We start from the raw sequence: 57,671 nt of genomic DNA, 5'->3' as shown, positions 1-57,671 counted from the left end.
GTACGCGGGCAGTCAGATCGGCCATGTTGGCGTTGTCGATGCCGAGGCATTCCCGTCGTTGAAGCCTGACTATGCGTCTAAGGCGCCTTGGGCGAATGAAGGGCTTCTTCTGCCTGTCACGTTCTCTGAGCTTGCGCAGCCCATCGTTCCGAAGCAGCATCTGGACGTTATTCGTCCGTTGCTAGCTGAGAAGTACGCGCCTATTCAGGACAACGGCAACGGGAACTTAAGCTACCTCTCGTCGATATCCGACGAGTTAGGCGCACGTCTCTTGGAGATAGGTGGCGTTTCACCTCAGGCCATACAAACCACTGGATCGTCGGACAGCGTGGCAGAAGATATTCAGCGAATCGTGGCTGATGCATCGCTGCGACCGACCGACAAGATGCAGCTAAGCAAGGCACGAATTGGACAAGGACTGTTTCGGAAGAGCGTTCTTGCGCTGGAACCTGCTTGCCGTGTCACTGGGGTTACGATCGTATCGCTTCTTCGAGCGAGCCACATAAAGCCTTGGCGGGAATCCACGAACTCGGAACGGCTCGACGGCGCAAACGGACTGATGCTAGCACCGCATATTGATCTTCTTTTCGATAAGTTCCTTGTGTCGTTTACTGACGATGGCAACCTTCTATTGTCTCGACGACTTGATAAAACAGTAAGAGAAAAGTGGCATCTCGCAAATTCGGCAAATCCAAAGCCGTTTAATCAGGCGCAACGTGCTTACCTCGCGACACACCGGGCGCGACTTTCCTAGCGCCTAAAGTTCTAGCGCAAGACGTCGATATGCTTGAGAGCGAGCCCGTGCTTTCTGATTTGCGTGTGGCGGCACAGGGAATTCCAAATTAGGGTTAAGGACATAGGAGGCCAAGGTGGCCCAGCTGATACCAGCACGAAGCTCATGCCTGCATCGACTGACCGCGGGAAAGAAGCGCGCCTCCGAACGCCTCGAACGAAAGCTCCACGACGATTACTTGCTCTGGACCTTCGAGATTCTATCGACCGCCCGCGCGTTTGCAGAGACTGCCGCTCCCGCTATCGACTTTACCGAACGACTGCTAATGCCTGGTGACTTTGACTCCGAATTTACGGAACGACCGCCTATCCCGATTTCGCGTCAAAACTCTGGAAACGAGCAGCTTCCCTCAAGTGTGCAGGAAAAAGAGGCTAGTCGCAGGCGATGCGAGGCGACAGGCTTATGCTAGCCACCCCTCGACTAATACACACTCGGGCCAGATATCGTGCTGAACAAAGCCGCAAAAGCGTTACTCATTTCTACGTCTGCGAGTCCGATCTTCTTCGCCTCCGGCATAGCAGCTCTGCTACATGGAGCGATCCTTTCGGACACCGCCCTTTTGTTTGCATTCGCGTTACTTCTGGCAGCGTTAGCACTTCAAATGACCGGCGAGGCGACGCGGACGATGCAAGCGTCATCCATCGACATTAAAAAAGCAAAATCTTCTGACAAAGAAATATTTGGATTCTTCGTCGCGTACGCATCGCCAATATTTTTATCGAAGATGATCGAGATATCGACCATAGAATTGGTCACTTATGCAGCAATGATCATATTTGTCTTACTAGGAACGAACTCACTCAATGTGAATCCTATACTGGGACTCTTCGGCTATAACTATTACGAAGTCGACTCAGAAGATGGAATTTCTTATTTACTCATAAGTAAAAGGAAAATATACGACATTAAGCAGGTGAAGAGCGTTGTGCAGCTGACTGAATACGCCATCATTGACAGGGGATAGCAACTTATGAGCGGAGCCAATCTGGAAACATTTGTGCTGCTGGATAAGCACAATCGCGTACTGCGAAGACTTGAGGTTTCTGCCGCACTACAAACTGAGATATCCAAGGTATTTCTTGATCAAGAGAATAGTTTTTTGGGGGATCCAACGCGTCACAACGTTATCCCGTTCGATCCAGGCTACAACTCTGGTCGCGACGAGTTGCAAGAGATATCCAACTTCGATGACGAATTTGATCTTCACAAGGCGATAAAGGCACCTCTCAGCGTGCCCTACTTTGACGAGAAAATAGACAGTCTTGAGAGCATCAGGGCAGTTTTGACTGGCTATCGCACGGGGACTCAGTCACGCGTACTCGTTCAAAATTTCGACAGGCGCCGGGTTATCAGCCCCGAGGGTTTCTCCATACTTCGACGGGGAAAGACATTCGAACGCATGAAGGACACAGGCCTTACGCTCGACAAACGCCTCTCATGCTTAGTTGTCGATGACACCTTGGTATTCAGGAGATTTCACAATGCACGCCTGATCTTCGATCTGACGGAATACTTTGACGAAGCTACAGACTTGCAAACGGCTAACTTCTTCGGATTCAGTAGTCCTGCTATCCCAGCTGCTGCCTCCATGATGGAGATCTCCGACAGTTGGGTTCGAAAAAAGGTTGCACTGATATCGCGAAAGGGGCCAATCGACGTAAAGCAGATATCGAAGCTAGGAGCTGCAGCCGCGGCATTCAAAGTTCCGCTTACCGTGTCAGGCAAGGGCAAGAACCTAAAAATTGATTTCCCCGCAAATAAAGCGGATTTGAAGCAGGTCCTAAGATTCATCGACGAGGATTTCTACGAATCCCTTGTAACACCCGGGAATCGCTACTACTCGAATTCAAAGAAGAAGGTCTGATCCGAATGGAAAATCAGCTCTTCAACTGCCTAGCCCGCGACGGCTAGGCAGGAATCAAAGAAATGCTGCAGGCTGCGGCATCTACCTGGCAATTTGAGCTTGTCATGCTCAAGAGCTTACTCAAGGACGCCCGCACTGGCGGGCGAATGATCAGAAGAACATTAGCGCCTGTGCGCCGTCTCGTTCCTCGCCACAGCACCGAGCAGAACTTGAATTGAAAGTCCCCAAATACTTAGGGGCTCTTCCTCACCCGCACTTCGAATACCCACAATTCAAACAAGTCTGGCACCCATCCATCAGCACCAGCGCCTGCGTATTGCACTTGGCACAAAGCGTCGCGCCAGCCGGGAACCCGGAAGCATTGGTGTGTGAGGCGGCCTGGCTTTCGCCAGCAGGGCTGGCTCCTACCGAAGCAGCGGGAGCCGGGGTGGCCGATGCGGCGGCAGCGGCCGGCTTCGCATTGGCGTTCTCATAAGCCGCACGCTTCTCGGCAATGAGCTTTCGCGTCGCCTCGCTCATTTCAGGATCGTGGATCAGCCCGATCGACTTCATGTGCGTTTCGATCACGCCGCCGATTTCGGCCACGATGCTGGGCATGTATACGCCGCCGGCCTTGAAGTAGCCGCCGCGGGGGTCGAAGACGGCCTTGAGCTCTTCGACGATGAACGTCACGTCGCCCCCCTTGCGGAAGACGGCGGACAGGATTCGGGTGAGCGCCACGATCCACTGGAAGTGGTCCATGTTCTTCGAGTTGATGAAGAGCTCGAAGGGGCGGCGCTGTTCGTGCTGGGTACCGGCGTTCAGGACGATGTCGTTGACCGTCACGTACAGCGCGTGCTCGAAGAGCGGCGACTTGATCTTGTACGTGCTGCCGACCAGGGCTTCCGGACGCTCGAGGCTCTCGTGCATCTGGATGACTTCGGCGACCGGCGCAACCTCTTTGACGGGTGCGACGACGGGGGCCGGAGCGGCCTTGTCTTCGGGCTTGACGACGTTATAGCCCTTGATCTTCTTGTCGATCTTGATCGCCATGATCTTCTTCTCTTCTTGTGCTGGTTATCCGGCCCGGCGCGTACGCCGGGCCGGATGGGTACTACTTACTTACGACGGCCACGAACGGCGGACTTGCGTGCCGACGTACGACCGGTCTTGCTGGCAGTGGACCTCTTGACGGCCGTAGCCGCTTTCTTGCCAACCGCCTTGCGAGCGGTCGTCTTGCCGGCGGCCTTGGCGGCCGTCTTCTTCGTTGCGGGGCGGCCGGCGTTCCGGCGAACCACCTGGGCGGCGGCCTTCTTGATGGCCTTGCGGGCGCCCGATGCGACCTTTACGACGCGAAGGCCAGCCTTCTTTGCGGTCTTACGACCGGCAGCGACCTTCTTCGCGACGCGACCAGCGGCCTTCTTCGCGGTCTTGCGACCGGCAGCGACCGTCTTGGCGACCCGACCCTTCTTGGCGGCAGCAGCCTTCGCCGGACGACCTGGCTTCTTCGCCGTGCCCGACTTGGCCGGACGACCCGGCTTCTTCGCCGTAGCCGACTTGGCCGGACGACCCGGCTTCTTCGCCGCGACCGACCTGGCCGGACGACCGACCTTCTTGGCGACAGCCTTCTTGGCCGATGCCTTCTTGGCTGCGACCTTCTTCACGGCAGCCTTCCTGGCGGCGGTCTTCTTGGCCGGAGCCTTCTTGACCGCAGCCTTCTTGGCGGCAACCTTCTTGGCGGCAACCTTCTTCACAGCGGCCTTCTTGACGGCGGTCTTTTTGGCCGGAGCCTTTTTGACCGCGGCCTTCTTGGCAGCGACCTTCTTCACGGCAGCCTTTTTCGTGGCCTTCTTCGAAGCAGCCTTCTTGGTGGCCTTCTTCGCAGCCACCGGGGCAGCCTTTGCAGGAGCCTTACGGGTGGCCTTCTTCACCGCCTTCTTCGCCGGGGCCGGAGCCTCGACTTCGACCGGAGCAGCTTCGACGGCCGCAGCCTTTGGCTTGCGGACGGCCGGCTTGCGCGGCTTTTTCACAGCGGCGACCGGCGCCGGCTCAGCAGCCACCGGGGTGACTTCTTCGTCGTGCTGGACGGCCGTGTCGCTCGACGGCGTCGGCGCAGTGGCATCGATCACCTTCTTCGCGACGGGCTTGCGCTTCACGACCTTTTTGGCGACAACCGGTGCAGCAGGCGCAACGTCAGCGGCGACTTCCGTCTCCGCTGCCGGCGTGCTGTCGGTATCGATGGTATCGACCGAGGGCAGCTCACCCTCGACGATCTGGTTTTCACTCGACATACGTATTCCCTCTCCGCGGGGTCAGAACTTACCGTAATAGCCTTCCTTCAAAGCATCGAAAAGGTTCGCGGCGGTGTGCATTTCACCGTCGTATTCAACCTCGTCGTTACCCTTCAGTTCGACAACGCTACCGTCTTCCAATTCGAAGCGATAGAGGGTGTTCTCAAGGTCAGTCTCCTTGACCAGTACGCCCTGGAACGCGGCGGGGTTGAACCGGAAGGTCGTGCAACCCTTCAAACCCTGCTTATATGCGTAGAAATAGATGTCTTTGAAGTCTTCGTACGGGTAGTCCGTCGGGACATTCGCGGTTTTGGAAATGGACGAGTCGATCCACTTCTGCGAGGCCGCCTGGATGTCGACATGCTCTTTCGGGCTGATGTCGTCGGCGGCGACGAAGTAATCCGGGAGGCGGGCCTTCGGGTCGTCGGAGTACGGCATGGCGTCCCCGTTGATGAGGGCGCGATAGGCCAGCAGCTCGTAGCTGTAGACCTCGACCTTTTCCTTCGACTTCTTGCCTTCGCGGATCACGTTACGCGAGTAATGGTGCGCGAAGCTGGGCTCGATGCCGTTGGAGGCATTGTTGGCCAGGCTCAGCGAAATGGTGCCGGTGGGCGCGATCGACGAGTGGTGGGTGAAGCGCGCGCCGGTCTCGGCGAGGGCGTCGACCAGCTCGGGGGCGACCGAGGCCACGCGCTGCATGTAGCGCGAATACTTCGCGTGCAGGGCGCTGCCCTTGATGGTCTGACCGACTTTCCAGCCGTCCTTCGCCATCTCCGGGCGCTTGCGCAGCATCTCGGCGGTGACCTCGTAGTCCTGCGCGAGGATCGGGGCCGGGCCCTTTTCCTTCGCCAGTTCCAGAGCGACTTCCCAGCCGGCAATGGCCATCTCACGCGACACTTCGTCGGTGAATGCCACCGCGTCGGCGGCGCCGTAGCGCATCTTCAGCATGGTCAGGGTCGAGCCGAGGCCGAGGAAGCCCATGCCGTGGCGACGCTTGGAGAGGATCTCTTTCTGCTGCTGCGGCAGCGGCAGGCCGTTGATCTCGACCACGTTGTCGAGCATGCGGGTGAAGACGCGGACCACCTCGCGATACTCCTCCCAGTCGAACTTCGCCTTCGGGCCGAACGGATCGCGCACGAAGGTGGTGAGGTTGACCGAGCCGAGCAGGCACGAGCCGTACGGCGGCAGCGGCTGTTCGCCGCAGGGGTTGGTGGCACGGATGTGCTCGCACCACCAGTTGTTGTTCATCTCGTTGACGCGGTCGATCAGGATGAAACCCGGCTCGGCGTAGTCGTACGTCGAGACCATGATCATGTCCCACAGGTGCCGCGCGCGGATGTGGCCGTAGATCTTGCAGGCGACCAGGCCATCCTCGCGGGTGACGTAGTTGTCCTTGGTCGGCCACTCGCGCCAGACCACCTTGGAGGCGTCGGCGAGGTCGATCTCGTGCTGTTCCTTGATGTGTACCGGGAACACGGTCGGCCAGTCCTGGTCGTTTTCCACCGCATCCATGAAGCCGTCGGTGATCAGCAGCGACAGGTTGAACTGACGCAGGCGTCCGTCCTCGCGCTTGGCGCGAATGAACTCCTTGGCGTCAGGGTGGCTGATGTCGAACGTGCCCATCTGCGCGCCGCGGCGGCCGCCGGCCGACGAGACGGTGAAGCACATCTTGTCGTAGATATCCATGAAGGACAGCGGGCCCGACGTGTGGGCGCCAGCGCCGGACACGTAGGCGCCACGCGGGCGCAGCGTCGAGAATTCGTAGCCGATACCGCAGCCGGCCTTCAGCGTGAGGCCGGCTTCGTGCACCTTCTCGAGGATGTCATCCATCGAGTCGTGGATGGTGCCCGAGACGGTGCAGTTGATCGTGGAGGTGGCCGGCTTGTGCGCGAGGGCGCCGGCGTTGGACGTGATGCGACCGGCGGGAATGGCACCGCGGCGCAGGGCCCAGAGGAAGCGCTCGTACCAGTGGGCGCGCAGCTCGTCGGTGGCTTCCACGTCGGAGAGTGCGCGGGCGACGCGCTGGTAGGTGCCGTCGACGGAGTCGTCGACAGGAACGCCCGACTTGGCCTTCAGACGGTACTTCTTGTCCCAGATGTCGTACGAGGCGGGCTGAAGCGGAATGGCCGCGGTCTCAAGCCCCATGGCTTGTGCACGTGAAGTGCTCATGTATGTGTCGTCCTCGTGTCTCGGCTTCTGTAGGCCGTGTTATTGGGCTGTTGTCGGCCCCACCGTCGCTACCCCTCCCCCCGGAGTTGCAGCGACCATGCTTGCCACCCTCGCCCGGAGCCAAAAATGCCTTGGAGGACGAAGGTTTGTAGCTTGAACCTGATGATCCGCAACACCAGCACTTGGTAAATAGCGAACAGAGGAACACAAGATGTTGTGGTTGCGACCGGTGGGAACCTTAACCCCGGAGGGGGGCGATGTAAAGTGTCATCGGCGCGCGTCTCACCGTTTGAAACCCGGCGACACGAATGTGGTCGAAAGCGGCGATCCACGTGCGCGGAGCACACAGTCAAGGAGTTCGTTCATGCCCGTATTCACACCCCGGCGCTCGCCGATTCTGTCCCTCGGCGCCGCCTTGGCGATGGCCCTCGCCTCGCCCGCGTTCGCCTCCCTGCCACCGGCCGTCAACGGCGAGCCCCTGCCCTCGCTGGCACCGATGCTCGCGAAGGTGACGCCGGCCGTGGTCAACATCTCGACGAAAACCCGCGTGCGGGCACGCGACCCGTATTTTGACGACCCGCTGTTTCGCCAGCTGTTCGGCAACCAGGGCGTGCCGCGCGAACGCGTGGAGCAGAGCCTGGGTTCGGGCGTGGTGATCGACGCGACGAAGGGCTACGTACTGACGAACAACCATGTCGTCGGGGGCGCGGACGATATCACCGTGACGCTGCAGGACGGCCGTGACTTCAAGGGAAAACTGATCGGCAGCGACCCGGATACCGACGTCGCGCTGCTTCAGATCACCGCGGATAAGTTGCAGGCGCTGCCGATCGCTGACTCTTCTCAATTGAGAGTGGGCGATTTCGTCGTCGCCGTCGGCGATCCGTTCGGGCTCGGTCAGACGGCGACGTCGGGCATGGTCTCCGCGCTGGGACGTTCGGGCCTGGGCAAAGGCTTCCAGAACTTCATCCAGACGGATGCCTCGATCAATCCCGGCAATTCCGGCGGTGCGCTGGTGAATCTGCGCGGCGAACTGGTCGGCATCAACTCGATGATCTTCACGCCGTCGGGCGGCAACGTCGGCATCGGCTTCGCCATTCCCACGGACCTGGCGACAGGCGTGATGAAGCAGTTGCTGGCGTACGGGAAGGTCCGTCGTGGGAATCTCGGCGTGGAGGTGCAGGACCTCACCCCGCGTATCGCCGCCGCGCTCGGAGTGAAGGACACCACCGGCGCGGTGGTCACGCAGGTGAATGCGGGATCGCCTGCCGATGGCGCGGGGCTGCAGTCGGGTGACGTGCTGACGGCGATCGATGGGAAGCCGGTGCGGAGTTCTCAGGACGTGCGGAATGCGGAGGGTTTGTTGCCGCTGGGCGCGAAGGTGACGTTGTCGGTGAAGCGGGAGGGGGCGTCCAGGGACATCGAGGCGACCATCACCGCGCCACGACTGGCCACGCTGGATGGCGGCAAGGTGGACCGGCGACTGAGCGGGGTGACCTTGAGCGACCTCACGGCGGAGCAGAAGGCCGGCGGGCTGTTCGGTGTGGCCCTGACCGGAGTGAAGCCCGGCTCGGCGGCCGATCGCGCCGGACTGAAGGACGGCGACATCGTCGTCGGCATCGGTCAGCGGAAGATCGTCTCGGTGAAGGGGCTGCCGGTAGGGGTGCCGATTCCGGGACAACTTATGCTGACGCTTGTGAGGGACAACGCCATCTACTACGCCGTCCTGTAGGAGCGCGCCCCGCGCGCGACCCGGTTTCACGAGGAATTTCAACGCCCCGCCTTAAAAGACGTCGCGCGCGGGGCGCGCTCCTACAGGTGTGGCTGCCCCGACAGCCTACGTTCCGTTTCCCCTCGGCAGGATGCTGAATGACGCCAATGGTGCGCGCGGGCCCGCCTTAGCCCACAATGGCGCCCCATTGCCCAACCCCGCTTCCGTCCCGAGGTTCTTGCCGTCCATGTCTCTTCGTCTTGCGCGACTGTTCACCGCCACGCTGATCGGCCTCAGTGCCTCCGCCACCGTATTCGCCGCCGGCACCCAGTTGGTGTGGCGCGGTGACATCACCACCGCCCGCGGCGTGGTTACCGATGTCGCCAAGGCCTGGGAGAAATCCGGCAAAGGCAAGATCGAGCTCCAGCCGTTCAACACCGCCTCCGGTATCGACGCCGTCGCCAAGGGCACGGCGGACATCGCCGGCTCGGCACGCCCGGGTATCGGCGGCGCCGAGCAGTCGCTGACCTTTACGCCGGTCGCGTGGGACGCGCTGGTCATGGTCACCTACCCGTCCAACCCGGTGAGCAACATCACGCTCATGCAGTTGCATGAGATCTACATGGGCAAGATCACCAACTGGAAGGAGCTCGGCGGCGCTGACCAGCCGATCAACCTCTACGCGGTGGCCAGCCCGGGCGACGGCGTGGAATACAGCCTGCGCAAGCTGCTGTTCGGTCGCGGCAACCAGCCGGTCGCCGCCCCGCGCCTGTACGTCAACGTCGCCAAGCTCGAAGAGGGTGTGACCCTCGACAAGCAGGGCCTGGGCGCCACGACCCTCGCGGGCGCCTCCTCGAACAAGAAAGTGAAGATCCTCTCGATCGACGGCGTCACGCCCTCGATGTCGACGGTCGGCAGCGGCGCGTATCCGCTCTACACCGAACTGTATCTGGTGTCGAACGAGACCAGCCCGAAGGCGGCCGACGTCAAGGAGTTCATCAGCTTCGTCACCTCCAGCGCCGGTAGCTCGTTGCTCCGCTCGCACAGCCTCGTGCCGTACGCCGATGGCGCTTCGCTGGCTTCCAACGACGCCGCCCGTCGCGCGAAGATCGCTTCCACCGTCGGCACGCGTGCCAACGTGGGTCAGGCGATGACCACGCCGACCGTGGCTGCTGCCGCTACCCCGGCCGCCCAGGTCGCCAAGGAAACCGCGGTCGCCAAGGCCCAGGTCGCTGGCAAGGGCGCCAAGGTCACGAAAGAAGCCAAGGGCTCCGTCGCCTCCACCACGGCCGAGCCGTCGCAGTTCGCACGCGTCGTCGCCAGCGTCAGCACCTCGGCACACGTCGGCTTCGCGGGCGTCCGTTCGGAAGCCGTCACGGTCTCCGACAACGCCAAGGTCGGCGGTAAGTTCGCCAAGGTCACGGCCGACGCCGTCACGGTGAAGGGCAAGCAGGTCGCCAAGCCGGCGGCTCCGGTCGATGCGACGGAGAAGTCGACGAAGGTGGAAACGCCGAAGGTCGCCGACGCGGCGCCGGCGGCCAAGCCGGCCGCTTCCAAGTCGGCCGCGAAGGAAGTCGCCAAGGCTGAGAAGAAGCCTGCCGCCGCGTCGCGCACCTACAAGGTGTCGGCTGGCGACACGCTCTACTCGATCGCCAAGAAGAACGCCGTCGACGTGAACCAGCTTCGCGCGATGAACGGCCTGAAGGACAACAACGTCCATCCGGGTCAGGTGCTGAAGGTCGGCGCCCGCTAAGCCGTGCCGGTCCGCGCCGTATCCCTCGACCTCGACGACACCCTGTGGCCGGTCATGCCGGCCCTGATCGAAGCCGAGCACTGCGTGGACCGATGGCTGAAAGAGCATCATCCCGACGTCGCAAGCGCATGGCCCATCGAGGCCATGCGTGAGCTCCGCGAGCAGGTCGCCCGCGACCACACGCATCTCTCGCACGATTTCAGCGAACAGCGTCGGCTGACCATCCGCCACGCCTTCGCCGCCTGCGGCATCGACGACGCACCGGTCGACGAACTCTGGCGCATCTACTTCGCGGCGCGCAACAACGTCGAGCTGTATCCCGACAGCCTTCCCGCACTCAACCGCATCGTCGAGCGCGTGCCGATCGTGGCGATTTCCAACGGCAACGCGGATCTGGAGGTCATCGGCCTCCACCATCTCTTCCACACGCGCCTCAATGCCGCGGGCGTCGGTGTCGCCAAACCTGACAAGCGTATTTTCCTTGCCGCCGCTGACGCCCTGGGCGTTGCGCCTGAAGACGTTCTTCACGTTGGTGACGATCCGTTACTCGACGTGATCGGTGCGCGCGAGGCCGGCATGCGTACGGTCTGGCTCAATCGCCACGGCGAAACGTGGTCGCATGGGCCTGCGCCGGACCTGGAATTCGCTGACATGATGTCGCTTGCCGACTGGATAGAAGCGTCGACGGTCGCTGACAGCTAGAATAGCGGCAACATCTCCGTCGCTGGGCTCGGGAGGCCTGATGCCATCGCTGATCGAAACCAGGTCCGGTAAGCGCCGCGCCATTCCTGTCGAGATGGTCGATGCGTCCAGCATCCCGGCCCTCGAAGCCCGGCTGACCGCCGCCCATCGCCAGTGGATGGTCTCGACGAATTTCCGCCCCAACCCCGGCGCGGTGCTGTTGCTGCCCGACACCCATGGCGTGATCGAGCGGGTACTGGTGGGCGTGGATCCGTCGGAACCGATCATGGCGCTGGGCGCTCTGCCCTACCGTTTGCCGGAAGGCACCTACGAGATCGCCAAGGAAAGTATTTCCGCCGATCCCGACTTGGTCGCACTCGGGTGGGCGCTGGGCGCCTACCGTTTCGACCGGTATCGCTCGCGCGGTCGCGCCCCGGCGCAGCTGCTGGTGGACTCGGCGACGCTGCGCTCGCTGCAGCCGATCATCGACGCGACCTATCAGGTCCGCGATCTGGTCAACACGCCGACGGAAGACATGGGCCCCGAGCATCTCGCCGAGGCCATCCGCGCCCACGCGACGACGCACAAGGCCAAGGTGCGCGAGTGGGTCGGCGATGAACTGCTCACCGCCAACTTCCCCACGATCCACGCCGTGGGTCGCGCGAGCCATCGTGCGCCGCGTCTGATCGAGCTGACCTGGGGCAAGAATTCGAACCCCAAGCTGGTCATCATCGGCAAGGGCGTGTGCTTCGATACCGGCGGCCTCGACATCAAACCGTCCGACGGCATGCGCTGGATGAAGAAGGACATGGGCGGCGCGGCACACGCGATCGCGCTGGCCGGCCTCATCATGCAGGCGAAGCTGCCGGTGCGTCTGACGCTCCTGGTGCCCGCCGTCGAGAACGCGATCAGCGGCAACGCCATGCGTCCGGGCGAAGTCATTCGCACCCGCGCCGGCATGACGGTGGAAGTGGATAACACCGATGCCGAAGGCCGCCTGGTGCTGTGCGACGCCATTGCGTTCGCGGTCGAGCAGGCACCGGATCTGATCGTCGACTTCGCGACCCTCACCGGCGCCGCGCGCGTCGCACTCGGTCCCGAAGTGCCCGCACTGTTCACGAATCGCGACCAGCTCGCCGATCACGTCATCGGTGCCGCGGAAGTCTCCGCCGATCCGCTGTGGCGCCTGCCGTTGTGGCGCCCGTACCGGCGCATGCTGGACTCGTACATCGCCGACTTCGCCAACTCCGGCGCATCGCGTCATGCCGGTGCGATCACCGCGGCGCTGTATCTCGAGCGCTTCGTGCCCGAAAATCAGAACTGGATGCACCTGGACACTTACTCGTGGAACGACGGCGACACGCCGGCGCATCCGCGCGGCGGCGAAGCGCAGGGGCTTCGCGCGTTCTACCGGTTCCTGTCCGAGCGTTACGCCTGATCGCCGCTGTCGTCCGATGCCGCTGAGGCGGCGTCGGATGACGCAGCGTCACTCCTGACCTTCTTCCACGCGACGACCGCGCGCAGATTCCGCTCCAGCTCCGCGATCGTCAGCGGGAAATAATCCTCATCGCGGTCGCCGACCTGCCAGCTCTTCATGCGCTTCTCGGTCGCGGCGACACCCATCGCGTTGAGCGCCTTGCGCACGTCCGCCGGATCCAGATCCGTCGACTGAAGAATCAGTTGCCACAGCCAGTTCATGCGCTGCGGGTCCACACCGCGCGTCATCTGCGGCCGCGTGTATTCGCGCGCCGGCGGATCGAAATCGGACATGAGGATTACCCCGTCTAAAACTCAGACGGTGAGTATGCCATCGCTCCGAAAAGGGTTGTGCCCCCGGCAGCCTACCGCGCGCACCGAAGCTCTCCTACGCGAACTTGATCTCGCGCTGCACCGGCCGGATCACATAGCCCACCGGCATCCAGCCCGAGTTCCCGGGTGCCAGCGAAACCGTCTCGAACAACACCGCGCGGGCGAAATGCGCGACGAAAATGACGTTGAGATAGTCGCCCGCAGGAAGACCGACCGGGTCCCGCACGCGTGTCACCTCGAACCACTCCCGGCCCACAAGCAAGCCACGATCGAGGCGGATCTTGCGCATATAGCGCACCCACTCCGCGCGCGGCACGATCCGCTGCATCATCGCGCCCGCCTCGAGCCACATCGCATCCGGCCGGCGGTTGTCGGACAACTGCACCCAATGCGTCGCGCAGGACACCGCGTTATCCAGTGAATTGGGCTGCGGGCCGAGGCGCGGTTCATGCGCAACGACGAGCATCGCCCCGAGCGGGTTCATACCCGTCAGGCCGCTCGCGTGGGTCTTGCGCAAGCTCGCTGTCGCCAGAGGCATCTGCTCGTCTCCATCATGCCGTGACGTACAGCTTCGAACGGAGGCGAGGCCCTGCCTAGTCGGCCGGATGGGCTAAGCGCTTGGTGAGAGCCCGGCGACTATCTGCGACCGAACGCCAGCACCTCGGACGTGTAAGTCTCCACCACGAGACTGAACGGCTGATTCCCCTCGGTGAACAGTACCGCCTGGTGCCTCAGCACCTCGTGGGGGATCGCCAGAGCCCCCTTGTGCGCCACGGGCAATGGCGCATCCATCTCCCAGCCCTTGGGCAGCGGCGTCCACAGCAGGTCGGCGCTGATCGTCTGGCGACGGAAATGCAGCGCCTGGACGACTTTGCCGAACGGCTGGTCGGTGCTGTCGAGGATCTGGTTCATCTCCGGGGTGAGGCGCGACGGCACGTACCAGTTATCGGCCTCGGACAGCACGTGATCGCCGCAGGCCAGCTGCACCCGGCGATAGCGCACCGGTTCGTCCGGACCGATACCCAGGGTCTGCCGCGCCTCGTCAGGCAGGGCCTTGTCCTGCCCCTTCACCCGACGGGCGAGAATCTTCGCCTCACCGGCCAGCGCATGATCGCCGCACCAGCGCTCGAGCGTCAGCGTGGCGCTCGGATGGCTGAGCAGGTCGGCGTTGAGCGTCTCCAGCAGCGCCAGCGCCTGCGTCCGCGAGGCGACGTCGTCGGTGAAGGGCTCACGGGCCTGCGCCGGAACGGCGGCGGCCATGATGGCGATGCTTCCTGCCGCGATGAAAGTGCGTGTGCTGCTCATGCGTTCAATCGATCCGTGAAGTGAGTGCTGCCAGGTCGTTGCGTGGTTGCGTGGTTGCGGCGCGCATTTTTACGACGCCCTGGCGGTTATCGGCAACGGCCCCGCAAAAATTAGAGGCCCTTGGCTGCCTGCGCCACCGCGCGGAACAACGCGCGGCCCTTGTTCATCGTCTCTTCCCACTCGGCGGCCGGATCGGAGTCATAGACCACACCGCCGCCCGCCTGCACGTGCAGGCGGCCATCCTGGATCACGGCGGTGCGGATGGCGATCGCCGTGTCGGCGTCGCCCCACCAGCCGAGCCAGCCGATGGCGCCAGCGTAGATGTTGCGCTTGAACGGTTCCAGCTCCTGGATGATCTCCAGGGCACGGACCTTTGGTGCCCCGCTGACGGTACCGGCCGGGAAGGTCGCCTTGATGACATCCATGTAGGAAAGATCGCCACGGATGTCGCCTTCTACCTGGGAGACGATGTGCATCACGTGCGAGTAGCGCTCGACCACGAAGGACTCGGCCAGCTCCACCGTACCCGTCTGACTGACGCGGCCGACATCGTTGCGGCCGAGGTCGATCAGCATGAGGTGCTCGGCGCGCTCCTTCGGATCGGCCAGCAGCTCGGTCTCGAGGGCGATGTCCTCCGCCTCGTCCTTGCCGCGACGGCGCGTGCCGGCGATGGGACGCAACACCACGCGGCCGTTCTTCAGGCGGACGAGAATTTCCGGCGACGAGCCGACGATCTGCGTCGGACCGATGTCGATAAAGAACATGTACGGCGACGGATTGGTCGCGCGCAATGCGCGGTAGACGTCCACCGGACGCGCGTTGAAACCGACGCTCATGCGCTGCGAAGGCACGACCTGGAAGATATCGCCGGCAAGGATGTATTCCTGTGCCTTGCGCACCATCGCCTCGTATTCTTCGCGGGTGAAGCTCGACTTGAAATCCGACTCATCCAGCGCGGCGGGCTGCAGCAGCTGCGGGTACGAAACGCCACCCTGACGCAGGCGGAAGGCCAGCTGATCCAGGCGGCGCGAGGCTTCCGCGTAGGCTTGTGGACGCGAGGGGTCGGCATGCACGATGAGGTACAGACGACCCTTGAGGTTGTCGAATACCGCGATTTCGTCCGCGAGCATCAGCAGGACGTCGGGCGTACCGAGCTCGTCCTTCTTGTCCCACTGGGCGAGGCGCTCTTCGATGTAGCCGATCGTCTCGAAACCAAAGTACCCGACCAGCCCACCGGTGAAATCGGGCAGACCCGGCAGCTGCGGCACCTCGTATTGCTTGCGCAGCAGCTCGATCTCACCCAGCGGATCCTCGAGGTGGCGGCGCTCGATAACCTCGCCACTCTCTTCGACTTCCAGCTCATGGCCGCGCAGGCGGTACACCCGCCGCGCCGGCAAGCCGATCATCGAGTGGCGTCCCCAGGTCGCCCCACCCTCGACCGACTCGAAGAGGAAGGTGTACGGGCCATCTGCCAGCTTGAGATACACCGACAGCGGCGTGTCGAGGTCGGAAAAGACCTCGCGTACCAGCGGAATGCGGGTGTAGCCCTGCGCGGCGTAGGCGTCGAATTGTTCGCGGGAGATCATGGGTCTCGGGGGTGACCTTGGAGTGACCCCCGATTGTAGGCCCAGGCCCTGGGATTGGGACAGGCGGTTCCACGCGGAAGCCGCCCTTTTTGCTACTCGGACCCGAACTTCGTCCAAAAGCCAGGCTCTGGAGTGCGCCACGAGTGCCTGGCGTATGTCGCTGAGTACGCCGCATGTGACGCAGCATCCATTCAATCACCCACAACGGAAAGCAGACCCTCGAGCGTATTGGCTCGCTCCGCGTATCGATAAATTTCGTTGATCGACGCGTCGATGTTTGCCGTCTTCTCGCTGCTCCGCACATCCAATTCCGTGTCGACGGACCTGGCGTTGAATTCGATCCAGGCCCGCTCGGCGGCGCGCAGATGATCCTTGCCCTGGCTATCGAGCTTGCTCATCAGAGCCGAATAGGCCTTGTTGAGGCGCGCGTCCTGGACCTTCTTTTCGGCGGTTGAACAGTTGCCCAGCCCAACGATGTCGCCGCCAGCCCGGTCTGTGCAGGCGAAGAAGCTCTCGGAGACACCTTTCGGAGTTCCCCGTCTCACCCCCTGGTCCGCGTCCCCGGCCAGTGCGCCGACGGACTGCGTCAACCACGCCATACCGATGACAACCGCACAGATCGACTTCATCCTTTTCCTCCTTTCTTCCAAACGATCGACGCTGGCCGATGGCTCTGGAGGACTCACCTTCCGGGGGCCCGTAGCTCCGGCCGAAGTCCGTCAAGGCCGGGCCCGCCGGACTGTCGAATCAGCCCAATCGCTGCCTGGGCAACCCCTTCAAATGCAGTGTAAACGCCACCCCGCCCTCGAGGTTCCGCGCACTGGCACTCCCCTGATGGCGCTCGGCTACCAGCCGCACGACGTACAGGCCGAGGCCGAGATGTGGCGCGTCGCCGGGCGTCGCCTTGTCGCGCAGACTGACCAGCGAATCGAACAGACGCCCCTGCATCGCTGCGGGCAGCGGCGGCCCTTCGTTGGACAGCTCGATGTCCGCGCCGTCGACGGTCGGCGTCAGGGCGATGCGCAACCATCCGCCGGGTGGCGTGAACGACAACGCGTTGTCGAACAGCTTGTCCAGCGCCTGCGCGATCAGCTCGGGCGAGCAATGCATCGGGACCGGCGTGGGAGGCAGTTCGGCTTCGAGGCGGCGATCGCCTGCCAGTGCGCGGTAGCCCTCGGCGCAGCCGCGCACGATGTCGGCGAGGTCGACGTCCTCGGCTTCCGCCGATGCGATGGCGCGCTCCATGCGGCTTGCTTCGCTCATCGCTCGCACCAGCTGGCCGAGACGTGCCACGCCGTCACGCGCACGGGCCAGATAAGGCGCGGCTTCCGGCGGCAGTCCTGCGTGATCGAGATTATCCAGCGACGATTTGACGATGGCCAGCGGGGTGTTGAGTTCGTGCGAGAGCTTGGATGCCAGCGTCCGCAGGTAATCGGTGTAGCCGCCCACCACTTCGAAGAGCCGCTCGAAGCTGCGCGCGAGGTCACCGAGTTCGTCGGTGGCATCGGTCAGAGGGAATGGGCCATCCAGACGACCATCGTTGGCCTGCGCACGCTCGGCGGCGTTGCGCAGACGACGCAGGCGAATGGTCAGTCGCGTCGCGAACAACAGCAGCACGCCGCCAGCGACCAGCAGCACGGCGAAGCTCGTCAGCAGCAGACCGAACAGCGCGCGGTTCGCCAGCAGCGGCACCGCGCGACTGGGTTGTTCGAGCAGCACCACGCCGTGGGACTTGCCTTGCATCTGGATCGGCATGGCGGCGGCGAGTACGACACTCCCACGCGCCTCACCCGCGCGCCACGCGGTGGCGGTTTTGCCTTGCATGGCTTCGCGCACTTCCGGCAGGTCGATACGTGGAGCGTCTTCGGCCCACGCGCTGTCACTATCCAGACGGGTCGCCAGCAGCGAGCGATAGACCAGCGAAGCGAACCAACCCGGACGATCGCCCGCGGGCAGGTCCGGCAGCGCGAGCTTGCCGCTCTGTGCGACAAGCCACGCGTCGGGCGAGAGAATACGTACGCGAACACCGTCCGGCGCCAGACGCGCCACTTCCTGCGACAGCGGCGCGGAGAAATCGATCAGCGGCCGGTTGTCGGCGGTCAGTGGATCGGGATCACCGTCCGCGGCCACATGAACGCCGAGACCGAAGCGATCGAGGCGCAGGCCGCGAGGCAGCCGGAACTCCGCGCGGAAACCGCTGCCGTCTTCCTGCCACTGCGCATTGATGCGATCGGGCAACACGCCCGCATCGGCATCCAGTGCGATGGCCGTCGTCGCGCCGGGCGCGGCGCTGGCCATCAGGTAGCGCTGGCTATCGTCGCCGCTTGCGATGGAGACGATGAGGTGATCGGCGTTGAGCGCGAGGCGGTCGGCCGCATCGGCGCGACGGCGATGTGTCGCGCGCACATCGATGTAGAAATAGACCCAGTGGTCGTCCTCGGCCAGCATCACCCGGGAGTTTTTGCCGAAAGGCTGCGCCCAGGGGCTGAGCGAGGCCCAGTCGTCGGCATAACCGTCGATGGTGATCGGCACGTTGGCGCGCTGGAGGAACCAGGCCGGCCCCGCCGGCGGCAACGGTGCATCGACCACGACGAGACTGCGGGCCATGGCTCGCGCGCTGGCCACCAGTGCCTGGGCCTGGCCTTCGCGGAGCAGTGTCTCCATCTGACGCACGTAGAGCCACCCGGCGACCGGAAGGGCCAGGGTGCAGAGGGCGACGAGGAGGAGTTTCTGGCGGAGGCTCACGGCGTCCAGCGATATCCGACCCCGTGCACCGTTTCGATCGCATCGAACTCGGGCGCCAGCGCGATGAACTTCTTGCGGATGCGCTTGATGTGCGAGGTGATCGTCGCATCGTCCACGACGAGCTCCGCTTCACGCATGAGCTGATCGCGATTCTTCACGTGACCCGGGAACCGCACCAGCGTATGCACCATCCAGAACTCGGTCACCGTGAGCGGAATCTCGATGCCGTTCCACAGGACGCGCATGCGCTCGGACTCGAGCTTCAGCGGACCGTGTTCGATCACGGTTTCGCTCGCGGCGGGGGCCTTGAGCGATTCGATGCGGCGGAACAACGCCGCGATGCGGGCGGCCAGCTGGTGCAGGCTCGTGTCTTTGGAGAGATAGTCGTCGGCGCCCAGACGCAGGCCGGAGATGACGTCGAAGTCGGAGTCACGTGCGGTCAGGAAGATAATCGGCAGCGTGGCCGATTTGGCGCGGAGCTCGCGGCAAAGATCGAAACCGCCTTCCGGCTCGTCGCCCAGGCCGATGTCGATGATGACCAGTTCCGGCAGACGCATGGCGAAGGCCGTCGACGCATCGCGGCGTGAGCCGTAGCCGCGGGCCTCGTAACCGAAGCGGTTGAGGGCTTCGACGTAGTTGGCGCGGATGAGGGGTTCGTCTTCGACGATGGCGATGCTGCGGGCCATGGGCATTCCGTGTGGAGGATCGGCGTGCGCAGGGTGCTATGGGGGACCGGCGGGCGCAAGGCCTAGGCCGCGATTGCCCGCGTTTCGCCCTATACATCGCCGCGAACCGCCGTGCACGAAGTCTTTGCCTTCGCTTTGCCATAAACCATCCGCGGATTGCCCCTTATGGGACGCCTCGCCCGCCGCGTGCGGCATTCAACTAGGCATGACGGCGCGCCGACCGGCGCCGAGGAGAACCGACGATGACCAAACCCGACGCTGACAACACCGAACTCGAACGCGACTTCGAGCCCCTGCGCGTCACCCTGGCGCTGGGCGCTCTGCTGCTCGGCGTCTTGTTCGGCCTGCACTGACCCTTTCCCCCGACGCTCCTGCCGGAGCTTCCTTCACTCCCCCATCCGGCACCGGACGGGGGAGCTTTTTCATGGCCTCAGTCAGCCTTCGGCGACGCCTTCGTCACGACGTTGCCCAGCGGCACCATTTCGGCATCGCCGACAGTGACCGTCCCGTTGAGGCCCCGGAAGAAGTCATCGCCTGATTTTCCGATCAGACGTTGAATTGTGAAACCCGTGGATCCGCTACCCACGCTGGAAGCGCGCGCGCCACCCGGACCATTGAACGAACCTACCGAATCGCCATTCGGAGGGGCAATGCCATCGATGAAGACGGAACCGCCGAACATCAAGGCGGCTTGCAGATTACGCATCTCGGCCAGATAGATCCGGTGCGCGCGCGTCCCCGCGGTCCTGTCACCGTACTTTTCGCGCATGTCGACCCAGTAGGCGTCCGCCTGGGCTTTTTCCGCAGGCGACAGCTGCAGGTAGGCTTTGGCGAACGCCGGCTCGAAGCGTGGATCGTGGCGTTCCGATGCGAGTGCCAGCCAGGCCACACCCAACGGACGATTGATCGGGCCATCGTCGCCATTGAAGTACATCAGCCCGAGCACGTACTGCGCCGGCTTGCTCGCCCAGTAAGCGGCATCGCGAAGACGCTCGCGGGCCCGGGCATCGTGGTTCTTACCGAAGTCGCGAGCGGCGGCGCAGAAGTAGTACTCGCCGGGCAGGATGCGCTCGATGCCGCCAGGGCAGTACGCGTTGACCTTGCGCAACAGGGCCCGGGGATCCGCAGGCTGAGCGGTATTCGCCATCGCCGAAGCACCGACCGATGCGGTCGCCATGAGAACGAAAGAAAGAGTCCGAAAGATTTTCATGCACCTGCCTCCCCGGCAGCTATGAAAGTTAGTCCGTTAAACGCACCTTGACCCGTGACGTGCACGGGTGTCCCCAAGCGTCAGTCGTCCTTGCGAGACGCGACCTGACTGATCGGCACCAGCTCGGCGTCACCCACGAAGACGTGGCTATCGTAACCGTAGAAGTACATGGCCTTCTGCGATTGCAGCATGCGGCCCAGCGTAAACCCACTCTGCAACGGCAGGTCGTTCGCCATCGCGTCGTTATAGGGAACCGTCACACCGTCGACAAAAATGCTTCCGCCGAAGTTGACGGCCCACGCGATCTGGGCGTATTCGCGGTCGAAGCGTTTTTCGGCACGCGGGGCGGCCACCGGATCGCCGTAAGTCTTCTTCAGGTCCTGCCAATAGGCGTTGGCCTGCGCAAGCTCTTCCGGCGACACCTCTTTGTAAGCCGAGATGAAGGCCGGTTCGTAGGCGGGATCGTGCCGCTCGGCGGCGAGCGCCAGCCAGGCAAGACCCAGCGGACGATTCTTTTCCGCCCGGTCGCCATTGAAATACATGATGCCGAGCGCGTATTGAGCCGGCTTGCTTGCCCACTGTGCCGCGTTTTTCAGGCTTTCGCGTGCGAGGCCGGGATGGCCGGACCAGTAATTGCGGGCGGCGGAACAGAAATAGTAATCGCCGGGAAGAAAGCGCTCGAGACCGCCGGGGCACGGCAGCAGCGACTTGGCGACGATGTCTTTCTGATCGGGGAGCGGCTGGGGTCGCTCGGCGCCAAAAGCGGCGGGAGCGACGAGCATCGCGGTGAGGGCTAATACGGACAACGACTTCATGTGCGCATCCTCCAGTAGGCTCTCACCCCGAGAACTGGAGATTACAATACTACGCAGTTCGCTATTGTCTCGTGAAAACTTGTTTAGCCGCCGATCGCCGCATGCATCCGACGGATCACATCGGCGTAATCCGGCGCATTGAAGATCGCCGAGCCGGCGACGAACGTGTCGGCACCCGCCGCCGCGATCTGGCCGATGTTGTCGGCATTGACGCCGCCATCCACTTCCAGACGGATGTTGCGGCCGCTGGCGTCGATGCGCTCACGCACATGACGGATCTTGTCCAGGGCGCCAGGGATAAATTTCTGACCGCCGAAGCCGGGATTCACCGACATGATCAGGATCATGTCGATCTTGTCGATCACGTAGTCGAGCCAGTTCAGCGGTGTGGCCGGATTGAACACGAGGCCGGCCTCACAGCCCTCGCCCTGGATCAGCTGGATGGTGCGATCCACATGCTCGCTGGCCTCCGGATGGAAGCTGATGCTGCGTGCGCCGGCCTTGGCGAAGTCCGGGACGATGCGATCCACCGGCTTGACCATCAGGTGCACGTCGATGTGCTCGGTGATGCCGTAATCGCGCAGCGCCTTCAACACCATCGGCCCGATCGTGAGGTTGGGCACATAGTGGTTGTCCATCACGTCGAAGTGCACCCATTGCGCGCCGGCATCGAGCACCTTGCGGGTGTCCTCACCCAGGCGGGCGAAGTCGGCCGAGAGGATGGAGGGGGCGATGACGGGTGATTGCCTGGACATGATGGGTACCGTTAGCCGTTCGGGGATGACGCGTTTTGTCGCGGTATTACGGAAGGTCGCGCGCGGGGCGCGCTCCTACATGATGGCGCTTCGCGTCATCATTTAAACCCCTTCTCCGCCTTGATCCGCTCGTAGGCCGCATTGATCTCGCTGGCCCGCGCTTCCGCCCGGCGACGCATGTCGTCCGGCAGGTCGCCCAGGCGATCCGGGTGATGCTCGGAAATCAGCTTGCGATAGGCCCGCTTGATCGCGCGATCGTCGGCGCCGCGCTGGATGCCGAGGACCGCGTAGGGGTCCGGACCGGCGGTATTCCGCTGCGGCGGTACGTAACCACCGCCACCCTGCCCGCCACCGTACGAGCGGCCGCCGCCGGTGGCGTTCCACGCATAGCCCTTCATCGCCATCAGCGCCATGAGCTCCATGTCGCTTACCCGCAGCGCGAAAGCCAGCTGGCGCAGGATGCCCATCTTTTCGGTCGACGGATTGCCACCCTCGGCGAGCACCGTCTCGATGACCACGTCGATCACGGGGAACGCGTGGTCGCGACGATGACCGACCCACTGGCGCAGCTCGTCGATGACTTCGGTCGCGTTGAACTCGGGCTGCTTGCCCTCGTTGAACGCGTCGATGGCCTGGCGACGCTGCTCCTGATCGAGGTTCATGCGCACCATCAGCCGTTCGGCGATGGCGATTTCCGCTTCGGAAATCCGTCCGTCGGCCTTGGCCACCGCGCCGATCAGCGCGAACAGCGGTGCGATGTAGCCACCCTGTGCGGGCGTACGGCGACGTTGCTGCTGGCGACTGGCATCGAACATGAAGCCGAGCGCGCCGCCGATGAGGGCGCCGAGCAGGTTGTGGGTCGCCCACATGCCAAGGACTGCGCCGATAAGAGTGCCGGTGAAATTCATGGAGCGGCCCTGGTGGGGGTCTGTGCGGCGAACCACTGGGCCAGATGGTCGACTTCCGCGTCGGTGAGAGGGCCCGTCGCGGCGCGCATCACGGGGATGTCGCGGCGACCGTCACGGTACTGGCGCAAGGCTTCGCGCAGGTAGTCGAGCTTCTGCCCGGCCAGATTGGGCGCGCCGGGGATCCGCGCCATGCCGTCTTCCCCGTGGCACGCCGCACACAGGCCCAGGCGCGCCGGCTTCACAGGCGGTGCGGCGAGGACGGGGGCGGAGAGGGCCAGGGCAAGCGCCGCGGTCAATAGAAATCGCATGGCAGGGCAATGGGGGCAGTAACCCCGAATTCTAGCAGGCGGACCGCGTCCGCCTGCGCGCAGGCGCGCGCACCGCGCGCGAAATCCCTCACCCCCGGTGGGAGCCACACCCTACCCCCGGTACAATGACCGACTTCGAACCGCCCCTCATCGGAGTCACCCCGTGCCGACCACCCTCTCGCAATCCGACCTGCCGGGCCTGGAGCTCATCCATCGCGGCAAGGTGCGTGACGTCTACGCCCTGCCCGGCAACCGCCTGCTGATGGTGGCGACCGATCGGCTGTCGGCCTTCGACGTGGTGCTCCCCGATCCGATTCCGGGCAAGGGCGAAATGCTGACCCAGATCTCCAACTTCTGGTTCGAGAAGACGAAACATCTCATGCCGAACCACCTCACCGGTGAGGACGTGGCCTCGGTGCTGCCGGCCGGCGTGGATCCCGCGCTCTATGCGAAACGCGCGGTGATCACCAAGCGGCTGAAGCCGGTGCCGGTCGAGGCCATCGCCCGTGGTTACATTATCGGCTCCGGCTGGAAGTCGTATCAGCAGACCGGCGACATCTGCGGGATCAGGCTGCCGGAAGGCCTTGAGCAGGCGCAGAAGCTGCCCGAGCCGATCTTCACCCCGTCGACCAAGGCGGCGGTAGGCGATCACGACGAGAACGTCAGCTTCGACGTGGTCGTCGACGCGGTCGGCGAGGATCTGGCCAACGCCGTACGCAAGGCCACCCTGGAGATCTATACCTTCGCCGCGGCCTACGCCGCCGAGCGTGGCGTGATCATCGCCGACACCAAACTGGAATTCGGCACGGACGAGCACGGCGTGCTGCACGTGATGGACGAGATGCTGACCCCGGACTCCTCCCGTTTCTGGCCGGCTGACGAGTATCAGGTCGGCATCAGCCCGCCGAGCTACGACAAGCAGTTCGTCCGCGATTATCTGGAAGAGCTGGGCTGGAACAAGTCGCCGCCGGCGCCGAAAGTGCCCGCCGACGTGATCGAGCGGACGGCGTCGAAATATGCCGAGGCGCTGGATAAGCTGGCTGGGATTCGGTTGGACTGAGGCGGGTGGGGGTCGCCAGCAAGGCTGGCTCCTACATGTCCACGGTGTCGTACAGGCCACGGCAGATCTTGGGGGGGGCTTCCAGGCCACGGCAGACGTATAGGAGCCGGCCCTGCCGGCGATCGCTCTCGCCGCAACGTACGATCGCTCTCGCCGCAACGCACGATCACTCTTGCCGCAACGCACGATTGACGCGCGTTGCCCAACGGTCAACTCTCGCGCTTGACGCTTAACGCTTCACAGGGCCACTCATGCGCGATGCAGCCACCTGGTTCGGCAACTACAGCCGGGACCACCAGAACGAGACCAACCAGCTGATCCACTGGATCTGCGTGCCGGCGATCACCTGGACGGTGGTCGCGCTGTTCTGGCTCATTCCCGTCCCCGGGTGGCTCGGTCGCCCGGGCCTCTGGGCGGTGCTGGCGATGTTCCTGGCCTTCTGCTTCTACTTCTATCGCCTCTCGCGAAAGATCGGCATCGCCATGGCGGGTGCTTTCATCATCCTCGCCCTGGTCACCGACTCGCTCTACCGGAACATCGGCACGAGCGGCCTGCTCTGGTCGGCCATCACCGTCTTCGTCGTTGCCTGGATCGGCCAGTTCATCGGGCACCGGATCGAAGGGCGACGTCCCTCCTTCCTCACCGACCTGCAGTACCTCCTGATCGGCCCGGCGTGGCTGATGAGCAAGGCGCTCAGTCGCTTCGGCGCTCCCTACTGATGCGGGCTGTCCGGTGACCCAGACGATCCTGACCCTGCTTTCCGCCGCGATCTGGCTGGTGTTGTATGCCAGCGTGGGCGCGGTGGTCCCCGCCGTGATCGGCTGGTCCGTCCTGCGCTGGCTGGAGCGCACCCCCGTGGTGTTCAACCGCACGTATCTGGCCATGCTGATCTGGCTGCTGGTGGCGCTGGGCCTGGGCGGCACGGTACTGCTGATCACCCGGCACGGGCAGCCGATCGATGCCTCGCTGCTGGAACTGGCCTGGGTTCGCGGCTGGCTGGTGCTGGACATGCTGCTGGGCGCGTTTCTCATCTGGCGGCTGGTGCCCCGGGTCGATGCCCGACGGGTCAAACCGACCAGCGCCTGCATGACGGTCGCGATCCTGATGGTGGTGACGATCGTCGTGGCGATGGCGATTCATCGATAGGGAAAACCTATTGGAATCATCTTAACGATCACTTGGACTTGTGTTCCGCGATCCCCATAATGAGATTCATTCCCATTGAGGACGTGGCCATGGCCCGCACCATCAAATATGCAGCGACGCATTTCAGCATCGCGTTTTCCATGAGTTACGCGGTCAACCAGAACGTCGCACTGAGCACGCTGGTCGGTATCGCCGAGCCGATCGCGTTCGCCCTCGGCCGCGACGTGACCCGCGGGTCGCGCCGCGGCCCACCCCTAGCGCACGCCGCCTGATCCACCGCCTGCGCGCGCATTGGCGACGGTGACGGCATGCGTGAAGCCGTCGAACGGGATGTCGGTGATGCCGACCAGCCCGATATGCGAGTTTTCGCCATCGAGAATGCGACCGGTCACGGGCTGGTCGACGTACTGGAACCAGTGGGTGCCGACCACGACGCCTGACGCGACCGCCGCGTCGACGAAACGCGCGTAAGCCTTGCCGCGCTCCTCCTCGCTGCCGACGGCGGCGACTCCGTTCCCGAACGGCCCCCGGTCGGCCGATCCGAAGTGGAACTCCGTGATCATCACCGGCTTGTCCATCTTGCGGAAGGCGGCGACGTCGAAGCCGTGCTCGGGCACGTCGGTGTACGTATTGATGCTGGTGACGTCCGCATAGGCCGCACTGGCCTGCTCGGTCTCAGGCGTCCGGACGGCCAGACGTCCGCCGAGGAAAAGGTGATGCGGATCGGCTTTCTTCAACGTCTGCGCCACCGTGCGGAAGTACTGGTCGGCATACAGCTTCAGGAAAGCGGTGTAATCGGCGGCGACCGCAGGATGCGCTTCGCTGGGATCCGGTGCCTTGAAGCCCCTGGCCGCCACCTGGTCCCACGAATGCACGTCCACGCCCCAGGCCTTCGCGAACGTCGCGGCGTCGCCGTGCGTCTTTTTCAGGTAGGCGAGAAACGCCTGTTTGGCCGGGCTCTCCGGCCCCTGCACGAGTGAGCCCACAGCCAGCGCCCAGCGACCCTGCGGGCCCTGCCCCGCCCAGGCGAGTTCGTTATCCGCGAAGTAGCCGAGCAACCATGGGTCGTCTTTGACACCCTTGCTCGCATTGGCGACCGCCGTCGTTGCCGCCGCGGCAAAGCGCGGATCGAACGGATCGGGCATGCGACCCCAGTAGTCGTAACCGGTGCTCACCGTGTTGAAGTCGCCCTTGATGATCACTGGCACCGTATAAGCGATGCGGTGATCGTGAGCGAACGCCGGATCGCTCCAGTTGCCCAGCGTGTTGAAGCGCCAGCTCTTCAGCCGGTCGACGCTGCGCTTACGCCACGCCGCCGCGAAATCGTCACCGAGCGTCCGCGACACGTTCTGCGAATAGATGTCCCACCAACGCCCGTGATTCATGCCGTTGTCGCGCTGCGAGCCCTGATCGCTGCGACTGTCCGATACGCCACCGAACCTGCCGCTCGCCCCAGACGTGTCGGCAAACATGAACTCGCGTTCCTGCACATAGGTACGCGCATCGGTGAGATTCACCGCGTTCACGCCCAGCGAGAAAAACGCATGTCCCTCCGGCGTCACCAGCCACCAGCGCTCGCCCTGCTTCTGCGCATGGAAGAACCCGGTTGCCTGTAACGCCGGCAGATCCGTCCGTCCACCAAACTGGTCCAGACCCGGTGCCGCAGCTTTGCCACCTGCCGCCACCGGTGGGAGCCAGCTCTGTCGGCGATTGGCGGCGTTCTTCAGGCCCTCGTCGCTATCGATCTTCTCTGGCCACGTCCCCCGCGTGTACTGCCCATACCGATCCACCACCCCGGTATACGCCGCACGCAGATCGCCCTCGCCTGCCACGGTATCCAGCTTTCCGAACAACACGGTCTGCGCCGCGCCCGGCTGAGGCATCGACAACGTCACCGACGTCACCGCATTAGCATCGACGGCACCATCCACCGCCGTCGCGACGAGACGCTTCTCCTTACCGTCATCAAACGGCATCGGCGGCCCGACCTGCATCCCGAACGCTCGCGGGGACGTCGCCTTCAGCGACACCGACAGCGTCTGCGGCGGACCGGGAGGGACGCCGACCACCGTCTTCAGGTGCTTGTCGCCGGAAGCCACATCGACGATCAACGTCACCGGCCAGGGCATGCCGTTCTGCACACGCAGGCGCATCGTGCCATCCGGCTGCCAGGCCCATGTGCCCTGCTTCGGCGCGAGGATCAGCGCCGGCGACGCGGAGGGTCTGAAGGTGACCGCGACGAGTTCACCGCCGTCGGCGGCCTTGCGCACGGTGGGGTCGAGCGTGGCGTCACGCGTCGTGACGCGCGCGGCGTCGGCCGGATGGACGAGATCGACGGTCGCCGCGTGGGCGGAGACGCTGAGAGAGAGTAGTGCGAGGGGGAGGTAGGTACGCATGCCCGGAATCTGCCACGCCGGGCATGAACGGGGACTCACCCCACCTTGCCCAGCCGCTTCCGCCACAGATAATAAACCGGCACGCCGATGGCGATGATCACCAGACTCATGCCCGCATCGCCCGGCTCCGTGATCGCCGTCGCGGCAATCACGCACAGCACCGTGACGGTGAACACCAGCGGCAATACCGGATACCCCGGCACCAGGTACGGCGATGGCTCGTCGCGCAGCTTCTTGCGATACCAGAAGATGGTCGCGATACCGAACGCATGCGACAACCATTCGCCCACGGTCGTGTAGTTCAGCAGTGCCTTGAAGCTGCCCGAGAGAATCAGCACGATCGCCCAGCCACCCAGTGCCACGAGCGCGAACTGCGGCGCGCCGGTCTTCGCGTCGATACGCGCGATCGGCTTGAAGAACATGCCGTCGGCGCTCATCACCTGCAGCACGCGCGCACCACCGGCGATCGCGATGCTGCAGTAGCCGAACGTCGAACAGGCGATACCGACGGCGATGATCGTCGCGCCGGATTCGCCGAACACGCGACGCATGAGATCCGCCGCCGGCGCCGTGCTTGCGGCGAGGCCGGCGTGACCAAGACCCGCCATATAGGCGATGTTGACCAGCACGTAGCAGACCACGACGGCGAGCATGCCGAGACCCAGCGCGCGCGGAAGCGTGCGCTGCGGTTCGCGTACTTCACCGGCGAGGTCGTTCAGGTAATGGAAGCCGCCGTACGCGAACAGCGCCGGAAGAATCGCGCCGATCACCGTGCTCGCCGGCACGTCGTGTGTCGGATCGGTAGCGAACGCCGCGCCGAGATGGCCCTGCGCGAGGAAGATACCGACGACGATCAGCAACGACACCGCGCCGAGCTTCAGCACGGTGAAGATGTTCTGCACCCATGCGCCGGCGCGGATACCGAACAGATTCACCGCGACGATGAAGCTGATGGCGCCGACGGCGAGCGGCTTGACCCACTCGTGCGGCAGGCCGGTGGCGCGGCACGCGTAGTCGGCGAACGTCGTCGCCACGGCGGCCACGCTGCCCGGGTAATTGATCAGTGCCATCGTCCAGCCGAACAGGAAGGCTGGCAGCTGGCCGAAGGCTTCGCGCAGATAGACGTAGGTACCGCCCGCTTGCGGACGACGCGCGCCGAGCTCGGCGTAACAGAGGACACCTGCAAGGGTAAGCAGGCCGCCCAGCGTCCAGAGGAGAATCACCTCCGTGCCCGAGCTGGTCAGCTGCGCGACGGTGGCCGGCGTGCGGAAGATACCCGCCCCGATGACACCGCCGATAACGATCATCGCGGCATCCCAGATACCGAGACGGCGGAGATAGTGAGCTGGCTGAGGTGCTGGCATCGGGTGACGATGCCATAACCGGCACACCGAGACCACTGTAGGAGCGCGCCCTGCGCGCGACCTGGGTTCGGCGGATGCCATGGCGGGACGGCGAACGGGTGTCGCGCGCGGGGCGCGCTCCTACAAGGTGACGAGGGTCGAGTGGATACCGGAGTCGCCGCGCGGTGAACCAGGATTAACGGATGACGATTTCTTCCGGACACTCCGCTCTTCGCATCGGTCGTTTTTCAGAAGCCGGCCGGATCTATCTGGTTACAACGGTGGTGTGGAATCGCGCACCGCTGTTCCGCGATCACGTTACGGCTCGTGTGGCAGCCCGCGCCATCCATTCCCCGACGACCTGGTTAAATGCGGAATGCCTCGCATGGGTCCTGATGCCGGACCACTGGCACGGAATCATCCAGCTCGGGGAGGACGCCGATCTGTCGAAAACGATAGGGAAGATGAAGTCGCGGGTCACCAGAGCGCTTCGAAAGACAGGCCGGGAGTCGCCCGTCTGGCAGCGGGCATTTCATGATCGTGCGCTTCGCAAGGAAGACGATCTGAAAGCCATGGCGCGGTATGTCGTGGCCAATCCGATTCGCGCGGGGCTGGTGCGGCGCGTTGGGGACTATCCGTACTGGGATGCGATCTGGGTGGGGAGTTGAGGCGGGGTCGCGCGCGAAGCGTGCTCTTACATGTCGCGCGCGGGGCGCGCTCCTACATCAGGAACGCGCCTTTTGCGGGGCTTATTTCTTCTTCGGGATATACAGGTCGGTGATCGTGCCCTCGTACACCTCGGCCGCCATGCCGACGGACTCGCCGAGCGTGGGGTGCGGGTGAACGGTGCGGCCGATGTCACCGGCTTCGGCACCCATCTCGATCGCCAGGGCGAGTTCGGAGATGAGGTCGCCCGCGTGCGGGCCGACGATGCCGGCACCGACGATGCGATGCGTCTCTTCGTCGAAGATCAGCTTGGTGAAACCCTCGGTGCGGTCGATACCGATGGCACGGCCCGAAGCCGCCCACGGGAACTTGCCCACGCCGACCTTGAGGCCCTTTTCCTTCGCTTCGCGCTCGGTCACGCCGACCCACGCGATTTCCGGATCGGTGTAGGCCACCGACGGGATCACCCGCGCGTCGAAGAAGCTCTTCTGACCGGCGGCGGCTTCCGCCGCCACCTTGGCTTCGTGCGTGGCCTTGTGCGCCAGCATAGGCTGGCCGACGAGGTCGCCGATGGCGAAGATGTGCTTCACGTTGGTGCGCATCTGGCGGTCGACGGGGATGAAGCCGCGATCGCTGACTTCCACACCGGCCTTGTCCGCGCCGATCTTGTTGCCATTGGGCGAGCGTCCCACCGAGACGAGCACGCGGTCGTACACGGTGGTCTCGGGGATGCTGTCACCCTCGAAGGTGATCTCGATACCCTGCTTCGTAGCCTTGGCCGCGACGACCTTGGTCTTGAGATGGATGCCCTTGTAGCGCTTGGCGATACGGCCTTGCAGCGGCTTGACCAGGTCGAGATCGGCGCCCGGCATCAGCTGGTCGGCGAGCTCGACGACGGTGACTTCCGAGCCGAGACCCGCGTACACCGTGGCCATTTCCAGGCCGATGATGCCACCGCCGACGACCAGCATCTTCTTCGGCACGTCGCGCAGTTCGAGCGCACCGGTCGAGTCGATGACGCGCTCGTCGTCCCACGGGAACGAAGGCAGTTTCACCGACTGCGAGCCCGCGGCGATGATGGCGTTCTCGAAGCGGATCAGCTTCGTGCCTTCCGCCGTGACGACTTCCATCTCGTTGGGCGAGATGAACGTGCCGACGCCGGTGACGGTACGCACCTTGCGCGCCTTGGCCATCTGAGCGAGACCGCCGGTGAGCTTGCCGACGACCTTCTCCTTGAACGAGCGCAGCTTGTCCAGGTCGATGGTCGGCTTGCCGAAGGCGATACCGTGCGCTTCGATGGCGGCGGCTTCGTCGATGACGGCGGCCGCGTGCAGCAGCGCCTTCGACGGGATGCAGCCGACGTTGAGGCAGACGCCACCGAGCGACTCGTAACGCTCGACCAGCACCACGTCGAGGCCGACGTCGGCACCGCGGAACGCGGCCGTATAGCCGCCCGGACCGGAGCCGAGGACGACCAGCTGGCATTCGATGTCAGCCTTGCGACCGGAGTCGGCCGCGGCCTTGACGGACGAAGCGGACGACGACGCGGCGGCGGGCGCGGCGACCGGTGTGGCCGGCTTCGGCGGTGCCGGCGCGGGCGACGGGGTGGGAGCGGCGGGCGCGTCCTTCACCGTCGACTGGCCGACGGCCTTCTCCGCGACCGGCGCATCGGCGCCTTCCGCTTCGATGAGGGCGATCACGCTGCCGTCGTTGAGTTCGTCACCGATCTTGACCTTGATCTCGACGATCTTGCCCGCCTGAGAGGCGGGCACGTCCATCGTGGCCTTATCGGATTCGAGCGTAACCAGGCTCTGGTCCTTGGCGACCGTGTCGCCGACCTTCACCAGGATCTCGATCACCGGCACATCGTGCGAGCCGCCGAGATCGGGGACTTTCAGTTCGATCGTGTTAGCCATGCGTGTCGTCTCCGGTCAGAGCAACAGGCGACGGATGTCGCCGAGCTGCTGGGCGAGATACACGGCGAAGCGTGCGGCCAGGGCGCCGTCGATGACGCGGTGGTCGTACGACAGAGACAGCGGCAGGATCAGGCGCGGCGCGAATTCCTTGCCGTTCCACACCGGCTTCATCGCCGCCTTGGAAACGCCCAGAATTGCCACTTCCGGCGCGTTGACGATCGGCGTGAACGCCGTACCGCCGATGCCGCCGAGCGAGGAAATCGAGAAGCAGCCGCCCGACATGTCGGCGGCGGTAAGCTTCTTGTCGCGTGCCTTCTTCGAGATCTCACCCAGTTCCGCGGCGAGCTCGAGCAGACCCTTCTTGTCGGCGTCGCGGATGACCGGGACGACGAGGCCGTCCGGCGTGTCCACGGCGATACCGACGTTGTAGTACTTCTTGAGCGTCAGCACTTCACCGGCCGCATCGAGCGACGCGTTGAACGTGGGGAATTTCTTCAGCGCCGCGACCACCGCCTTGATCTGGAAGACCAGCGGGGTGACCTTGAGGTCCTTGTTCTCTTCGCCGAGCTTCTTGCGGAAGGCTTCGAGCTCCGTGATGTCCGCATCTTCGAACTGCGTGACGTGCGGAATCATCGCCCAGTTGCGGGCGAGGTTCGCGGCGGAGATCTTCGGAATGCGGCCGAGCGGCTTTTCTTCGATGTCGCCGAACTTCGAGAAGTCGACCTTCGGCCACGGCAGCAGGCTGAGGCCATTGCCACCGGCGACCGCGCCGCCCTTCGACGGGGACGCACCCGAGGCCATCACCTGCTTCACGTAGCCGGAGATGTCTTCGCGCTGGATGCGGCCACCGCGACCGCTGCCCTTGACCTGGGCGACGTCGACACCGAGCTCGCGTGCGAATGCGCGCACGGCGGGGCTGGCGTAGGGGGCATTGCCCGGCATGATCACGCTGGCGTCGAACGACACCGGCGGCGTACGCGGCGTGCCACCGGCGGGTTCGGACTTCGAGGCTTCCGAGGTCGAGGCGTCGGAGGCGACGGCACGCTTCGGTGCTTCGGCCGGGGCTTCCGAGATACCGGGCTTGTCGGTCGAAGCGGCGGGCTGTGCGTCGGCCGAGGCGGCTTCAGCGGACTCGCCGCCGGCGCCTTCGAGCACGGCGATCAGGTCGCCGTCGTTCACTTCGTCGCCCACCTTGACCTTCAGTTCCCTGATGACGCCCGCGGCCGGGGCCGGGATGTCCATCGTGGCCTTGTCGGACTCGAGCGTCATCAGGCTCTGATCTTTCTCGACGGTATCGCCGACCTTGACCATGAGCTCGATGATCGGCACCGGCTTGCCGCCGATGTCGGGGACGGTGACGTTGACCGGGCCCGACGACTTCGAGGCGGCCGGTGCCTTGGCGGCGGCCGGTGCCGGAGCCGGCGCGGCGGCCTTGGCCTCGTCGGCCTTCGGAGCGGCAGCCTTCGGTGCATCGGCCTTGGGAGCGTCAGCCCTGGGCGCTTCGGCCGGGGCATCGCCCTCGGCTTCGACCAGGGCGATCACGTGACCTTCGTCGACTTCGTCGCCGACCTTGACCTTCAGTTCCTTGATGACGCCAGCGAACGGCGCCGGCACTTCCATCGTGGCCTTGTCGGATTCGAGCGTCACGAGGCTCTGGTCCTTTTCGACGCGATCGCCGACCTTGACCATGATTTCGATGACGGGGACCGCGCTACCACCAATATCGGGGACGCGGGCTTCTTTGACGTCGGCCATGGAACCTCCTAGAAAACAGGCGTCGGAGGGCGGCGAACCCACCGGCGGGGGAAGACAGGCGCCTATGCTGCGGCGCAACCGGTCGATTGTAATCCCTCACGCAGCTTTTCCCACGATTCAAACGGTCGTTGGGATGAATTTCTGCTTTTACTGGGAGTTACGACGGATTGAGCGGATTCGCAGCCGGGCCGTCGACCTTGCCCTGCCCTTCCGCCGCCGGCGCCGGATTGCCGATCACCCGGATCTCGCTCTGCGGGTAAGGAATGGTGATCCCCTCCTCGTCGAAGCGCTCCTTGATCCGACGCAGCAGATTCGTCTGCGCCCCCTGCATGTCGGCCACCGCCGTCCAGGCGCGGATCACGAGGTTGACGCTGGAGTCGCCGAGCGCATCGGTCCAGACGCCCGGCGCCGGATCCTTGAGGATGCGCGGATCCGCATCGAACAGATCGGTGATCACCTTCATCGCCTTGCCGATGTCATCGCTGTAGCCGATGCCGACCTTGAACTCGAAGCGACGCGTGCCACGCACGTTGTAGTTGATGATCGCGTCGCCGCCGACCTTCGCGTTCGGCACCACGGCTTCCCGGTTGTCCGGCGTGATCAGATAGGTGTGCATCAGGTTGACGCTCTGCACCGTGCCATCGATGCCGCCGACGGTGACGTAATCACCCACGCGGAACGGCCGGAACAGAATCAGCAGCACGCCCCAGGCGAGATTGGACAGCGAACTGGTGAGCGCGAGGCCGACGGCGAGTCCGGCGGCGCCGATGGCCGCGATAAAGGAAGCGGTGGGAATACCGACCGTGCCGAGCACCTGGATGAAGAGCAGCGCCAGCAGGACGCCGTAGACGACGTTGCGCAGGAACAGCGCCAGCGTGACATCGACATGCGCGCGCTCGAGTGCACGACGGCCGATGTTGGCGAGGCGTGCCGCGAGCCAGAAGCCGATGACCAGCAGGAGGAGCGCAAGGCCGATGCGTACGGAGTACGAGAGGATGAGCGTGCGCATGGCGGCATCGACGCCGATACGGTCGAGGAAGTCGTTCATGGGGCTGCCTTTGGACGGTGGAAAAGTGCGCGACGAGGCTAGCAGCGACGAAGTGAAAAGGTGGTTTCCAGGCACAAAAAAGGCGCCTTTCGGCGCCTTTTTCGTTACGGCGTGCTGGTAGCCGCCGGCTTGGTCGGCACCTGCGCCGTCTGCGGGGTGTCGATCTTCCTGCCGCCGTACGGAAGCACCTCGGCGGCGACCTTCGGGTCCGCCTTGATCAGCGCCACTTCGTCGCTGACGATGTGCGCGGCTTCGTCCAGCGGCGTGTCCTTGGCCTTCTTCGCGTCGGCTTCCTGCTTGATCTCCGACTTCAGGCTGCGCTCGTTGGCGTTGAGGCCATCGTCACCGGTGGTGTCGTCGTCGTTCGGATCCGCCGCGCTGCCATCGCCACCGAAGATCGCCTTGCGACGATTGCGGAAGTCGGTCTGCAGCGCGTCGTACTGCTTACGCTCGGCCTGACGGGCGGCGAAGTTGAGCGAGATGTCGGTCTTGTCACGCAGCTTCTTGTACTGGGCGAGTTCGTCCAGCATCAGCTTCCACGCGGGCGAGGTGGCGACGCGTGCGTCGTGCTTCTGGTTGAGCGGACCGATGATCGGCTTGAGGTCGGCGACCGGCTTGTAGTCAGCCGGGTCGATATGACGCCACGGCAGCGCATTGTCATAGGTCGACTCACCGAATTCCTTCGCATCGCCGTTCTGCGGGAACTGGACGTCCGGTGTCACGCCATGCAGCTGCGTGCTGTCGCCATTGATGCGGATGAATTCCGCGATCGTCATCTTCAGCTCGCCGTACTTGGCGTCTTCACCGGTCTGCGCCTTGCCGAAACGGTCGAGGTCGACCAGGTTCTGCACGGTGCCCTTACCGAAGGTCGGCTCACCGATGATGATGCCGCGGCCGTAGTCCTGGATGGCCGCCGCGAAAATTTCCGAGGCCGACGCCGAACCGCGGTTGACCATGACCGCCATCGGGCCGTCCCACGACATGCCCGGGACGTCGTCGCCCTGCGCGTCGATCTGGCCGCGCGCGTCACGCACCTGCACGACCGGGCCGGTGTCGATGAACAGACCGGTGAGCTCGGTGGCTTCCGACAGCGAACCGCCGCCGTTATTGCGCAGGTCCATGATGATGCCGTCCACCTTCTGCGCCTTCAGCTCGGTGAGCAGCTTGGACACGTCGCGCGTGGCGCTCTTGAAGTTGGCGTCGCCGTTACGGCGGGCGCCGAAGTCCTGATAGAACGTGGGCAGGTCGATCACGCCGATCTTGCGCGTGACATCGCCGTCCTTGACGTCGATGACCTTGGACTTGGCGGCCTGCTCTTCCATCGTGACCTTCTTGCGGACGAGCGTCACGACGTTGTGCTTGCCGTCGACGCCGGCATCGGCGGGAAGAATCTCGATGCGGACGGTGGTGTCCTTCTTGCCGCGGATCAGCTTGACCACGTCGTCCTGGCGCCAGCCGACCACGTCGACCATGGGACCGGTTTCGCCCTGACCGATGGCGACGATGCGGTCGCCCGCCTTCATCTTGCCGGACTTGATGGCCGGGCCGCCGGGGACGAGCTCGCGGATGGTGGTGTAGTCGTCGCGTGCCTGCAGCACCGCGCCGATGCCTTCCAGCGACAGACGCATGGCGATGTCGAACTGGTCGGCGGCGCGGGGGCCGAGGTAATCGGTGTGCGGGTCGGTCGAGTTGGCGTACGCGGTCATGAAGGCCTGCGTCGCGTCCTCGTTATCCAGCTGGCGCACGCGCGAGATGTACGTGGCGTAGCGCTTATCGAGCGTCTTGCGGATCTCGTCGTCGGTCTTACCGGCGAGCTTCAGGCGCAGCCAGTCGTTCATGGTGCGCTTGCGCCACACGTCGTCGAGCTCGGCCTGGTTCTTCGGGGCGGCGGCCTTCTTGCGGTCGAAGTTGAAGCTTTCGTTGCCGCTGAAGTCGAAGCCCTTGGCCAGCAGGCTGCGCGCGTAGTTCATGCGGTCGACCGCGCGCGTGATGTACAGGTTGAACACCGAGAACGGCGCGGTCAGGTCCTGGTTCCAGATGGCGTCGTCGAGCTGGGTCTTCATCGGCTCGAACTTGGCCAGATCTTCCTGCGTGAAGAAGACTTTCTCGCTGTCGAGCGACTCGATGTAGGCCTTGTAGATCTTGGCCGACATAGCGTCGTCGAGCGGCTGGGCCTGATAGTGGAAGCGCGTGAGGAAGCGCGCCGACAGCTGCGAGGCCTGCGCTTCGGCCGGCGTGGCCTTCAGCGGCAGGGTGGATTCCTTACGCTGCGGCTCGGGCGAGGTCGCAGCTTCCGACGCGTCCTTCGGCTGCGGTGCGGCCGGCTTGGTCGCGGGCGCTGTGTCCGGCTGCGGCTTAGCGGTCTGGGCCTGGACGCCTGCTGCCGAGAGGGCAAGCAGGAGAGCGAACGCGGGACGAAGGGTCATGTAGTCGCAGCCTCGGAGTGCTTCAAATCGTTTATTCGACGACACCGGCGGCGTGAGCCATCAGGTCGGCATGGTAGGAGGATCGCACTAACGGGCCGGAAGCGACATGGCCGAAGCCCATCTCTTCGCCCGCGACGCGCAGCGCCTCGAACTCGTCCGGCGTCCAGTAACGGACCACCGGATGGTGATGCGCGGTCGGCTGCAGGTACTGGCCGATGGTGATCATGTCCACGTCATGGTTACGTAGATCGCGCATGGTCTCGAGCACCTGCTCCATCGTTTCGCCCAGGCCCAGCATGATGCCGGACTTGGTCGGCACTTCGGGATGCTGCGCCTTGAAGCGCTTGAGCAGGTCCAGCGACCACTGGTAATCCGCGCCCGGGCGCACTTCGCGGTAGAGGTGCGGGACGGTCTCGAGATTGTGGTTGAAGACGTCCGGCGGGAAGTCCTTCATGACCTCGAGCGCGCGCTCCATCCGGCCCTTGCCGCGGAAATCCGGGGTCAGGATCTCGATGCGGATGTTGGGGCTGGCATGGCGAACGGCACGGATGCACGAAGCGAAATGCTCGGCACCGCCGTCGCGCAGGTCGTCGCGGTCCACCGAGGTGATCACCACGTACTTCAGGCGCATGTCGCGGATGGTCTCGGCCAGGCGCGCCGGTTCCAGCGGGTCAGGCGGCTGCGGGCGGCCGTGGGCCACATCGCAGAATGAGCAGCGACGGGTGCAGACCTCACCGAGGATCATGAAGGTGGCGGTGCCCTTGGAGAAGCACTCGTGGATATTCGGGCAGGAGGCTTCCTCGCAGACCGTGACCAGCGAGTTTTCGCGCAGGCGCGCCTTCAGCTGCTGCACCGCGTTGCCCTGCGGCAGGCGGACGCGGATCCAGCCCGGCTTGCGCAGGACGGGCACGTTCGTATCGAAGCCCGCACGGTTGAGCGCGATCTTGTCGTTGCCCAGCATCTTCTCGCCCGGCTTGTCGACGACGGCGATGGGGATGCTGCGGGAGGGAGTGGCGGAGGTTTGGCTCATAACGGCTACGTCCTCAGACCGCGACGCGGGCGGGGAGTTCGGGGAGAGTGGAGTCGGCGGCGACGGCATGGAAGCCGAACTGCTTACAGAATTCCTGTACCAGGACGTCTTCCACGTCCACCAACCGCGACGGACCGCCCAAGTCTAGCACCTGGGTGACTTCCAAACCCTTGTACCCGCAGGGATTGATGCGGTGGTAGGGCTCGAGATCCATGTCCACGTTGAAGGCCAGCCCGTGGAAGCTGCAGCCGCGGCGGATGCGCAGGCCAAGGGCGGCCACTTTGGCACCAGCCACGTAGACGCCGGGCGCGCCTTCCTGACGTTCGGCGCCGATGTTCCATTCGCCCAGAGTATCGATGATGGCCTGCTCGATGCGGCAGACCAGCTCACGCACGCCCACCCCGACACGGCGCAGGTCGATCATCGGGTAGGCCACGATCTGGCCGGGCCCGTGATAGGTCACCTGACCGCCGCGATCCACGCGGACCACCGGGATATCCCCCGCCGCCAGCACGTGCTCCTCCTTGCCGGCCTGTCCCAGCGTAAAGACAGGATCGTGCTCCAGCAGCCACAGCTCGTCGACCGTGTCGTCGGTGCGGTTGTCGGTGAAGGCGCTCATGGCCTTCCAGGTGGATTCGTAGGGGACGCGCCCCAGCCGGCGGACGTTGAGGGGGTGGGTCATGAGGATGGGGTCGGAGGGGATGCCGAGGAATTGTGGGCGATGCCCGCGCTAAACAAGGATAGCCCCCTGTAGGAGCGCGCCCCGCGCGCTCCTACAGGGGCATGCCCGGATCACATCGTGAAGCGAATATTCTCGTCCGCACGCAAGGTGCTATGCGCCTCGAGGTACTTCTCGCGCGTCGGCGCGACGAAGCTCACCGTCACCGACTGGTAATTGCCGGCCGGGGTCAGCTTGGTCGACAGTGTCTCGTGCAGTACTTCGAGGCCGACACCGTGGAGCAAGGCCGGCACGTGCTTGTCCAGACCCGCATTGGCGTTGCCGATCGCGGTGATCTCGAACTCGCCCGGGAACTGGAAGCCCTTGCCGTCTTTCTGCGCGTCAGTGAAGTCGATTTCCTTCATCGCCCGAGCCCTCTTACTTCTTGTCGCCGTCGCTGTGGAACCACAGCATGATCGTGTCCCACAGGCGCGAGAAGAAGCCGCCTTCGGGCGCGTCGTTCAGGGCCACGAGCGGCGCGGTGAGCACCGGCTGGCCGTCGAGCGTCACGCGCAGCGTGCCGACCTGCTGGCCCTTCTTGAACGGGGCGATCAGGGTCGAGGGGATGTCGAGGTTGGCCTTGAGCTTGTCGTAGTCGCCGCGCTTGACCGACACCATCGCGTCTTCGGCAACACCGAGCGGGATGGTGTTCTCGGCGCCCTTCCACAGCTTGGGCGTGGCCAGCGGCTTGTTGGCTTCGTAGAGCTTATGGCTCTCGAAGAAGCGGAAACCGTAATTGAGCAGCGCCAGCGCGGCATCCGCACGGCCCTTCTCGCTGTTGGCGCCCATGATGATGGCGATCATGCGGGCGTCACCCTGCTTGGCCGACGCCGCCAGGCAGTAGCCTGCCGCCGCGGTGTGACCGGTCTTGATACCGTCGACGGTGTTGTCGCGCCACAGCAGCAGGTTGCGGTTGTGCTGCTTGATGCCGTTCCACTCGAACTCCTTGACGGCCGAGATCGCGTAGTCCTCGGGGAAGTCGTGGATGAGCGCGCGGGACAGGATCGCGATGTCGTGCGCGGTGGTGTAGTGGTTGGCGACCGGATAACCGGAGGCGTTCTGGAACTGCGAATGCGTCATGCCCAGCTGCTTGGCGTACGCGTTCATCAGATTGGCAAAGGCCGGCTCCGAGCCCGCGGTGTGTTCGGCCAGCGCGATGGCGGCGTCGTTACCGGACTGGATGATCATGCCGTAGAGCAGGTCTTTCAGCTTCACCTGGCTGTTGAGCTTGAGGAAGCTGGTGGAGCCGTCGGTGCTGGCGCCGCCGCCGCGCCAGGCGTTCTCGCTGATGGTGACCGGATCTTCGTTGTGGATCTTGCCGTTGCCCAGCTCGGCCGAGACGACGTAGTCGGTCATGATCTTGGTGATCGAGGCCGGCTCGAGCTGCACGTCCATGTCCTTCGACGCGATGATCTGCCCGGTGTTGTAGTCCATCAGCACCCAGCTCTTGCCCTCGACGTCCGGCGGCGGCGGCACCGGCGCCTCGGGCACCACCGGGCGCGGCACGACGGGCGGACGGGGGGGCTGCTGCGCCGCGACACCCGCGACGAGCGCGGCGGCGGCAAAAGCGAACAGGGAGCGAGGCAGAAGCTTCATCGTTTCAACGGTCCAGTCAAATGCAACAAAAAAAGAAGGTCAGTCTACCGCGACCGAGGGGCGGGGCAGACCCATGCCAGCGATCTGGTCCGTCACGCGGTCGGCCGTATCGACGTCAGCCATGGGCCCGACCCGGACCCGGCGCACGCTGCGGCCGCCGACGGCGGTCTCGATCACACTGACAGGGCCAAGGCCAGCCTTGTTCAGCTGGTCGGCGACGCGGTTGGCATTGGCGGCATCCGAGAAGGCGCCGACCTGAAGATAGATGGTGGGTTTGCCGACCACGGGCGCGGTGACCGGGGCACGGGAGGGGCTGGAAGCCGGGGCTTTGGCGCCTGTCCCGGTGCCCGCGCCCGCGAGGGGCGGCAGCGCCTCGGTCGGCGACACCCCGGTCATGCCGGGCACATGCCCCTCGGCGGGGCTGACGCCAGCGACCGCCGCTCCACCGACCGGGGCATCGATATCCTGCGACGGTGCGCGCGGCGCCAGCGCGCGCTCGGGCGTGGACGCGGGACGCGCGCCGACCGGCGCGGAAGCGGCCGCGCTGGCGACCACCCGCGGCGGCGGGGGCGCGGTGATCGGCGCGGGTTTCGGCGCCGTGTTGACGTACGGCGCGCCGCGATCGCTGTTGGCTTCCGTCGGATCGATCGCGCGGACTTCGACCAGACCCGTGCCCTTCGGCCAGACACCGATCTTCACGGCCGCGGCGAAGGACAGATCGATGATCCGGTTCTCGTGGAACGGACCGCGATCGTTGATGCGGACGATGACCGTCTTGCCGTTCTCGAGGTTGGTGACACGTGCGTAGCTCGGCAGCGGCAACGTCTTGTGCGCGCCGGAGAACTGATACATGTCGTATTCCTCGAGGCTCGAGGTCTTGTAGCCGTGGAACTTGTTGCCGTAGAACGAGGCGATGCCGCGCTCGACGTAACCGCGCGGCGAGGGCAGCACGTTGTAGGTCTGACCGAGCACGGAATACGGGCTCTTGTTGCCGTAGAGCGAGCGTGGCTCGACCTTAGGCACCGGCTCCGGGAGCTTGCTGACATCCGGAATCTCGGTCGGCACGCTGTCGGAACTGGACCGATAGCGGGAGCCCTGCGACTTGCGGATGTCGTCGTAGCCGCCGCGCGATGAGGATGAGGAACCGCCACTGCTACCGCCACGCGAGGCCGGGCGAGTATTTTTCGAGCCGCCGCAGGCGCTGAGCAACAACGCGACCAGCAGGACAGCGGCAACCCGCAGGATCGCGCCCCGCGCGCGATACCCCCTGGCAGCCATCGAGAGCACACGCCCAACACCGGAACACGACGCGAAAGGATGTCGCGCGCAGGGCGCGCTCCTACCCTGCATCGCCGCCGTTCCGGCGCGATGCCTCATCGCGGGGCGGGTCCGCCGGCGCGCTCGCGGATGGCCTGCGCCAGCTGGTTCACGGCCATGGCGTACATCGGGCTGCGGTTGTAGGTGGTGATCACGTAGAAATTCTGGAAGGTGAACCAGTACTCGTCACCCGACGGCCCGTCGAGACGCACCAGCTGTGCGTCGCGACCCGGGTTGAGATGCTGCACGGGCGCGAAGCCGTCGGCGACGAACGATTCCACCGGCGCCACGGGGCGCCAGTCCTTCGGGACGTCGGGCGCGCGCACGCGCGTATCGGGCTGCGCACGCGCCGCCACGGGACCCCCACGCTCCCAGCCATGCTCGACGAAGTAGTTGGCGATGCTGGCGAAGATGTCGCCCATCGAGCCCTTCATGTCGATACGGCCGTCGTGGTCGTAATCCACGCCCCATTCGCGGATGGACGAAGGCATGAACTGCCCCCACCCCTGTGCGCCGGCATAGGAGCCGGTCAGCGTGTCGACGGGCCCACCCAGGTGGTTCGACGGCAGTTCGAGCAACGTTTTCAGCTGCTCGCGGAAGAACGGCGCACGCTTGGGGTAGTAGAACGCGAGCGTGGTGAGCGCATCGATCACCTTCCACTTGCCGGTGTTCTTGCCGTAGAAGGTTTCGACACCGACGATGGCGACGATGTATTCCGGCGGCACGCCGTACTTGCGGCCGATGCCGTCGAGCAGCGTGCGGTGTTCCTCGTAAAACGCGGCACCGGCGGCGATCCGCTGCTCGGTGAGAAAAATCGGACGGTAATCGCGCCAGGGTTTGCCCTCGGCGGGTCGGCTGATCGCGTCGAGGATCGCCTGCTGCTTCTTCGCGTTGTCGAGCAACGCGTTCAGCGAGGCCTTGCTCTTGCCGGTGTCCTTCGCCACCTCGCGCACGAGCGCATCCTGGCCAGGATGCGTCTCAGCATGCGCGGACGCTGCGAAAAGCAGGGGGATACCGATCAACGCGCCAGCGAGGCGCGGGAGGTGGCGTGCGGGTCGGGCGCGGCGCGCAGTCAGAACTTCATCCATGCACCGAAGGGTAACACGCAGCTGTGGCGCATCCGGGGCGCGTTTCGGCCGCTGTTCAGCCATCAATCGTGCAGCTTGCGATTGGCGTGAATCGACATCAGCACACCGAAGCCCGTCAGCAGCGAGACGGCCGACGTACCGCCGTAACTGACCAGCGGCATGGGCACGCCGACCACCGGCAGAATGCCCGCGACCATGCCGCCGTTGACCGCCACGTAGACGAAGAAACTCATGCCGATGGCGCCGGCCAGCAGGCGTGAGTACGTGTCGCGCGCGTTCATCGCGATCCACAGGCAGCGGCCGATGATGAACGCGTACAGCAGCATGATGCCGATGACGCCGATCAGGCCGAATTCCTCGGAGAAGACCGCGAAGATGAAGTCGGTGGTGTGCTCGGGCAGGAACTCCAGGCGCGACTGCGTACTGTGCTGCCAGCCCTTGCCGAACACGCCGCCGGAGCCGACGGCGATCTTCGACTGGATGATGTGCCAGCCGTTGCCCAGCGGGTCGGATTCCGGATCCAGCAGGGTGCGCACGCGATTGCGCTGGTACTCGTGCAGGAACTGCCAGGCCACGGGAATGGCGCCGCCCACGGCGCCGACGATCAGGCCGATGCGCCACCAGGCCATGCCGGAAAGGAACAGCGCGAACGCACCCGCTCCCGCCACCAGCAGCGCCGTGCCCAGGTCGGGCTGCTTCGCGATCAGACCGGCCGGCACCGCGATCAGCAGACCGACCACCGCGATGTCCTTCCAGCTCGGCGGCAGCTGCCGGGGATGCAGGTACCAGGCGACCATCATCGGCATGGTCAGCTTGAGCAGTTCGGACGGCTGGAAACGCATGACACCCAGATCCAGCCAGCGATAGGCGCCGCGGCCCTCGCCCAGGATCGCGACGACGACCAGCAAGGCGGTGCTGCCCATGTACAGCCAGGGTGTCCACGAGCGCAGCACCGGCGGCGGAATCCGCGAGATGACGACCAGCAGCACGGCACCGAGACCGAAGCGCATGGCCTGCCCCGTCACCAGACTGGCATCGGCATTGCCCGCGCTGTACAGCGTGGTCAGGCCGACGCAGGCCAGGATGAACAGCGCCAGCAGCAGCGGAATGTCGAGGCGCGGACGGCTCAGAAGACGCAGGCCGAAACGCTTCATCCGCATGGAGAGGTTGGCGATCATGGTCACTGGTCCTCACCATTGTCGTCGGGCGGCTCCGCACTGCTGGCGGCACCGGCGGGCTGCACGCCCTGGGCGGGCGCGTCTTCCGGCGGTGCCGCCTCGGGCGGCGCATCGGCGGTCGCGATGGGGCCGGGCGGCGCTTCGGCCGGACGCGGACCACCCTCATCGACCACCCACTGATCGAGCACCTTGCGCGCGATCGGGCCGGAATCCTGCGCGCCCCACGCGCCGGCCTCCAGCACCACGGCCACCGAGATTTTGGGGTCGTCCGCCGGCGTGTAGGCGATGAACAGCGCGCGGTGGCGCGACGCCAGATAGGCCGAATTCTTGTTCTGGTCGTAGGCGTTGGTGGTGCGCGAGAAGCGCTCGGCCGTGCCGCTCTTGCCCGCGATGACGTACGGAAAGCCAATGCCGAGCTTCTTGCCCGTACCGCCGGTGATCACCGCTTTCATCCCGTCATTGACCGTTTCCCAGTCGGCCTCCTTGCGAATCACGGAGGGACCGGAGGGCGGGAATGACTGAGCCACGCGCGGGCTGTCCACACCGTCCTGTGTATCGAGGAGGAAGTGCGGCGTGTAGGGAACGCCGCGCCCGGCGAACGTCGCGACCGCGTGCGCCAGCTGCAGCGGCGTCACGGCCCAGTAACCCTGACCGATGCCTGCGATGATCGTTTCGCCCGGGAACCAGCCGGCCTTACTGCGCGACGCCTTCCACTCACGCGACGGCAGGATGCCCTCGACTTCGCCGACCAGATCGATGCCCGTCTTCTTGCCGAAGCCGAGACTCCCCATCCACTGGGAGAGGCGGTCGATGCCCATGTCGAGCGCGAGCCGGTAGAAATAGGTGTTGGTCGACAGTTCGATGGCGCGGACCATGTTGACCGTGCCGTTACCGCCGCGCACGTCGTCGCGATAGCAGCGCGACTGGCCGGGGATGCAGAACTCACCCGTCGACAGCACGGTGTCCGACGGCCGGCGAATCCCCATCGTGAGGCCACCGAGCGCGAGGAAGGGCTTCACCGTGGAACCCGGCGGATACACGCCGCGAAGCGCACGGTTGTACAGCGGCTTGTCGGGCGAGGTGGTCAGTGCCTTGTAGTCCGCCGAGCTGATGCCGTTGACGAACAGGTTGGGATCGAAGCTGGGCTCGCTGGCGAAGGCCAGCACCTGCCCATTGCGCGGATCGATCGCGATCGCCGCGCCCGCACGGCCGTTGAGTCCATCCTCGGCCGCCTTCTGCAGGCGCACGTCGATGCTCAGGTAGATGTTCTTGCCCGGCGTGGGCGGCGTGGTGTCGAGCACGGCCTGCGTGCGGCCGTCCGCATTCACCTCGACCAGCTCGTAGCCCGGCGCGCCGTGCAGCAGCTTCTCGTACGAGCGCTCGATGCCGATGCGACCGATGTGCGTGGTGCCCTTGTAGCTGGCCTCTTCCTCGTCGTCCATGCGATTGAGGTCGTCCACGTCGATCCGGCTGACGTACCCGATGACGTGGGCCAGCGCCGGACCCAGCGGGTAGCGACGGGTCAGGTAAGGCACGACATCCACGCCGGGAAACCGCCAGCGATTGACGTCGAAGCGGCCGATCTCGTCCTCGGTCAGCTTGAGCTTCAGCGGCACGCCTTCGAAGCGACGACTGCCCTTCACCTGCTTTTTGAACGTGGCGATATCGTCATCGCTGAGTGGCACGATGGCGCCGAGCCTGGCGAGCATGGCGTCCATGTTGCCGACCTGCTCGGGCGTCACCTCGAGCCGGAACGCAGGCACGTTATCGGCCAGCAGCACGCCGTTGCGATCGAAGATCAGGCCGCGCGCGGGCGGAATCGCACGCGGCTTCACGCGGTTCTGCTCCGAACGCGTGGCGAACTCGTCGTGGTGATTGACCTGCAGGTTGACGTACTGGCAGCACACGGCGATCAGACCGGCCAGAATCAGCGCAAAACCGGCCAGCGCGCGGCGGCGGAAGAGCGCCACCTCGCCACGGACCTCCTTGATCGAGGCGCGCCGGGTGCTCATGTCTCGTGGATGCGCAGCCGTGCGCGGAGGTCGTCCAGGATCAGGAACACGAACGGCCACAAGGCCGCGCCGACGAAGGGCGAGATCCAGTATTCCGCCGGCGGCACGGGATCGCCGCCGAGCACGCGGATCAGCAGGAGCAGCACACGGTCGTTGAGCAGCAGGGCCAGCACGGCCAGCGCCTGCTGCCACATCGGGAAGAAACGCAGCCGCGAGCGGAAGCGCAGCGCGATGAAGACCATGGCGGTAAGTCGCAGTGCCTGCTCGCCGAGTAACACACCGTCGAACAGATCCGCGCCCACGCCCAGACAGAACGCCATGCCAAGCGTGACCCGGTCGCCCGACTGCAGGCACCAATAAAGCAGGATCAGCGCCGGCCAGTACGGCTTGAACGGCGTCAGCGGACCCGGCAACGGAATCAGCATGAGGAACAGCGACAGCAGGAGCGTCGCCGCGAACCAGAGCTGCCGGACGCGGATACGGTTCATGGCGTGCTCCCGGCCGTGGATGCGCGCGCGGGCGCGACGCGACTCGTGGTCGGCGAGGTCACCGAAGGCAGCGTGGGCGCGGGCGTCGGAACCGCGGGCGGTGCGTTCGGATCGGGTGCCATGCTGGCCGGCGGACCCGCTTCCGGCGCGAGCGACGGCGGACCCGCCGGCTCGGCCAGGTCGTGCAGGAGCAGCACGTCTTCACTGCGGTCGAGATCGGCGGCCGGTTTGGCCTGCGCGGAGAGAAAGGTTCCCGATGCGGTCTGTGCGACGTCACGGATCTCCCCCACCGGGAAGCCCGGCGGGAAGCGGCCGCCGAGGCCCGACGTGACCAGCTTGTCGCCCGCCTGCACGTCAGCCGAAACCGGAATGGTCGGCAGGGTCAGCATGTCGCCCGCACGTGAGCCATAGGCGACGGTGCGCAGGCCGGTGCGCTCGATGGTCACCGGAATGGCGTGGTTGGGATCGGTAATCAGCATGGCCACCGAGGTGGTCGGCATCACGTCGACGATCTGGCCCATGACGCCACGCGCGTCGATCACCACCTGCCCCTGCTGCACCTTGTCGCGGGCGCCGAGGTTGAGCACGATCCGGTGCCGGAACGGACCGAGGTCCACGCCGACCAGACGCGCGAGCTGCACGTTGAGCGAGAGGCTGTGCTGGGTATCGAGGAGTTCCTTCAGGCGCTGGTTCTGCTCGGCGACCGAGGCCATGCGGTTGAGCTTGGCATTGGCCAGCAGCAGATCTTCCCGCAGGCGCTGGTTCTGCTCGGTCAGGCGCTGGCGATCGGCGAACGCCACCGTGGCCGCCTGGAAACCCTGCGATGGCAGGCCGGCGATCCGGTAAACGGGTTCGATGACGATCGACAGGCCGTAGCGCACGTTGGCCAGCCAGCCGCCCCGGTGGTCGAGGACCATCAGGACACAGGCGAGGGCCAGATACACGATCAGGCGTAGCGTTCCCGCTACGCCTGGTGCGAAAAGCGGCGACTTGTCGTCGCGATTCAGCGCCACGGCCTAACGTCCGGGCGCCGCGAGCGCGGCGGTCATTCGAAAGCGAAGAAGTCGCTGCCGTGCTGGTCGATCATCTCCAGGGCCTTGCCGCCGCCACGCGCCACGCAGGTGAGCGGGTCGTCGGCCACCTGCACGTGCAGGCCGGTTTCCTCGGAGATCAGGCGATCCAGATCGCGCAGCAGCGCGCCGCCACCGGTGAGCACGATGCCGCGCTCGGCCACGTCGGAGCAGAGCTCCGGCGGGGTCTGCTCCAGCGCCGCCTTGACCGCGGCCACGATGCCGGACAGCGGCTCGTGGAGGGCTTCGAGCACTTCGTTGGAGTTGATCGTGAACATGCGCGGCACGCCCTCGGCGAGGTTGCGGCCGGAGATTTCCATCTCGCGGACTTCGCTCTGCGGGAAGGCGCAGCCGACTTCGAGCTTGATCCGCTCGGCGGTTGATTCACCGATCAGCGTGCCGTGGTTGCGACGCACGTAGTTGATGATGGCTTCGTCGAAGCGGTCGCCGCCCACCCGCACGGACTGCGAGTAGACGATGCCGTTGAGCGAGATGACGGCGACTTCGGAGGTACCGCCGCCGATGTCGAGAACCATGGAGCCACGGGCCTCGTGCACCGGGATACCGGCGCCGATCGCGGCGGCCATCGGTTCTTCGATCAGGAACACGTCGCGCGCACCGGCGCCTTCGGCGGATTCCTTGATGGCGCGGCGTTCCACCTGGGTGGAACCGCAGGGGACGCAGACCAGCACGCGCGGGCTGGGACGCAGCATGCGCGAGCGGTGCACCTGCTTGATGAAATGCTGGAGCATCGCCTCGGTCATGGTGAAGTCGGCGATGACGCCGTCCTTCATCGGACGCACCGTGGCGATATTGCCCGGGGTGCGGCCGAGCATGCGCTTGGCGTCGCCACCCACGGCGGCGACGGCACGCGGGCCGCCCGGGCCACGATCCTGACGGATGGCCACGACCGACGGCTCGTTCAGGACAATGCCCTGCCCGCGCACGTAGATGAGCGTATTCGCCGTACCGAGATCGATGGAGATGTCGTTCGAAAAGAGTCCGCGGAACTTCTTAAACATGATGCGGCGGGCGCCCGTTGCGGCAAAAAGTAAGCGTGGAAGTCTAGATTGGCGCCCTCCCCCACGCAAGGGCGGAGCGGAGGCGAAGAAGTTAAGAAAGTCTTGTAAGTCCGATGGATGCGAGCGAAAGGTGACGCATATCCGTAATTCTGTACGTAAGTACCTGTCGCCTCGGCGGACGATTTTGGGTACGATCCGTCGGTTTGCCGAACCCCTCGCGTTCGGCGCTCGCGGCGGCCGGCTCACGGCCGCGCCATTCATCCTTTCAGGGTCGCCCAAGCATGACTGCCGTTATCTGCGGATCGCTCGCCTACGACACCATCATGGTGTTCCAGGACCAGTTCAAGAACCACATCATTCCGGACCAGGTGCATATCCTGAACGTGTCGTTCCTGGTGCCGGCCATGCGCCGCGAGTTCGGCGGTTGCGCCGGCAACATCGCATACAACCTGAAGCTGCTCGGCGGCGAACCGATGCCCGTGGCCACCGTCGGCCAGGATTTCGCGCCCTACCGCGCGCACCTCGAGAAATTCGGCATCCGCCTCGATGGCGTCCGCCAGTTCGACGACCAGTTCACCCCGCAGTGCTTCATCACCACGGATCTGGACAACAACCAGATCACGGCCTTCCATCCGGGCGCCATGTCCAGCGCGCACGAAAACCACGTGCGTGATATCCCGGACTATCAGTTCGGCATCGTGGCGCCGGACGGCCGCGAAGCCATGCTGCAGCACGTCGACGAGTTCGCCGCACGCGGCGTGCCCTTCATCTTCGATCCGGGCCAGGCGATGCCGCTGTTCAACGGCGACGAGTTCCGCTCGATGATCGGCAAGGCCACGTACGTCATCGTCAACGACTACGAGTCGCAGCTGCTGCAGCAGCGCACCGGCTGGAGCGCGGCGGACATCGCGTCGAAGGTCACCGCGTACATCATCACGCAGGGTCCGCGCGGCTCGCTGATCCACGTCGACGGCCAGACGATCGAGATCCCGCCGGCACGCGAGCACAAGGTGGTCGACCCCACCGGCTGCGGCGACGCGTATCGTGCCGGTCTGATCTTCGGCATCATGAAGGGCTACGACTGGCCGACCGTCGGCAAGATGGCGTCGCTGATGGGCGCGCTGAAGGTCGAGCATCCAGGCACGCAAAACCAGTACTTCACGTACGAGCAGTTCGCGACCGAGTTCGAAAGCCAGTTCGGTTACAAGCTGGGCTGATAGCCGCTTTGTAACGTGCATAAAAAAAGGGCGGCGCAGAAATGCGCCGCCCTTTTTCGTGCAGCAAACGGTAGGAGCGCGCCCCGCGCGCGACCCGCCCCGCGACAAAGCGCATCACGCGCAGGGCGCGCCCCCACACGGCCGCGTCAGTTCCTGGGCTTGAACCCCATCGTCGCCGTCACCGCCTGCTTCCAGCCTTCGTAGAGGTCGTCACGCGCTTCCTTGGTCATCGCCGGCTCGAACTTGCGATCGACCGCCCAGCGCTTGGCGATATCCGCACGGTCCTTCCAGAAACCGACCGCGAGGCCGGCGAGGTACGCCGCGCCCTGCGCCGTGGTTTCCTGCACCTTAGGACGCAACACCGTCACGTCGAGAATGTCCGCCTGGAATTGCGCCATGAAGTCGTTGGCGATCGCACCACCGTCGGCTCGCAGCTCCTTCAGCTCGATGCCCGAGTCGATCTGCATCGCTTCGAGCACGTCGCGCGTCTGGTACGCCATCGACTCGAGGGCGGCGCGGATGAACTGTTCCTTCGTCGTACCGCGCGAGAGACCGAACACGGCGCCACGCACATCGCTGCGCCAGTACGGCGCACCAAGACCGACGAACGCCGGCACGAAGTACACACCATCGTTGTCCTTCGCGCGTTCCGCATACGACTGCGAATCCGACGCCTTGCCCAGCATGCGCAGACCGTCGCGCAGCCACTGGATGACGGAACCGGCGACAAAGATGCTGCCTTCCAGCGCGTATTCGACCTTGCCGTCGACACCCCACGCGATGGTGGTGAGCAGGCCGTTCTTCGAACGCACGGCCTTCTCGCCCGTGTTCATCAGCATGAAGCAGCCGGTGCCGTACGTGTTCTTGGCCAGACCCGGCTCGAAGCATGCCTGACCAAACAACGCCGCCTGCTGGTCACCGGCGATACCGGCGATCGGCACTTCGCGGCCGAAGAAATGCTTGGCCAGCGTATTGCCGTAGACCTCGCTGGACGACTTCACCTCCGGCAGCATCGCGCGCGGCACGTTGAGCATCTTCAGCAGCTCATCGTCCCATTCGCGCTTGTAGATGTCGTACATCAGCGTGCGCGACGCATTGGTGTAATCGGTCACGTGCACCTTGCCACCGGTGAGGTTCCAGATCACCCAGGTGTCGATGGTGCCGAACAGAAGCTCGCCCGCCTCGGCCCTCTCCTGCGCGCCTTCGACATGGTCGAGAATCCAGCGCACCTTGGTACCGGCGAAATACGCGTCGATCAGCAGGCCGGTCTTCTCGCGCACCATCTCGTCATGGCCGTCGGCCTTGAGCTTCTCGCAGATGTCGGCGGTCTGGCGCGACTGCCAGACGATCGCGTTGTAGATGGGCTGACCGCTCTTCTTGTCCCACACCACCGCGGTCTCGCGCTGGTTGGTGATGCCGATGCCTTCGATACAGCTGGCGTCGATACCGGAGCTGCTGATGACCTCGGTCATCGTCGACAGCACGCTGGTCATGATTTCGCGCGGGTTGTGTTCGACCCAGCCCGGCTGCGGGAAGATCTGGGGGAACTCACGCTGCGCGGTGCCGGCGATGTTGCCATCGTGGTCGAAAAGAATCGTGCGAGAGCTGGTGGTGCCCTGGTCGATGGCGAGGATGTATTTCTGCTTGCTCATCTGCGGCCTCACGAAATGGTGTTGGTGGAAGATGTGCCGCGCGCCGCCTTCTGGCGCGCTTCTTCAAGCGCACGCTGACGTGCTGGCAGGAAAGGATGCACGAGCAGCTGGTAAGCGCCGCCACCGACGACACCGCCGATCAGCGGACCGACGATCGGCACCCACCAGTAGTTATCCGGCGACGGAAGCGCCGAGGGACCCCAGCCGGCGAAGTAGGCGAACAGTCGCGGACCGAAATCACGCGCGGGGTTGATCGCCCATGCTTCGAGATAGCCCATCGACGCGCCGATGGTGGCGACCAGCAGGCCGATGATCAGCGCGCCGTTGTTCGCGCCCGGTGCGGTTTCGTTGTACTGCTCGGTGATGGCGAAGATACCGAACAGCAGGAAAGCGGTGAGGATGATCTGATCGGACAGCGCGTGCATGGGCGAGACGGCCAGGCCCGGATGCGTAAAGAACACGCCCGCCGCACCGCCCGCTTCACGGGTCAGGTTGTGCGTGGCGTTGAAGTGATCGATGACCGGACCGAACAGCGCATAGACGATAGCCGCGCCAAGAAACGCGCCGATCACCTGGGCGATCCAGTAAGGCACGACTTTCTTCCAGGAGAAGTCGCGGAATACCGCCAGGGCCAGCGTTACGGCCGGGTTGGCGTGCGTACCGGACACCGATGCGGTCGCGTAGATCGCGATGGTGACCGCGAGACCCCACGCGATACAGACACCCCAGTAGGCATTCAGATAGGGACTAGGGTCGTAGAGCACGTACATGCATGCTACGGAATCGCCGAAAGCGATGATGATGAACATCGCCAGGGCTTCGGAAATCAACTCGCCTATATTTTGTCGCATGATCCGTCTCTCCATCGGTTTCATGGCAGGGGCAGCGCGTGAGCGCTACGGGTTAATGGCGGGGCCCTTCGGGACCCGCTGATTGAGGTATTCGGTAAGACGCTTCACGTCGTCCGGACCGACACGCAGGCCGATCTTGCTGCGCCGCCAGAGGATGTCTTCCGCTTCGGTCGCCCATTCGTGCCGGATCAGGTAGTCGACTTCAGCCTGGTACAGGTCGGAACCGAAGTGTGTCCCCAGCGCATCGAGGCCATCGGCTTCGCCCAGCAGATCGCGGGCACGCGTGCCGTACATGTGCGTGAGCCGCCATGCGAAGGTCTCAGGCAACCAAGGACGTGACGACCGGATGTCGTCGGTGAGCGCGTCGATGTCGCGCTCACCGCCACCGGGCAGCGGACGCGCGTCGGCCGTCCACGCCGGCTTGTCGTTACCCAGCAGCGGGGCGAGCTTGTCGACCGCCTCTTCGGACAGCTTGCGGTACGTGGTCAGCTTACCGCCGAAGACGTTCAGCAGCGGCGCCCCACCGGTCTGATCGATGTCGAGCAGGTAGTCGCGCGTCACTTCCGAGGCGCTGCCCGCTTCGTCCTGCAGCAGCGGACGCACGCCGCTATAGCTCCAGACCACGTCGTCCGGCGTCAGCTGCTTCTTGAAGTAACGGTTGGCGGCGTCGCAAAGGTAACGCGTCTCGTCGGCGTCGATTTCCGGATGCGACGGGTCGGCCTTGTACTCGACGTCGGTGGTGCCGATCAGCGTGAAGTCGCGCTCGTACGGGATAGCGAACACGATGCGACGATCGGGCTGCTGGAAGATATACGCGTAGCGATGATCGAAGATCTTCGGAACGATGATGTGGCTGCCCTTGATCAGGCGCAGCGAGTGCGTGTGCTTCACGTGCACTACGTCGTCGAGGAAACTCGCGGCCCACGGACCCGCGGCGTTGACGAGCGCCCGCGCCTTGACGAAGTGGCGGGTGCCGTCGCGGGACTCGAGTTCAGCCGTCCAGCCGTCCGCGTCACGACGTGCGCTGACGCACCTGGTGTGCGTCTCCACCTTGGCGCCGCGGTGCACGGCGTCCATGGCGTTGAGCACCACGAGACGTGCGTCCTGCACCCAGGCGTCGGAATAGACGAAGCCTACCGCGAAGTCATCGCGCATCGGCTCGCCGGTGACGTGTTTGGCGAAACGAACGCGGCGCGAGCCCGGCAGCGTGCGGCGACCGCGGCCCAGATGATCGTAGAGGAACAGTCCGATACGAATCATCCACGCCGGGCGCAGATGCGGCTGATGCGGAAGGACGAAACGCAACGGCCAGATAATGTGCGGGGCCGCGCGAAGAAGCACCTCGCGCTCGGCGAGTGCCTTGCCCACGAGGGCGAACTCGAACTGCTCGAGATAGCGCAAGCCACCATGAATCAGCTTGGTCGCCGCGCTCGAGGTATGCGAGGCCAGATCGTCACGTTCACACAGCCACACCGAGAGCCCGCGGCCCACGGCGTCACGCGCGATGCCGACACCGTTGACGCCGCCACCGACCACCAGAACATCGACCTGCTCGACCATTACCCACCCCACTTGGCTGGGGGCGGCGCGTTGCTGAGGAGAGAACCCTACGCTCGGGTACGTTCGTTTTCCCTGAGGGAGCGCCCGAAGGGCGCAAAAACGAACATGTCAAACCATCGGCAAGGCGTCGCCCGCGTTGAAAGGAGCATATTCGAACACAAACGAACATCGCACGCTGCAGTGCAGCGTACGCTTTGTCCGTAATGCGAGCTGGGTAAGTCTTTCAAGGAGCGAGGGCGGGCTCGCGAGCCGTCTGGGGAGGCGCTGGGAAGCCGCGCTGGGGGCGGTGGCGCCCCTCAGTCCGCCACAAACAACCGCGTACCCGCCGCCTCGATCACCGGGAGCAACGGCTCCGGCGGCGTCTTATCGGTGAACCAGGCATCCACCCGGCTGAAGTCACCCAGCCTGACCATCGCGTTGCGGCCGATCTTGGTGTGGTCCGCCGCCAGGTAGACTTGGCGCGAGTGCTCGATGATCGCCTGGGCAACACGCACTTCGTGGAAGTCGAAGTCCAGCAAGGTGCCATCCAGCTCGATACCCGAGATGCCGATGATCCCGTAGTCCACCTTGAACTGACGGATCAGCTCGATGGTGGCCTCGCCTGTCACACCATGATCGCGAGCCCGGACCACACCGCCGGCGACGATCACCTCGAACGTCGGGTTTTCACTGAGCAGCAAGGCGATGTTGAGATTGTTGGTAATGACACGCAGGTCCCGACGCTCGAGCAGCGCGCGTCCCACCCCCTCGTTGGTCGTGCCGAGGTTGATGAACAACGATGACCCGTCGGGAATCTGTGCGGCGATAGCCGCGGCGATGCGGCCCTTCTCCGCCGCTTGCAATGTCTGGCGCGCCGCGTAAGCCACGTTTTCGACACTGCTGGTCGGGGTGCTGACGCCGCCGTGGTAGCGGCGGATCAACCCGCCGTCGGCGAGCAGGTTCAGGTCCCGCCGGATGGTCTGCGGCGCCACGTCGAAGTGGCTGGCGAGTTCATCGACACCGACGAAGCCCTGGCGCTGGACGATCGCGACCAGTTCTTCCTGTCTTCGATTGAGGCGTAAATCCATGACGTTCCCTTCTTGCACGACGCGCCGACATGATGGCGTCTAATCGGACGAGTGTCATGTTGCACCGGCGTCGATGCGTCGACGATCACACCTTTGCCTATTCAGCGTACTGGTACGGCCTCAATCCGACATTCGTGGGAAGCGCGAGACGCGATCCTTGTTGCGCAGTCCGTGGGCCTCGTTCCCAAGCTGCGTAACGCGGCACCGACGCGTTACTCATCACGTCGCTGCGCGGCATGGCATGGCATACCTGGCGGTACGACCGGGCATCGTCGCACGCGACTCAAGCCGTTCTATGCAAAGGATCTCCGTTGAATTCCGTTCGTTTTCTTTTCTGCACCATGACACTGTCCTGCACACCCGTCCTGGGCGTCCATGCACAAGAAGCTTTTGCCGTCCCCCGGCATGCCATGACCGCGATGCCGTCGTTGACTGCGGCAGACAATGAGATGCACGTGCCGATCGACGCGCAGTCCGTGGTGCCTGTCCCACGTGCGCCCGCTCCTGGACTCTCGAGCGTCCGTGTTCTTGCCGTGGGCTCGACTGCGTGCGGTTGGGAATATCCCGATGGCAAGGGAACAACGACATGCAATCACGGCGGCGGCGAGCTCCGCGTCGCCGTCATGGAGATCGGGTACGGATCCAACCCGATCGCGTCCATGAATGGCGGACAGTTGCCGCGTTCGGCCCAATACGCGAGCACCGGCATCTGTGTCACCGGCACGCAGTACACGTGGCCATGCACGCCAGGCCAGACGGTGGTCGGTTGGCTCAACGAGTACAACGTGGACGGCTACGAGTCCGGACTGTTCAAGTATCAGAACACGTCGACCAATGCACCGCACAACACGGTGTACACCCAGATCAACATTCTTTGAGCGTTGGATAAGGCGAGGCCTCTCCGGTAAGGGAGAGGCCTCAAGAACATAAAGCCCGTGGCGGTGACCTGTTGCGGGTCGCGCTGCGCGCAAAAGAAAAACCCGCCCTCTGGTGAGGACGGGTGTTTCAGGATAAAGCCCCTGGCGGTGACCTGTTGCGGGTTGCGCTGCGCGCAAAAGAAAAACCCGCCCTCTGGTGAGGACGGGTGTTTCAGGATAAAGCCCCTGGCGGTGACCTACTCTTGCATGGCTTGAGCCACACTACCATCGGCGCATGCGCGTTTCACTTCTGAGTTCGGGATGGGATCAGGTGGTACCACGCCGCTATAGCCGCCAGGGAAGGGGTGGGAGCAGCGCATTGAGCGCCGGCTCCACAGAGGGTGTAAACGAGTGACAAGCGTCCGGGTTTAGTCGAACAGCGAGTTAAGAGATAAGACGGTGAAGCGTCTTGGGGTTATATGGTCAAGCCTCACGGCTCATTAGTACACGTAAGCTCAATGCATTGCTGCACTTCCACACCGTGCCTATCAACCACCTAGTCTTGATGGTGCCTTAAGGAGAGTCAAGCTCTCGGGAGATCTCATCTTGGGGCGTGCTTCCCGCTTAGATGCTTTCAGCGGTTATCACTTCCGTTCGTAGCTACCGGGCAATGCCATGGGCATGACAACCCGAACACCAGCGGAACGTCCACTCCGGTCCTCTCGTACTAGGAGCAGCCCCCCTCAAATCTCCAACGCCCACGACAGATAGGGACCGAACTGTCTCACGACGTTCTGAACCCAGCTCGCGTACCACTTTAAATGGCGAACAGCCATACCCTTGGGACCGGCTACAGCCCCAGGATGTGATGAGCCGACATCGAGGTGCCAAACACCGCCGTCGATATGAACTCTTGGGCGGTATCAGCCTGTTATCCCCGGAGTACCTTTTATCCGTTGAGCGATGGCCCTTCCATACAGAACCACCGGATCACTAAGACCTACTTTCGTACCTGCTTGATCCGTCGATCTCGCAGTCAAGCACGCTTATGCCTTTGCACACAGTGCGCGATGTCCGACCGCGCTGAGCGTACCTTCGTGCTCCTCCGTTACTCTTTGGGAGGAGACCGCCCCAGTCAAACTACCCACCATACATGGTCCCCGATCCGGATTACGGACCTAGGTTAGAACGTCAAGCACTTCAGGGTGGTATTTCAAGGATGGCTCCACCAGAACTAGCGTCCTGGTTTCATAGCCTCCCACCTATCCTACACAGAAGAACTCAACGTTCAATGTAAAGCTATAGTAAAGGTTCACGGGGTCTTTCCGTCTTGCCGCGGGAACGCTGCATCTTCACAGCGATTTCAATTTCACTGAGTCTCGGGTGGAGACAGCGCCGCTGTCGTTACGCCATTCGTGCAGGTCGGAACTTACCCGACAAGGAATTTCGCTACCTTAGGACCGTTATAGTTACGGCCGCCGTTTACTGGGGCTTCGATCAAGAGCTTCGCCTTGCGGCTGACCCCATCAATTAACCTTCCAGCACCGGGCAGGCGTCACACCCTATACGTCCACTTTCGTGTTTGCAGAGTGCTGTGTTTTTGATAAACAGTCGCAGCGGCCAGGTTACTGCGACCCCTCGATGCTCAGTCACGCACGTGACCACACCAAGAGGCGCACCTTCTCCCGAAGTTACGGTGCCATTTTGCCTAGTTCCTTCACCCGAGTTCTCTCAAGCGCCTTGGGATTCTCACCCTGCCTACCTGTGTCGGTTTACGGTACGGTTTTTCTACAGCTGAAGCTTAGTGGCTTTTCCTGGAAGCGT

Annotated in this window: 50 protein-coding genes and 2 rRNA genes (2 of these 52 only partly in view); 14 read left to right on the top strand and 38 right to left on the bottom strand. The window is 64.3% G+C overall.

The window, feature by feature from the left end:
- The 3 genes from FA85_RS21520 to FA85_RS13250 all read left to right on the top strand — a co-directional run.
- A protein-coding gene (locus FA85_RS21520) for an HNH endonuclease (protein WP_156108805.1) crosses the window boundary here: on the top strand, nucleotides 1-754 show its 3' portion. 149 nt of this gene lie to the left of the window's left edge; the window shows 754 of its 903 coding nt (coding positions 150-903); its start codon lies off the left edge, out of view; it ends in the stop codon at nucleotides 752-754.
- Nucleotides 755-1,238: 484 nt separating this feature from the next.
- The gene (locus tag FA85_RS13255) at nucleotides 1,239-1,757 is read left to right on the top strand and encodes a hypothetical protein (RefSeq protein ID WP_036129167.1); all 519 of its coding nucleotides are present in this window, start codon (nucleotides 1,239-1,241) and stop codon (nucleotides 1,755-1,757) included.
- Nucleotides 1,758-1,763: 6 nt separating this feature from the next.
- Entirely contained in the window at nucleotides 1,764-2,657 is an 894-nt protein-coding gene (locus tag FA85_RS13250; protein ID WP_036116090.1) for a hypothetical protein, read from the top strand.
- Nucleotides 2,658-2,903: 246 nt separating this feature from the next.
- Here the strand turns inward: FA85_RS13250 and FA85_RS13245 are convergent, their stop codons facing one another.
- The 3 genes from FA85_RS13245 to FA85_RS13235 form a co-directional block, all read right to left on the bottom strand.
- Complete coding sequence (locus FA85_RS13245; protein WP_036116091.1) at nucleotides 2,904-3,689, bottom strand: TSCPD domain-containing protein; 786 nt, start codon at nucleotides 3,687-3,689, stop codon at nucleotides 2,904-2,906.
- A 65-nt stretch (nucleotides 3,690-3,754) separates the two neighbouring features.
- On the bottom strand, nucleotides 3,755-4,927 hold the full coding sequence (locus FA85_RS22170) for a hypothetical protein (RefSeq protein ID WP_197056543.1): 1,173 nt from the start codon (nucleotides 4,925-4,927) through the stop codon (nucleotides 3,755-3,757).
- 21 nt (nucleotides 4,928-4,948) lie between these two features.
- Complete coding sequence (locus tag FA85_RS13235; protein ID WP_036116092.1) at nucleotides 4,949-7,096, bottom strand: adenosylcobalamin-dependent ribonucleoside-diphosphate reductase; 2,148 nt, start codon at nucleotides 7,094-7,096, stop codon at nucleotides 4,949-4,951.
- A gap of 364 nt (nucleotides 7,097-7,460) precedes the next feature.
- On the opposite strand from FA85_RS13235, the gene FA85_RS13230 reads away from it, so the two are divergent.
- From FA85_RS13230 to FA85_RS13215, 4 genes are all read left to right on the top strand, one after another.
- The gene (locus tag FA85_RS13230) at nucleotides 7,461-8,828 is read left to right on the top strand and encodes a Do family serine endopeptidase (protein WP_036116094.1); all 1,368 of its coding nucleotides are present in this window, start codon (nucleotides 7,461-7,463) and stop codon (nucleotides 8,826-8,828) included.
- A 226-nt stretch (nucleotides 8,829-9,054) separates the two neighbouring features.
- Entirely contained in the window at nucleotides 9,055-10,560 is a 1,506-nt protein-coding gene (locus tag FA85_RS13225; protein ID WP_036116096.1) for a LysM peptidoglycan-binding domain-containing protein, read from the top strand.
- A 3-nt stretch (nucleotides 10,561-10,563) separates the two neighbouring features.
- Nucleotides 10,564-11,262 (top strand): HAD family hydrolase, encoded by a 699-nt coding sequence (locus FA85_RS13220; RefSeq protein ID WP_036116097.1) that lies wholly within the window; start codon nucleotides 10,564-10,566, stop codon nucleotides 11,260-11,262.
- 40 nt (nucleotides 11,263-11,302) lie between these two features.
- The gene (locus FA85_RS13215) at nucleotides 11,303-12,679 is read left to right on the top strand and encodes a leucyl aminopeptidase family protein (protein WP_051944008.1); all 1,377 of its coding nucleotides are present in this window, start codon (nucleotides 11,303-11,305) and stop codon (nucleotides 12,677-12,679) included.
- On the opposite strand, the gene FA85_RS13210 is transcribed toward FA85_RS13215, so the two are convergent.
- The 12 genes from FA85_RS13210 to FA85_RS13155 all read right to left on the bottom strand — a co-directional run bounded on the left by FA85_RS13210 (nucleotide 12,670) and on the right by FA85_RS13155 (nucleotide 23,368).
- Nucleotides 12,670-13,011 carry a hypothetical protein gene (locus tag FA85_RS13210; RefSeq protein WP_036116103.1) on the bottom strand — a complete coding sequence of 114 codons (342 nt, stop codon included), beginning with the start codon at nucleotides 13,009-13,011 and terminating at the stop codon, nucleotides 12,670-12,672. The genes FA85_RS13215 and FA85_RS13210 overlap by 10 nt on opposite strands.
- 94 nt (nucleotides 13,012-13,105) lie before the next feature.
- The gene (locus tag FA85_RS13205) at nucleotides 13,106-13,567 is read right to left on the bottom strand and encodes a DUF4019 domain-containing protein (protein WP_197056542.1); all 462 of its coding nucleotides are present in this window, start codon (nucleotides 13,565-13,567) and stop codon (nucleotides 13,106-13,108) included.
- Nucleotides 13,568-13,686: 119 nt separating this feature from the next.
- The gene (locus FA85_RS13200) at nucleotides 13,687-14,355 is read right to left on the bottom strand and encodes a hypothetical protein (RefSeq protein WP_036116105.1); all 669 of its coding nucleotides are present in this window, start codon (nucleotides 14,353-14,355) and stop codon (nucleotides 13,687-13,689) included.
- 110 nt (nucleotides 14,356-14,465) lie between these two features.
- Nucleotides 14,466-15,941, bottom strand: a complete 1,476-nt coding sequence (gene trpE, locus FA85_RS13195) for an anthranilate synthase component I (protein ID WP_036116106.1) — start codon at nucleotides 15,939-15,941, stop codon at nucleotides 14,466-14,468.
- 191 nt (nucleotides 15,942-16,132) lie between these two features.
- Nucleotides 16,133-16,570, bottom strand: coding sequence for a lysozyme inhibitor LprI family protein (locus FA85_RS20970; protein WP_051944010.1), 438 nt, complete (start codon nucleotides 16,568-16,570; stop codon nucleotides 16,133-16,135).
- A 118-nt stretch (nucleotides 16,571-16,688) separates the two neighbouring features.
- Nucleotides 16,689-18,686, bottom strand: a complete 1,998-nt coding sequence (locus tag FA85_RS13185) for an ATP-binding protein (protein WP_036116107.1) — start codon at nucleotides 18,684-18,686, stop codon at nucleotides 16,689-16,691.
- A complete protein-coding gene (pdsR, locus tag FA85_RS13180) occupies nucleotides 18,683-19,372 on the bottom strand; it encodes a proteobacterial dedicated sortase system response regulator (RefSeq protein WP_036116108.1) in 690 nt (229 codons plus the stop codon). Before pdsR ends, FA85_RS13185 begins: the two co-directional genes overlap by 4 nt.
- 430 nt (nucleotides 19,373-19,802) lie before the next feature.
- Nucleotides 19,803-20,582, bottom strand: coding sequence for an SEL1-like repeat protein (locus FA85_RS20965; protein WP_143025898.1), 780 nt, complete (start codon nucleotides 20,580-20,582; stop codon nucleotides 19,803-19,805).
- A gap of 80 nt (nucleotides 20,583-20,662) precedes the next feature.
- Nucleotides 20,663-21,397 (bottom strand): hypothetical protein, encoded by a 735-nt coding sequence (locus tag FA85_RS20960; protein ID WP_051944014.1) that lies wholly within the window; start codon nucleotides 21,395-21,397, stop codon nucleotides 20,663-20,665.
- An 83-nt stretch (nucleotides 21,398-21,480) separates the two neighbouring features.
- Nucleotides 21,481-22,152, bottom strand: a complete 672-nt coding sequence (gene rpe / locus FA85_RS13165; RefSeq protein ID WP_036116110.1) for a ribulose-phosphate 3-epimerase — start codon at nucleotides 22,150-22,152, stop codon at nucleotides 21,481-21,483.
- 98 nt (nucleotides 22,153-22,250) lie between these two features.
- On the bottom strand, nucleotides 22,251-23,060 hold the full coding sequence (gene djlA / locus FA85_RS13160) for a co-chaperone DjlA (RefSeq protein ID WP_036116111.1): 810 nt from the start codon (nucleotides 23,058-23,060) through the stop codon (nucleotides 22,251-22,253).
- On the bottom strand, nucleotides 23,057-23,368 hold the full coding sequence (locus FA85_RS13155; RefSeq protein ID WP_036116112.1) for a c-type cytochrome: 312 nt from the start codon (nucleotides 23,366-23,368) through the stop codon (nucleotides 23,057-23,059). The genes djlA and FA85_RS13155 overlap by 4 nt, the downstream gene beginning before the upstream one ends.
- Nucleotides 23,369-23,531: 163 nt before the next feature.
- On the opposite strand from FA85_RS13155, the gene FA85_RS13150 reads away from it, so the two are divergent.
- The 4 genes from FA85_RS13150 (at nucleotide 23,532) to FA85_RS13135 (ending at nucleotide 25,846) form a co-directional block, all read left to right on the top strand.
- The gene (locus FA85_RS13150; protein WP_036116113.1) at nucleotides 23,532-24,428 is read left to right on the top strand and encodes a phosphoribosylaminoimidazolesuccinocarboxamide synthase; all 897 of its coding nucleotides are present in this window, start codon (nucleotides 23,532-23,534) and stop codon (nucleotides 24,426-24,428) included.
- A gap of 251 nt (nucleotides 24,429-24,679) precedes the next feature.
- Complete coding sequence (locus tag FA85_RS13145) at nucleotides 24,680-25,147, top strand: Mpo1 family 2-hydroxy fatty acid dioxygenase (protein ID WP_036116115.1); 468 nt, start codon at nucleotides 24,680-24,682, stop codon at nucleotides 25,145-25,147.
- 13 nt (nucleotides 25,148-25,160) lie between these two features.
- Nucleotides 25,161-25,574: a hypothetical protein gene (locus FA85_RS13140; RefSeq protein ID WP_036116117.1), complete on the top strand. Its 414-nt coding sequence runs from the start codon at nucleotides 25,161-25,163 to the stop codon at nucleotides 25,572-25,574.
- 89 nt (nucleotides 25,575-25,663) lie between these two features.
- Nucleotides 25,664-25,846, top strand: coding sequence for a DUF2061 domain-containing protein (locus tag FA85_RS13135; RefSeq protein ID WP_036116119.1), 183 nt, complete (start codon nucleotides 25,664-25,666; stop codon nucleotides 25,844-25,846).
- On the opposite strand, the gene FA85_RS13130 is transcribed toward FA85_RS13135, so the two are convergent.
- Both FA85_RS13130 and FA85_RS13125 read right to left on the bottom strand, forming a co-directional pair.
- Nucleotides 25,829-27,970 carry a hypothetical protein gene (locus FA85_RS13130; RefSeq protein WP_051944016.1) on the bottom strand — a complete coding sequence of 714 codons (2,142 nt, stop codon included), beginning with the start codon at nucleotides 27,968-27,970 and terminating at the stop codon, nucleotides 25,829-25,831. The genes FA85_RS13135 and FA85_RS13130 overlap by 18 nt on opposite strands.
- 35 nt (nucleotides 27,971-28,005) lie before the next feature.
- Nucleotides 28,006-29,334, bottom strand: a complete 1,329-nt coding sequence (locus FA85_RS13125; protein ID WP_036116120.1) for an APC family permease — start codon at nucleotides 29,332-29,334, stop codon at nucleotides 28,006-28,008.
- A 182-nt stretch (nucleotides 29,335-29,516) separates the two neighbouring features.
- Here FA85_RS13125 and FA85_RS13120 point away from each other — a divergent pair, with 182 nt between their 5' ends.
- Nucleotides 29,517-29,981: an REP-associated tyrosine transposase gene (locus FA85_RS13120; protein WP_036116121.1), complete on the top strand. Its 465-nt coding sequence runs from the start codon at nucleotides 29,517-29,519 to the stop codon at nucleotides 29,979-29,981.
- 81 nt (nucleotides 29,982-30,062) lie between these two features.
- Here the strand turns inward: FA85_RS13120 and lpdA are convergent, their stop codons facing one another.
- The 15 genes from lpdA to FA85_RS13045 all read right to left on the bottom strand — a co-directional run bounded on the left by lpdA (nucleotide 30,063) and on the right by FA85_RS13045 (nucleotide 48,643).
- Nucleotides 30,063-31,895 carry a dihydrolipoyl dehydrogenase gene (lpdA, locus tag FA85_RS13115; protein ID WP_036116122.1) on the bottom strand — a complete coding sequence of 611 codons (1,833 nt, stop codon included), beginning with the start codon at nucleotides 31,893-31,895 and terminating at the stop codon, nucleotides 30,063-30,065.
- A 15-nt stretch (nucleotides 31,896-31,910) separates the two neighbouring features.
- Nucleotides 31,911-33,650, bottom strand: coding sequence for a dihydrolipoyllysine-residue acetyltransferase (aceF, locus tag FA85_RS13110; protein WP_036116123.1), 1,740 nt, complete (start codon nucleotides 33,648-33,650; stop codon nucleotides 31,911-31,913).
- A gap of 157 nt (nucleotides 33,651-33,807) precedes the next feature.
- Nucleotides 33,808-34,698 (bottom strand): mechanosensitive ion channel family protein, encoded by an 891-nt coding sequence (locus FA85_RS13105; protein ID WP_051944018.1) that lies wholly within the window; start codon nucleotides 34,696-34,698, stop codon nucleotides 33,808-33,810.
- Nucleotides 34,699-34,802: 104 nt separating this feature from the next.
- Complete coding sequence (locus tag FA85_RS13100) at nucleotides 34,803-37,124, bottom strand: carboxy terminal-processing peptidase (protein ID WP_036116125.1); 2,322 nt, start codon at nucleotides 37,122-37,124, stop codon at nucleotides 34,803-34,805.
- Between the two features lie 31 nt (nucleotides 37,125-37,155).
- The gene (gene lipA / locus FA85_RS13095; RefSeq protein ID WP_036116128.1) at nucleotides 37,156-38,154 is read right to left on the bottom strand and encodes a lipoyl synthase; all 999 of its coding nucleotides are present in this window, start codon (nucleotides 38,152-38,154) and stop codon (nucleotides 37,156-37,158) included.
- Nucleotides 38,155-38,167: 13 nt separating this feature from the next.
- A complete protein-coding gene (gene lipB / locus FA85_RS13090; RefSeq protein ID WP_051944020.1) occupies nucleotides 38,168-38,836 on the bottom strand; it encodes a lipoyl(octanoyl) transferase LipB in 669 nt (222 codons plus the stop codon).
- A 110-nt stretch (nucleotides 38,837-38,946) separates the two neighbouring features.
- Nucleotides 38,947-39,237 carry a DUF493 family protein gene (locus FA85_RS13085; RefSeq protein ID WP_036116134.1) on the bottom strand — a complete coding sequence of 97 codons (291 nt, stop codon included), beginning with the start codon at nucleotides 39,235-39,237 and terminating at the stop codon, nucleotides 38,947-38,949.
- Nucleotides 39,238-39,250: 13 nt separating this feature from the next.
- Entirely contained in the window at nucleotides 39,251-40,468 is a 1,218-nt protein-coding gene (locus FA85_RS13080) for a D-alanyl-D-alanine carboxypeptidase family protein (RefSeq protein WP_036116136.1), read from the bottom strand.
- 39 nt (nucleotides 40,469-40,507) lie between these two features.
- Nucleotides 40,508-41,746: a septal ring lytic transglycosylase RlpA family protein gene (locus FA85_RS22665; RefSeq protein ID WP_081907594.1), complete on the bottom strand. Its 1,239-nt coding sequence runs from the start codon at nucleotides 41,744-41,746 to the stop codon at nucleotides 40,508-40,510.
- A 95-nt stretch (nucleotides 41,747-41,841) separates the two neighbouring features.
- Nucleotides 41,842-42,738 (bottom strand): lytic murein transglycosylase B, encoded by an 897-nt coding sequence (mltB, locus tag FA85_RS13070; RefSeq protein ID WP_343122859.1) that lies wholly within the window; start codon nucleotides 42,736-42,738, stop codon nucleotides 41,842-41,844.
- Nucleotides 42,739-42,935: 197 nt separating this feature from the next.
- A complete protein-coding gene (rodA, locus tag FA85_RS13065; RefSeq protein ID WP_036116138.1) occupies nucleotides 42,936-44,051 on the bottom strand; it encodes a rod shape-determining protein RodA in 1,116 nt (371 codons plus the stop codon).
- A gap of 2 nt (nucleotides 44,052-44,053) precedes the next feature.
- The gene (mrdA, locus tag FA85_RS13060; RefSeq protein ID WP_036116139.1) at nucleotides 44,054-46,063 is read right to left on the bottom strand and encodes a penicillin-binding protein 2; all 2,010 of its coding nucleotides are present in this window, start codon (nucleotides 46,061-46,063) and stop codon (nucleotides 44,054-44,056) included.
- Complete coding sequence (gene mreD / locus FA85_RS13055; protein ID WP_036116140.1) at nucleotides 46,060-46,551, bottom strand: rod shape-determining protein MreD; 492 nt, start codon at nucleotides 46,549-46,551, stop codon at nucleotides 46,060-46,062. The genes mrdA and mreD overlap by 4 nt, the downstream gene beginning before the upstream one ends.
- Nucleotides 46,548-47,564 (bottom strand): rod shape-determining protein MreC, encoded by a 1,017-nt coding sequence (mreC, locus tag FA85_RS13050; protein ID WP_036116142.1) that lies wholly within the window; start codon nucleotides 47,562-47,564, stop codon nucleotides 46,548-46,550. Before mreC ends, mreD begins: the two co-directional genes overlap by 4 nt.
- A gap of 32 nt (nucleotides 47,565-47,596) precedes the next feature.
- Nucleotides 47,597-48,643, bottom strand: a complete 1,047-nt coding sequence (locus tag FA85_RS13045; RefSeq protein ID WP_036116143.1) for a rod shape-determining protein — start codon at nucleotides 48,641-48,643, stop codon at nucleotides 47,597-47,599.
- 281 nt (nucleotides 48,644-48,924) lie between these two features.
- Here FA85_RS13045 and FA85_RS13040 point away from each other — a divergent pair, with 281 nt between their 5' ends.
- Complete coding sequence (locus tag FA85_RS13040) at nucleotides 48,925-49,860, top strand: carbohydrate kinase family protein (protein WP_036116144.1); 936 nt, start codon at nucleotides 48,925-48,927, stop codon at nucleotides 49,858-49,860.
- 146 nt (nucleotides 49,861-50,006) lie between these two features.
- On the opposite strand, the gene glpK is transcribed toward FA85_RS13040, so the two are convergent.
- The 4 genes from glpK to FA85_RS13020 all read right to left on the bottom strand — a co-directional run bounded on the left by glpK (nucleotide 50,007) and on the right by FA85_RS13020 (nucleotide 54,990).
- Entirely contained in the window at nucleotides 50,007-51,512 is a 1,506-nt protein-coding gene (glpK, locus tag FA85_RS13035) for a glycerol kinase GlpK (RefSeq protein WP_036116145.1), read from the bottom strand.
- 8 nt (nucleotides 51,513-51,520) lie between these two features.
- The gene (locus FA85_RS13030) at nucleotides 51,521-52,366 is read right to left on the bottom strand and encodes an MIP/aquaporin family protein (RefSeq protein ID WP_036118475.1); all 846 of its coding nucleotides are present in this window, start codon (nucleotides 52,364-52,366) and stop codon (nucleotides 51,521-51,523) included.
- Nucleotides 52,367-52,408: 42 nt separating this feature from the next.
- Nucleotides 52,409-53,923, bottom strand: a complete 1,515-nt coding sequence (gene glpD / locus FA85_RS13025) for a glycerol-3-phosphate dehydrogenase (protein WP_036116146.1) — start codon at nucleotides 53,921-53,923, stop codon at nucleotides 52,409-52,411.
- A gap of 296 nt (nucleotides 53,924-54,219) precedes the next feature.
- The gene (locus FA85_RS13020; RefSeq protein WP_036116147.1) at nucleotides 54,220-54,990 is read right to left on the bottom strand and encodes a DeoR family transcriptional regulator; all 771 of its coding nucleotides are present in this window, start codon (nucleotides 54,988-54,990) and stop codon (nucleotides 54,220-54,222) included.
- A gap of 311 nt (nucleotides 54,991-55,301) precedes the next feature.
- Here FA85_RS13020 and FA85_RS13015 point away from each other — a divergent pair, with 311 nt between their 5' ends.
- Nucleotides 55,302-55,868 (top strand): YolA family protein, encoded by a 567-nt coding sequence (locus FA85_RS13015; protein WP_197056541.1) that lies wholly within the window; start codon nucleotides 55,302-55,304, stop codon nucleotides 55,866-55,868.
- A gap of 223 nt (nucleotides 55,869-56,091) precedes the next feature.
- Here FA85_RS13015 and rrf read toward each other — a convergent pair.
- Both rrf and FA85_RS13005 read right to left on the bottom strand, forming a co-directional pair.
- A 5S ribosomal RNA gene (rrf, locus tag FA85_RS13010) occupies nucleotides 56,092-56,206 on the bottom strand.
- Nucleotides 56,207-56,326: 120 nt separating this feature from the next.
- Nucleotides 56,327-57,671, bottom strand: a 23S ribosomal RNA gene (locus tag FA85_RS13005) (it continues 1,538 nt past the right edge of the window).

It is taken from the genome of Luteibacter mycovicinus, assembly GCF_000745235.1.
GTDB lineage: Bacteria > Pseudomonadota > Gammaproteobacteria > Xanthomonadales > Rhodanobacteraceae > Luteibacter > Luteibacter mycovicinus.
This window is presented reverse-complemented; position numbering and strand designations above follow the sequence as displayed.

Bases quoted from the DNA above. Each gene is read 5' to 3' on its own strand.
- FA85_RS13040 (WP_036116144.1), top strand. From the start codon at position 48,925: ATGACTGCCGTTATCTGCGGATCGCTCGCCTACGACACCATCATGGTG.
- mrdA (WP_036116139.1), bottom strand. From the start codon at position 46,063: ATGAGCACCCGGCGCGCCTCGATCAAGGAGGTCCGTGGCGAGGTGGCG.
- FA85_RS13130 (WP_051944016.1), bottom strand. From the start codon at position 27,970: ATGCGTACCTACCTCCCCCTCGCACTACTCTCTCTCAGCGTCTCCGCC.
- FA85_RS13135 (WP_036116119.1), top strand. From the start codon at position 25,664: ATGGCCCGCACCATCAAATATGCAGCGACGCATTTCAGCATCGCGTTT.
- mreD (WP_036116140.1), bottom strand. From the start codon at position 46,551: ATGAACCGTATCCGCGTCCGGCAGCTCTGGTTCGCGGCGACGCTCCTG.
- FA85_RS13225 (WP_036116096.1), top strand. From the start codon at position 9,055: ATGTCTCTTCGTCTTGCGCGACTGTTCACCGCCACGCTGATCGGCCTC.
- FA85_RS13020 (WP_036116147.1), bottom strand. From the start codon at position 54,990: ATGGATTTACGCCTCAATCGAAGACAGGAAGAACTGGTCGCGATCGTC.
- lipB (WP_051944020.1), bottom strand. From the start codon at position 38,836: ATGACCCACCCCCTCAACGTCCGCCGGCTGGGGCGCGTCCCCTACGAA.
- FA85_RS13120 (WP_036116121.1), top strand. From the start codon at position 29,517: ATGACGATTTCTTCCGGACACTCCGCTCTTCGCATCGGTCGTTTTTCA.
- FA85_RS13085 (WP_036116134.1), bottom strand. From the start codon at position 39,237: ATGAAGGAAATCGACTTCACTGACGCGCAGAAAGACGGCAAGGGCTTC.
- FA85_RS13210 (WP_036116103.1), bottom strand. From the start codon at position 13,011: ATGTCCGATTTCGATCCGCCGGCGCGCGAATACACGCGGCCGCAGATG.
- FA85_RS13045 (WP_036116143.1), bottom strand. From the start codon at position 48,643: ATGTTTAAGAAGTTCCGCGGACTCTTTTCGAACGACATCTCCATCGAT.
- rpe (WP_036116110.1), bottom strand. From the start codon at position 22,152: ATGTCCAGGCAATCACCCGTCATCGCCCCCTCCATCCTCTCGGCCGAC.
- FA85_RS13105 (WP_051944018.1), bottom strand. From the start codon at position 34,698: ATGAACGACTTCCTCGACCGTATCGGCGTCGATGCCGCCATGCGCACG.
- FA85_RS13245 (WP_036116091.1), bottom strand. From the start codon at position 3,689: ATGGCGATCAAGATCGACAAGAAGATCAAGGGCTATAACGTCGTCAAG.
- pdsR (WP_036116108.1), bottom strand. From the start codon at position 19,372: ATGGCCCGCAGCATCGCCATCGTCGAAGACGAACCCCTCATCCGCGCC.
- FA85_RS20960 (WP_051944014.1), bottom strand. From the start codon at position 21,397: ATGAAGTCGTTGTCCGTATTAGCCCTCACCGCGATGCTCGTCGCTCCC.
- FA85_RS13215 (WP_051944008.1), top strand. From the start codon at position 11,303: ATGCCATCGCTGATCGAAACCAGGTCCGGTAAGCGCCGCGCCATTCCT.
- FA85_RS22665 (WP_081907594.1), bottom strand. From the start codon at position 41,746: ATGGCTGCCAGGGGGTATCGCGCGCGGGGCGCGATCCTGCGGGTTGCC.
- FA85_RS22170 (WP_197056543.1), bottom strand. From the start codon at position 4,927: ATGTCGAGTGAAAACCAGATCGTCGAGGGTGAGCTGCCCTCGGTCGAT.
- trpE (WP_036116106.1), bottom strand. From the start codon at position 15,941: ATGATCTCCCGCGAACAATTCGACGCCTACGCCGCGCAGGGCTACACC.
- lpdA (WP_036116122.1), bottom strand. From the start codon at position 31,895: ATGGCTAACACGATCGAACTGAAAGTCCCCGATCTCGGCGGCTCGCAC.
- FA85_RS20970 (WP_051944010.1), bottom strand. From the start codon at position 16,570: ATGAAGTCGATCTGTGCGGTTGTCATCGGTATGGCGTGGTTGACGCAG.
- lipA (WP_036116128.1), bottom strand. From the start codon at position 38,154: ATGAGCCAAACCTCCGCCACTCCCTCCCGCAGCATCCCCATCGCCGTC.
- FA85_RS13230 (WP_036116094.1), top strand. From the start codon at position 7,461: ATGCCCGTATTCACACCCCGGCGCTCGCCGATTCTGTCCCTCGGCGCC.
- FA85_RS13100 (WP_036116125.1), bottom strand. From the start codon at position 37,124: ATGACCCTTCGTCCCGCGTTCGCTCTCCTGCTTGCCCTCTCGGCAGCA.
- rodA (WP_036116138.1), bottom strand. From the start codon at position 44,051: ATGATCGCCAACCTCTCCATGCGGATGAAGCGTTTCGGCCTGCGTCTT.
- FA85_RS13155 (WP_036116112.1), bottom strand. From the start codon at position 23,368: ATGCGATTTCTATTGACCGCGGCGCTTGCCCTGGCCCTCTCCGCCCCC.
- FA85_RS13200 (WP_036116105.1), bottom strand. From the start codon at position 14,355: ATGAGCAGCACACGCACTTTCATCGCGGCAGGAAGCATCGCCATCATG.
- FA85_RS13145 (WP_036116115.1), top strand. From the start codon at position 24,680: ATGCGCGATGCAGCCACCTGGTTCGGCAACTACAGCCGGGACCACCAG.
- FA85_RS20965 (WP_143025898.1), bottom strand. From the start codon at position 20,582: ATGAAAATCTTTCGGACTCTTTCTTTCGTTCTCATGGCGACCGCATCG.
- FA85_RS13080 (WP_036116136.1), bottom strand. From the start codon at position 40,468: ATGAAGCTTCTGCCTCGCTCCCTGTTCGCTTTTGCCGCCGCCGCGCTC.
- aceF (WP_036116123.1), bottom strand. From the start codon at position 33,650: ATGGCCGACGTCAAAGAAGCCCGCGTCCCCGATATTGGTGGTAGCGCG.
- djlA (WP_036116111.1), bottom strand. From the start codon at position 23,060: ATGAATTTCACCGGCACTCTTATCGGCGCAGTCCTTGGCATGTGGGCG.
- FA85_RS13125 (WP_036116120.1), bottom strand. From the start codon at position 29,334: ATGCCAGCACCTCAGCCAGCTCACTATCTCCGCCGTCTCGGTATCTGG.
- glpK (WP_036116145.1), bottom strand. From the start codon at position 51,512: ATGAGCAAGCAGAAATACATCCTCGCCATCGACCAGGGCACCACCAGC.
- FA85_RS13235 (WP_036116092.1), bottom strand. From the start codon at position 7,096: ATGAGCACTTCACGTGCACAAGCCATGGGGCTTGAGACCGCGGCCATT.
- glpD (WP_036116146.1), bottom strand. From the start codon at position 53,923: ATGGTCGAGCAGGTCGATGTTCTGGTGGTCGGTGGCGGCGTCAACGGT.
- FA85_RS13250 (WP_036116090.1), top strand. From the start codon at position 1,764: ATGAGCGGAGCCAATCTGGAAACATTTGTGCTGCTGGATAAGCACAAT.